The following is a 55000-nucleotide window of genomic DNA, read 5'->3' on the forward strand; positions in this document are numbered from 1 at the left end:
ACCAGTCCATGCCTTCGATGGAGGTCACGGACAGCTGGCAGGTGTTGGTCAAGGTGCCCTGAATCGTCAGGTCCGCGGTGGTGTCGGCGGCGAACGCGGGCACTGCCAGCGAAGCCAGGGCGATGGGCAGAAGGGCGCGAAGGAAGGTCTTGCGTGTCATGGGTATCGTCTCCTTGAGAGGGATTGAGTGGGGATGAGTAGCCCCAGAAAGGGCCATCCCCTTACCGATACCTCGAATCTGAAAACGCGCAAGGGGGCCCATTGCTACCTAGCCGCCTTTGCCTCGTTAGTCTTCGGTGATAGAAGGACTTTTATCTGACGCGCCTCGCTCATCTAGGAATGCCCTCCACTCGTCGGTCTTGACGACTTTCGCTACCGCCTCTTTAGTAGCGGCTTCCCAGTCGACTCCAGACCCAATACGAAAGGGCCTCATAAAGGAGCGTATCCAAGAATGACCGGCTGAAAACTCCCCAGCCTTTTGTTGAACGTTGTGACAATTTTTCATGGCTTGTCGCCCCTTGATTAACCAGCGGACCGCGCCGGATACGGGTTCGGGTGGACTGCCCCCGAACTGGGCTGGGTAGATCTGGATGCGCACTAAAGTGGGCCAGGCGGGGCCCATTGAGCCAGCGGTCAGAGCCTGGCTCGTTTGCCACCGGCGGCTGACTGTTGCCATACCCGATCCAGCTCACGAGCCCGGTGCTGAGCCATTGCCTCCTGAATCATGCGCTGAAGGACGAACGCAAAAGCGTCGGTCACAAAAACGCCCACGCCGATCCCGCAATCATCCGGCAAGCTGGAAATCTGTTTTATCGATGGCTGGTGAATGACCTCGTCGAGCTCAGGGGGCAACGGGTCCACGAACGTGTCAATGAACGCCCTCACCTCGGTTTCGGCTGCTTTGCAAAGGTCGGCGTCAGTGAGCAGCGCCCGCAAGTCGGCAAGCGTGGGAAGCCACACCGTATTGAAGAGCGGGCCACCCACCGAGGGACTGACGAAATGGATGCCGTGAAGCACGGATGCCCTCTCACTCTTTCCGAGCTCTCCGTCTCCCCAATAACCGTTCATCGGAGGAGTCACGTCACCCATCATTAGCCAGTTCTGCGCGCCGCCCCTGCTCTTCTCGCCAGCACTTGAGCAGGTGTTTGTAACCGGGCTTGGCTTGGGGGACGTGGAAGGATCGTCCGTAAGTGTTGGCCTTCCCGCCGTTGTGGAGCTCGACGGCATGAACCGCGGTCCAAGTGGTCGCCCAGCCCAGGCTGTCGTCCTCTTCAAAGCTGACGGGCTCCAAGGAGACCGCTGCATAATTTTCAATCAAGCCGGGATTCAATCCCAACGCGATCATCTTGGTTTCGTTGGTTGTGACGGTTGCGCTCATGTGACACCTCTTGGCTTGGTCGGCGGCATTGCCTACCCCTTAATTCAAGGTAGATCGCCCTGGAAATTTGTCCACGGCCTTAGTGGACAAAATCTTGACTAAAAGCAAAAAATGCGGCGCTAAGGCCGCAGTTTTTCCTAACATCACTTATCGCGCCGAAGGCGTTGGTGCTTTCCATCCATGCGGATGCTTTTTCAGATGCCGGCGCGCAGCGGCCGCCGGCGGCTTCCGCCGCAGGTCTTTGCTTTAAAGGGGGTGGTCACACCCACCCTCGTGAAGCCATCGACACGTGCGAGGTGCCCGCGATCACAAGGTGATCCAGCACTCGAATGTCGAAAAGGGCAAGGGCCTGCTTGAGGCGGTCGGTGATGGCGCGGTCGGCAACGCTGGGCTCGGGGTTTCCGCTGGGGTGGTTGTGAAAGAAGATGACCGCGGCGGCGTTGTGGTCCAACGCCTTCTTGGCGACGATGCGTGGATGGACTTCGCACCCATCGATGGTGCCTTGAAAGAGGTGCTCGGTGGCAAGGATGCGGTGGCGGGCGTCCAGGAACACCGTGCCAAACACTTCGTGATCCAGGTGCGCGCAGCGGGCAGTGAGGTAGTTGCTGGCACTGGAGGGGTCGGTGATGGCCTCGTGGCGCTGCAGGCGACGCTCCAAGATGTGCGAGGCGGCCAAGAGGATGCCCTCATCGTCCATGGCCAGCTGGTATTGGGCCCGAATGTCGTTGGCTCGCTTCACTTGCTTTCTCCACCGGCGCGGGATTAGCGACGGGCGGGCGTGGTGTCTGCGGCGGAGGCGGTCAGTGGGAGCAGGCCGACAAGGGCCAGAGAAAGAACCAAGACGCGCATGAGGCCTCCTTTCATGAATGGGTTGCACTACCCATAACAAAAGGTTTGGTTTGCGCAACGGGATCTAGAAAAGAAAAAGGCGGCTTTCGCCGCCTTTCCCTTGGGCTTAGAAGCGCGCTCGCAAGCGAGGGGCTTCCTGGGTTTGGCTGTCCTGCCCGTGGGCCTTCATGGCCGCACCAACCTGGCGTTTGGCATCGGCCCCAAACCCGCCTTCCGGTGGCTTCCAAGCGTTGGCGGGCGGGAGCAGGCTGACCAGGAGCTTGGCCCTCTCTTGAGCCCGCAAGTCGTTGAAAAATGGCTTGCCGCTGTTGATCGGCGCTTCGCCCTTTTGGTTTTGGATGTGGGGATCTGCGCCCGCCTCAATCAGCGCACTCCAGACAGTGGCATCGCGGCCCGCATGAAGAGAGGTATTCCCGTTGTTGTCTTGGGCGTTCATATCCGCCCCTGCCTTGGCGAGCGCTTCAATCGTCTCTGGAAAAATCGCACGGTGGATCGGCGCCTGGCCGTCCATTCGCCGTGCAATGACGTCTGCGCCTGCACGGGTGAGCAAGGCCACCGCCTCGGGGTCCCTGGCTATATGCAGCGGTTGATTCCCCTGGTCATCGCTCGCCGCGGGATCAAGGCCTGCTTTCAGAAGTTCCTTAAGCGCGCCCGTGTTCGCCTCGAAGAGAGGGGTTCGCCCTCGGTTATCCCGGGCTAGGATGTCTGCCCCGGCCGCAATCAAGGCGCGGGCCTCCGTCTGCCCGGTTGCTCGGAAGAGAGGGGTTTGCCCTTCATTATTCCTCGCGCTGACATCCGCTCCCGCCTTCAGCAACGCTTTGAGACTGTCGTTGTGTGCGCCAAACAACGGGGTGTTCCCTTGGGTGTCGCGAGCGTTGATGTCAGCGCCAGCCTTCACGAGCTCCCTTAAAGCCCCTTCGCTCGCTCCGAAAAGGGGCGTTTTCCCTCGGTTATCGCGCGCATGAATGTCTGCCCCGGCCGCAATCAACGCCCTGGCATCCCCTTGCCCTCTCGCGTTAAAAAGCGGTGTTTCCCCTTGGTTATTCTGCGCATTGATGTCTGCCCCGGCCTTGATCAGTTCAATCACGGCTCCCTCGCTTGTCACAGAATGAAGCGGCGTATTTCCAAGGCCATCCCTCGCTTCGATGTCAGCCCCAGCATCCAACAGCCTCCGAACTTCGCGCGGGTGATGCGCATCATGAAGTGGCGTTTGATCCAGCCAATCTTCATCCCTTGCGTTCACATCAGCGGGGATTTTGGTAAGCCCGATTTGCTTCAGAAGAACGTCTTTGAGATTCGAAATGTTCAACCCACACCTCCACAATAGTATTTTGACCTCCCACCATTAGCAGAAAATCAGAACCTCGCAAGGGAATTAAATAGAAGAAGACGGCTCTTGCCGCCTTTCTTTTTCCATGTCAAAACCGTTGTCGGATTCGAGGCTTCTGGCTTCCCTTTCCTCACCCTGGGCTTTCATGGCCGCACCGACTTGACGTTTGGCGTCGGCCCCAAATCCGCCTTCCGGTGGCTTCCAAGCATTGGCAGCGGGAAGGAGCTCGTCAAAAAGCTTGGATCGGTTGTGGGCACGAATGACCTGATCGGATTGATCATTACCTGGCCGCCCCAGAAGATCCGTGGGCGTTGTTCCTTCTAAATCGGGATCCTGAGGCGTGCGTCCAGCCTTGAGCAGGTCACCGGCCCATTCTGCATCGCCGCATGCAACAGCGAAGTGGAGCGGATACTCGGTCGCGGCCGTCAGGAAGGCCTCGTAGTCTTGCCGCTGTCGATGCGGGCGTCCTCCTTCCACTCATCTTAATTTGTCTCGTCGTCCCAATGCTCGTCAAAAGCGGCCTGGCGGAGCTCGTCGGGTAATCCCCCCATTTTTAGCAGCGGCCAAAAGTAGAAATAGGGATGGTCTGATCAATTCACACTGAGTCGTGGGTTTTCAGCGCCGGAGTCATCCTGGGCCTTCAGACGCGGCGGACTGCCATGTTTTCCGCTCTCGAAGTGCCCTTGCGGGCACCTCAAGACGGAGTTACCCCTGTGCCGCCAACAGCTTCCGGCGCACCATCCACAGGTTGGACAGCGCGAACAGGGTGAGCACCTGTGCCGTGTTCTTGATCAAGCCGAGATAGCGCACCTTGGTGTAGCCGAACTGCCGCTTGATCACCCGGAACGGATGCTCGACCTTCGCGCGCAGACTAGCCTTGCAGCGCTCCCAGCGCTCAACCTGTTCGAGCTCACGCGCGTTGCCAATGGGGAATTCAACCGGAGGATTGAAGAACGGGCTTGAAGGCTTGAGGATGAGCTACCTGGACCCGCAAACCGTCACGAGACCCCGATGGACTACCCTGACCTTGCCCCCCTGGAGGAAATCTCCTGTCCGTTCGCCGTTCTTTCGAAGGGCCCAAAATTCATCGCCGCCTGGCTTGCCAAGCGCACTGAGGAGCGCTACCGGGAGTTCACCCGTGCCGCGCTTGAGGGTCAGGTGTTCCCCGAGAACGCGGAGGCCATGACCTCGGAAGATTTTCTGGCCATGCTGCGGGCATTGGAGATGGACATCGAGGCCGAGAAGGCCACCGTCTATGGCCGCCTTGCCTGTTCAATCGCTACCGGCAGAACCGCAGGCCATCTCAAGCGCCACTTCATTAAGGCGCTGAGCGACCTGTCGTTTGGCCAGGTCGATCTTCTGCGACGCGCTTTAATCACCGAGCGTCACCACGTGTTTCCTGGCACCGGCGGGGGTAACCTGGACCCAAAAGAATTCCTTGGACTGCAGTCGAAAAGCAGCATCAATCGCCAGACCTTTGAACGCTGGGGCCTGATCGAAGAGAAAGGACTGAGCCTCGCAGGCCGACGGTTCGTGGAGGCTTGTTTTACCAGCGATGAGTTGGCGCCCTCCTCAGTGGGCTTTCAGGAATGGGCCAAGGGTCGCATCCACATCGTTTGCAACGAGATGGGCGCGCCGAGCTGCCACAGCGTCCTGGTCCAACTGACCGAAGATGGGCACCGCCGGGCCATCCATGTCCACAACAGCGCAGCACTTCGGGGACGCTCCAACCGCCTGCTGACACCCGGCCCCGTCATGGTGGTCCTTCTCACCGATAAACCCCAGCGTCTCGCCGACGAATGGACCACGGTGGAAGACACCATCCGAGGAAGAGTCCTGGCCGTGGTGGCCACGACCGATCCGAATGCGCCGTTGCCCGTCGCCATGACGGGCTTGGAACGCATAGATGCGTCACCGGACCGTGCCGCAGAAGCCGTGACGGCGATACTGGAGCGCTTTGAAGCAAAAGGGTTACGGGGCACCTGAGACCGCGATGTTAAACCCGATTCGACCGGTCATTGGAAGTGGCCGCCAACTTTATGGCGGCCAACGAGCACTACTTACAGACCAAACGAGGCTTCACGGACAGCGACTTGCATGCCGGACAGAAGAGCCCCAAGTTGATCTTCCGCTGAAAGTGATGACTGCACTTCTCGCAAACAAAAAGGTAAGGCGCCCCTGGAACGAAGCCGGGCATCACTTTCCTTCCTTGCGCTTGAAAATGACCTTTCCGCCAGCCTCGTATTCCACATCGTAGCCTTTGTAGATTGCGAGGATCAAAGAGAGACCAAGGCTTGCGGCGGTGATGATGCCGATGATCTCGACTCCAGTGACTGTCGCGACCGCCCCCAGGCTGAGCGTGCTGAGCCCAGCCGTTACTGGAGCGAGCCCAACTGCAGCAACGATTGCTGCAACACCGACGGCACCAAGCTTGGCGAACTTGCGCGTCTTCTTCAGGTCGTCTGCCAACTTGCCCACAACCACAATCTGCTGCGCCTTTGCATTCTTGGCCGCTTCCAGCTCATCCCGCGTCCTTACTGTCACGCTTGCCATAACGCCCCCTGTTGTTAGCAATACCAGTGATGGATACCCTGGGCAGGATAGCCGAAGGGAACACCGTGTTCCTAGCAGCAATGATGGTGCCCAACTGTCTCTCCAGCTGAGACACGAACTCAACGCATCCGCTGCCACGGGTCGTCCTTGGGAGCCTCCACCGTAACCTCGGCAACGTCGTCTTCAGCGCGCCATGCCTTCCCTTCGAGCACCATGGTGGGACCCCTGGAACGTGCGATGGCGGCCTCTTTGGCGGTCGGCGGGTTCCATGACCGATGCTCCTCTAGGTAGCGCTCCGTGGACGGCCTCAACGGCAGGCCACCGCTCGGCAATGGCAACGTCCGATCATGGCGTTCGTCTTGCTGACGGGCATAGGCGACTTGCTCGGGCTCCCCAAGCGCCTCTCGGTGGGCATCCAGCAAGCGATCGACAGCGTCCACGTCCCCGCGGGCATGGAGCGATTCGGTGTAAAGCGCTTGAAGCAACGGGTCACGCTCTTCGTGAATCTCTTCGCCTGTGTCTTCGCCTTGGAACAGCCCATCGTGGCGTGGGCGGGCGTCGACGGGGTCTGGGCGCAACCGACCGTGACTCGTTCTCATGCCCGCCTCCGCGCCAGCCCGCTGCCGTGAAGCAGCCCGCATGCGATCGAATAAACGACAAGAGCCAGCGTGGATGACAGGTATAGGTTGGAAGGATCCAACCAGACTTGGCTCACCACGTGCTGTAGCTGGTAAGCCAGCAGTGCCAAGCACGCGTAGAACACGGCCAAATGCCACATCAACGCAACCACGGATGGGGCGTCCTCTTGGCCGGCTTGGAACGCCTCCCAGCCCCTGCGTGCGCTGCGGGCTTTGGACGCGCACAGCCACGCGATTCCGAAGGTGATCGCAAACATGGCGAGCTCAAACAGCACGACCACCAGAATAACGGTCATGGGATCCTCTTCTGGGTTGGGAGCAGGCCATGGGCCTGCAGGTAAGCGTGGACTGCCTGTCGGGTCACGCCCAGGCGCTTGGCAATTGCAGGGCCGTTGTTCCCCTGCTCCAGGAGGCGCACCACCAGAGCGTGTTGGTCAGCCAGTGGGCGCCGGGGCTTTTGACGCAACCCCAGGTGGGCCAGATCGGCGCTCACCACGGGCGATGGAACGCCCAGGGCTTGGGCGATGGCGGCGCGGCCGTGTCCCTCTCGGACCATCCGGGCGACTTCGGAGCGGCGGTGGGCAACGGATGGCCGCTTCATGAGCTCAACCAGAAGCCCGCAAGCCGTGCCTTCGCAATACACGCCTCCACCAACGTGTTCGCTTTTGTGCATCCTTACGGCCCCACGCGCACGCGAGCGCTGTTATTGTCCGACCGGGCATTGATGCCAATGGCACAAGGGCTTCCGCACGAATAATCGCCAATGCGCACCGGCGAAGCATCAAGCGGCACCACCCGGGTCTTCTTACCCTTCCCCACCAAGAAGACCCGATCACCTTCGCGCACATCCACATCGGCGTCTTGGACCACCGCGAGGACGCGCTGGCGGCGATCGGACAGATCGCGCACGTAGATCTCCACTGCGGTGCGGCCGCTGAGGCCCTTTTGAACCGCGGTTCCGGCAACCGCACCGATGACGCCACCGGCCACCCGGGCTGCATTGCGGTAGTCCCGGCTCTTGACCTGGTTCGCAGCCCCATAACCAACGGCCGCCCCGATGGCAGAACCAGCGTTGAGCCGCTGGTCGGACTTCAGTTGGACCGTGCGGACCATCAGGACTTCGCCCAAACGGGCGTCTTGGACGGACAGGGCTTCGGACGAACCGTAACGGCGAGCGGAGGTGGAATCGGCAGCAAAGGCGGCCGGAGCAGACAACGCCAGCGCAAGGGCCAGAACAATGGTTTTCAAGGCGCACCTCCATTTCATGAGTAGGTTCCCCTATTCATAGATCGATTCTGGAAATGCGCAAGGGGTCGCTCTTGTTCGTGAGCGTCGCCCATTGAAAACTGGCTTGATCTTCAACTCTTTTCGCCGGCAGTAGTCGCAGAGCCCTTGCCTGCTCACCCCAAGGTGCCTTGCAATCTTGCCAAGTGAATGCCCTTCATCGATCAAGCCTTGCAAGCGCTCCGGGCCGCAGATGCTGGGCAAGAGCCCACGCAGGTTCTCTGGGATGGGACGAGAAGGCCCCGGACGCACCCAGCCCAACTTCTTTGCCGCATAAATCAGCCGTCCCGACGTCACTCCAAGAATGCATGCCATTTCCTTCATGCTTTTTCCCTGCGCAATCCATACCTCGAATTCCGCCAAACTGATTTCGACCGCCCCCCTGAAGTTTTTCTTTAACGATCCGGTCGCTTTTTTGTCGGACTCGATCGAGTCACGACTGACATCAAACGTTTCTGCTATCGCACGCGCACTGAGCCCTTGAGCCACCAAGGATGGAACGATCGCCCTTCTGTGGGCCAACTCATCCGCCGATGAGCGATAACGGACTTTCAGCCCGACCGCTCTGCGCCCCTTTCTCGGAAATCCCGTTGCCCGAAGGTCAACGTGAATGGTCATCACCGACCTATTAAAGAACGTCGCTATTTCCCGAGCTGATCTGCCTTCTTCGGCCATCCGAACGACTTCGTTTCTCCTCTGCTGGATGTTCATTCAACCTCCTTTCGTATGCGATACCACCCACTGATAAAGGAGAATCGCAATCGCGCAAGGGGCATCAGGACACCATCACGTGATTCCGTCGCCTGGTCTTCTCACGTGCTTTCGTGCGGGCCTTTGTGCCGTTAGGTTTTTCAAGCTCCTGCTGGTTGGCCGCCACCGGCTGCCGCTGCTGCTCAACCTTCTGGAGCGGCTCGCGAACCAACTCGGGCACCTTCAGGAATTCCACCACCCGCTCGGCCGCCGCCGCGGCTCGGAAGAGCTCTCGGGGATCGTCCCGGAGGATTTGGATCCACGACTTCACGTAAGCCGCGTGTTGGGTGGGATCGTGGCCAATGCCTAGGCGTTCGCCCATCAGCATGCTGGAGATCTCGGCGACAAGTTCTTCCTTGGCGTAGTCGATGCTCCCAAAAGCCCCCTTCTGATCGCGGTTGAGGCGGGTGGGAAAGCCGGTCCAGTGGCCCAGTTCGTGCAACGCGGTGGCGTAGTAGCCGCTGGCCGAGTGGAAGGTGTTGCGCTGGGGCAAGTGGATGCTGTCGGTCATCGGACGGTAGAACGCTTGGTTGCCCCCGTCGTGGTGGATCTCGGCTCCGCTGTCCTTGAGCACCGCTTCGCAGGCCTGGTGGATGTCGGGCTCTGGGCGCAGGGGTGGCAGGACCAGTGCCGGCAACCCATCGATCTGCATCGCGTTGAACACCCGGGGGAAGAAGACCTTGGAGCGGGCCTTGGCGATGAGCTCGGGGTCCCCGCTCTTCTTGGCCTCTTCGACCGGCGACCAGTCCCAATACTCGATCACGCTGGCTTTCTCGCCTTTGCGAACCTGCGCGCCCACGGCCGCGGCTTGCTTGTAAGTCATCCACCGGTTGTCCTGGGTGTCCCAGGCGCTCTGTAGGGCCCACAGGTGGAGCAGGTTTCCGCCCCGGTAGCTCTTGCCCGTCGTGGGGTTCATGGGCAACCCGAGGTCCACGCGGGCGTCCCAGGGCTTGAGGAAGGGGCCGGTGCCCTCCTCCATCTGGCGGATCAAGCGCTCGACGACGTCGCGGGAGTGGCGCTGAAGGAAGCTTTCGTTAGGGGTAGCATCGGACACGGACAGGCTCTCCTGGAAGGCAAGGAAAGGCGCCTGTCGGCAACGCCAAGTGGGTTAGGCTGGAAACTTCAATCCTGAATGGTGACGGCGCGCCCCTGCTCCAGCAGGCTCTCCAGCAACGCCAAGACCCGGTCGATGGTCAAACCGGTGCCGGGGTCCCCGTCGCCCTCCTGGAGCTGCACGCGGAGGCCCTCGGGGATTCGGTGCACGGTGAAACGGGGGGAGGCCGCCAAGGCGTCTTGGCGGTCCATGCTGTCGTCTACGAAGGCATCTGAAGGAGTCATGGTTTCAGCATGCGACAGGATGGGGATTTGGCAAGCCCCCGCCCCGGCTGCACCTGCTAACAGGGGGCATCTAGGTCTGGATGAGAGATAGGGCCAACGCTTCCTCCCGCCGTTGACGGCATTCAGTCCCCGCCTCTCTGCAAGCCAGTGAGCCGCAAAACGATTGCTGTGGAACTGGCTCACACAGGCGTTTCCAAATCTGCCATGTCCCGCAGCGGCTTGATGCCAGCAATCCGAATCTCGGCCACACGTGGCTTCTTGCCCCCATGGGAGATTTGGTAGATACCGGCCTCGGGGAACTTCTCGCGAACGCGCTTCCAGAAGTCCTCCGCGTTGACCGGCTTCTTGCCCAGTTCTTCCAACACGTATTGGCGGTAGTCGGCGTAAATGGCCGTCTTGTCGGTGCAAACACCGCTGTCGTAGGAAGCGTCTCGGTCGGCCATGTAGGCCATGGTCGTGTCCGATTCCATTCGGTTCTGCTCGGCCAGCGCCAGCACGGCGTCGGGCAGCTTTTCGGAAAACCCGCCACGCTCCATGAGGCGCAGCGCTCCTTCCAGCACCCAGTCCAGCACCTGGGCCATTTCCTCCTCGCTTTCGGTGATCTGAAGGTAGAAGTCAGGCTCACGCTTCTTTCCATTTCCACCGTTCGCTCCCTCATGGGTCTTCTCACCCATCCGAACATTGAAGGGGATGGCCAGGACCTTTCGCCAGAACCCGTGCTCATGCCCGGAAACCGTGAACCAGGAGTTGACGCTGGCGAACAGGGTGCCGATTGGGAGCGTGGTGTATGCGTCCTTACGCTTGGCCTCGACTTGGATCGGGTCACGGGAAATGAGCGCTTTCAGGACTTCCTGGATGGATGCGGCAAGAACCTTTGGCGTCTCCGTGACAATGTAGGCGCTCTTGCCCACCAGTGGGGCCATGGCGAAGGTTCCGTCCAGCTTCTCCAGACGCAGCGACACGTTGCGGGGGTGAAGGGCGCGCAGGATGTGGAGGAACGTGGATTTGCCATTGCTACCCGACCCGACCAGGAAGAAGGCCTTCTCAAAGCAGATCGACATCAACGAGCTGGCCACCGCCTCCTGAAGGAGTGCACGCACCTCCAGGTCGGGCTGAAAGAGATCCAGGTATTGACCGAACTTCGAGTTGGGATCCAGCGGCTTGGGAGTGTAGTAGCCATCGCCATCAACCTGATCCATCCGCAGCGTGGCAGGGACCTGGTAAGTGATTCCATGCTCCTTGGTGGCCGCGAGGACCCGAATGCGCGTCCTAGACGGCGTCTCGTCGTTTTGAAACAGGAGTGCTTGGCGCGGGCCCAAACTCTGTCCATAGGTCGCAGAGAAAACGTCCTGATCAACGACCTGCTCTCCAACCACCGCTGCGCGAGCACAACGCGGTTCGTCAGGCTTGACGATCTCCAGGTAGCCGCCCTTGAGGGGAACGATGGCCCTGCGATCAGACTTTTTGGGCAACCAGCATTTCCGATCCCCCATCAACTCAAGCACCGCCGTGTTCATGCAACTGGTTGCATGACCTGCGTTCGCCTTGTCCTTGCGCTCCAATCGCAGCCAGGAAAGCGCCTTGGCCGCCATATCCTTCTCCGAGCAACGGTCCCAGTAGCCTTGCTCTGGAAGCCAACGGAAGAAGCTGCAGTCGTCGTCGCCATCCGGCAACTTGCCTCCGATCGCATACTCCTTCGTCGCTTTCAAGTAGTCGGCAAAGTCGGCCTCGAATGCTTGATCGCTCAAGGTTGCCTTGGGCGCTGGTGCTCCAAAAGCTGCCTTGGGGGCTGCATTCCCGCGGAAGGAAAGGACGTTGCTGGGGCGCCCGTTGACACCCGAGGGTGGTGTTGTATCGTTCATGTGTGTGTTGTCCATTTTCGAACCCCGGTTGGCGCCGGGGTTTTTTTGTTGATTACGCGGCCTGCTGGACGCGACTCATCCATTCCACCAGCGCTTGACGCATGGCTTCCGATGAAGTCTTGCCCTGGGCATCAGCCGCCGCTTGAAGCCGCCGCTTGAACGCTCGACTCACCCGCGCCTTCAGCATTTCGTCTCGCGGTTGCGTCGCCTTCTTCGATGTGGGGGAGTTCGTCATTTTTCGTTTCCTGGGTGATGTGGTCCCGTTGTGGCCACAACCCCATCCAAACAGAGCTCACGAACTTGTCCAGATCGACTTCTTGACTAAAACCAATATCTGTCGCCTCAACAGCATTTTTTGCATAAACGAGACGCAATTCACGCTTTTCAGCCAAGGTGTAACAGGTGCTTGTTACACCCCTTGTTACGGCTGAAACCCTGACCAGACAAGGGTTGTCACGGGTGTAACAGGTGTAACAAGTAGATCCATTGATTTTAAAAAAGTGATTGGCCTTGACGCCTAAATCTCTGATGCAGCTGCAAGTAATACCTACCCACCCGTTACACCCGTTACACGCGCCTTCGCCTCTGCAAAGCCATTGAATCCATTGGACAAACTGCCGTAACAAGCACTTGTGACGGGTGTAACGGGTGCTTGTTACGTCTCCGAGAAGATCACTCTTCGCCATCGGCGTCACTCGCGGATGACAAAGAAATTGCCGCACACCCGCACGCAGCTGCCGGTCGCTTCGCGCCGGCTTCTAAAATCTAAAAGCCCGTTTGGAAGTGAATAACTCCGCCTTCGGCGCGATAGCGACAGGCCCGGGTGGGCACCACCGGCGTTAACCGTCACTGGCACCCGGCAAGGGTTGAGCCCTGGGCGAACCGGACGGCAGCTTTGACTGGGACACTGCCCCTATCCGCAACCATTTGCTTGCTACAAATCGTCCCGCACGAGTTCGAACGGGCAATCCTCGCGACACTCCGACGCAAACACCGGCACCAACAGGTGACGCTGAGCGATGATGTCTTTGCATTCCACGTGAACGGCTCCGATGGGGCGCTCCCAGACCAACTGATTGATCAACAGCTGGAGAGCGGTCATTGCAGCGCAGAGCGGATCCCTGTCGTTGGCCGACACCATCAGGTCAATCAACGCGTCCGGATCGTTGGATTGGCTCCAAAGAAGGGCGTGGACACGGGCCAGAAGCAGCGTTCCAGCACCGCAGGTGAAATCGTTGATCAGCGGTTCCTGACACGCATCGCTCAAACCCCTGGGAAGAAACCTCATCGCGCCCTGAGCAAGGGCCCACGGGGTGAAATCCTGGCAATCCCTTTTCTTCTGACCCGATCCCGCCAGCTCGTTGAACACCCACCCCAGGATGCACTCAAACGGCTCAGCGCTTTCGATGGCGGCGATGTAGGCGTCGGCCACCTCTGCCCCCCAATCCCCGTCTTCAAGATCCACGTCGCTGAGCAGGCCCACGTCCATCCAAGGCAACACCGATACCCCCACCCCGTTTTTGCGCTTTTCCAGCTGCTTGTGAACGGCCGCCCTAAGACCGTATGCCACGAATTTGGACATGCGTTCGCGAGGCGAGAGGGCAGGAATGCAGTTGACGGCCTTCACCAGCCGTTTGTAAGCCTGCGCCTTCTTTTGAAGTTCCCGTTCCTCCCATGCCTTCGCAACATTGATTGCGCCATCGCACCCCTCAACCCTGCCTTCCATATCGCTCATCCACTGAAGGATATGGAGGGCTGCTTTGGTCTGGTTACTCATCGTTCGCACTCCCCAGGTTCGCAGTGACCACCTGCGCCACCCGCTGGAGGGCAAAGAACTTCCCGCGCAGCACACCGCTTGCCTGCGCTTGCTGAAGGTGACCGGCTGCGCGCTTGCCGTAACCCACCACCAACGATCCCGACGGCGCTGCCGTGCCGATGGTTCCGTCGGGACGCACAAACTTCAGCCGCCCGCGGGTAAACAGGATCGCCGTCACGTTGGGGTGGGAAAGCACGCAGTTGTGCATCCACCCCGTTTCCATGCTGACCGGCACCAGGGCGATACCGCCGCCGGGGTGGTTGGCCAGCTTGCTCAGCCACTTCTCCATCCCCTTGCCGTAGGGCGGGTTCATCCACACGAACGCTTGCGGGGGCCACGGCGTGAGCAGGCCGTCCTGGCTCGGCGGGATCATTCGGCGGGCCGTGGGTGCCGGCAGCCGCGAAGGGTCTTCGGGCGTGCAAGGATCGAGGTCAAAGCCGCGCCTTCCTCCCAGCGCCTTGACGATGGCAGGCGGGGTATACCAATCCACGCTCGTGTGGGCCTTGTCGCTTGCTTTGTAGCAAACGGAGCTGAGCCGGGTGGGTTTAGCCGCTGCGAGGCGGTTGGCAGTCTTGAACGGCACAACATTGGTTTTGGGTTGCATGAGAGATCTCCAGGCAAAGCTCCGCCAACACGGCTGCGTTGCCGCGTTGAAGGAATGGGTTTTGGGAGTTGGGCTTGAACCAGCCCGAGAGGCGCTGCTGGCGGCGGGTTACCACCAAGAGTTGTAGAACACGTCCCAACCGTCGTTGATCAATGCGCGGGCCTGCGCAATGAAGTCCAGATCTTCTTCAGCTTGATCGGGATCCAATTCATCGAAGAAAAAGCCCACCGTGTGGGGCAGCCGCTCATCGAGGACAGCCTGCTCCAATGCGTCGAGGTCTGCCGCTCCGAGAAACACGCGAACCATGTTGAACTCAAACGGGTTAGAGCACCCCGTCCGTGCACTGTGCAGCCCGAACATCCAGCCGTGGAGGTTGGGATGGCATCGCCACTGAAAGAACACCTGTCCCTCGCACGACGTCTCCTCCTTGCGGATCTTCCCCCCATACATATCAAGGCCCATCTTTTTGCTCCATCGCTCCGACCACCGGGACGTTGGAGTAATCATCCAAATTCAGCGCCACCCAAAATACGGACATTGGAGGCTTCCAATCCGATTCAGGCACTGCTTAGACGCGCTTTCTCTTGAGTGCTAGCGTGTGTTGGGCGGTTTGGTTCAAACGCTCGTCGAGCGCTTGTTCGATCACCCTAGCTCGCGAGGCGTCGAGCTGCTGAGCAAGGTCCCGCAGGCGGCTGGCCTGGGCTTGGGCTGCGTTGTTGAATGCGTCCACCCACTGGCGCTTGACGTCAGGGTTCTGCCATGGCTGGGCGAATGCCTCGGTCAGTGTGCAGACCCGAATCCCAAGCCCGATCTGCGCGCCGAATGCTTGGAGCTGGCGAATTACCGCATCGGTGATCGGTTGGTCAGTCAGTGGCTCCAGGAAGAACTGCTTAGCCTTGGGCCCTTTGGCCACCAGAAACGGCAGTTCGGCAGTAAGGAGTGTATTGATCGTCACACCCCGTTCGCTCAACGGTTTCCAGAGGCCCTTCGCATTGAGTTCGGCAGCCCAGGCCATCAACAGGGTGAGGGTGGTCGAGCGCTTGCGCGCCCCCTTCACCATGAACAACGTCCCCGACGGGGCGTGCTCCTTCAAGAGGTGGTGCAGTTGAGCCGTGCTGATTGCCAACACCCCAGCGGCCTCATTGAAGCTCAGCTCCACGTCCACCGTGGGGCGCAACTTCGCTAGGCGCAGATGGTCTGCAACCTTCTTCTCCATCTGGCCCACGGTTTCGGAGCCAGAGAGTTTGCCGAGAAAGCGGTCGATGGCTCGTCGGTAGGCATCGGCGGCAGTGAGGGCCATTAGTTCGGCTCGCTCCCCTTACGGCCGACCTTTGAAGAGCGCGCGGCAGCATTGCTGCTGCGCCGCCCGACCTTGCGCGCCGGCAGGGTGCGCAGCGCCTCCAGGTCGATTCCGTAATCTAGGACACCCAAAGCTGGCGTTCCTCCGGCACCGTTGAGCTTCTCACTCACCGTAAAGGGCCTGCTGTAAGTCGCGTGGTGTTCGTCGTCCAATTCGTGGCCGACGATTTGGGCTCGCATCTCAGAGGCCACACCGCTGCCCTGCATCTCCTGAATCACGGTCTTTCGGAGACTATGGAAACCACGCTTCGCTTTCGGCCACCCACCACTGTGCTTTTGGAGGTAGTAGCTGAACGCCTTCGATATCCAGTTCCCCGCACCATTCTTCGCCTTACTGTCAGCCTGCGGAAACAATCGCCAGTCCCCGCTCTCCCTTCGTTCGGCGACGTAGTCCAAGAAACCGAGCTTGATCAGGTCGGGATGCAACGGGACGACCCGATTGGAAACATCGGTCTTCAACCGCTGATCCTCCCCCTCATCGGTAAACCGTATGCACGGGATCCCCTCCTCCTCCTTGACGTCGAGGGTGAACAGCTGCCCCACCTCACCCGCCCGGGCTCCCGTATACAGGCCCAACAAAGCCGCCCAGCGCGCTCCCGTTGAAAGCTGCTTGAAGCTATCGGGCGCGAAGAGTTGATGAACCTGATCCAAGGTAAAGGCCTGGAAGCCAAACTTCCTGCGCTTGCGCTTCTCCGCCATCGAAACGCTGACGTGACCTGCGGCGACATTGTCTCCCTTGAGCACATAGCCTGAAGCCATTGCCCAAGTGAAGAATCCTCTCTTTCCTGCGAGGTAGCTCTGGCGATTGTTGAGTGTAGAACGCGTTAACCCGCGCTTGGCCAAATGGTCGTAGAAGCGGGCCATCTCAGGCCGCGTGATGGTATGCAGCTCGCGCTCGGCGCCCAAGAACTCGATCAGCTCTGTCACGGGAAGCAGTTTGATGCCGACCGTTTTGACCTCGATGTCCTCGGCGGCGACTTTGTCCTGCCAGATTCGCTTCGCATCGATGAGGCTGATCGTCTCAGCTGGCAGGGGCTGCGCCGCCGCTGATTCCAACGGGTTTGGCCCAGCCGCCGCCGGAACTGCACCCGCATCACGGAAGTGGAACTTGCCGATTTCTTCCAACGCCTCCATTGCTCGAGCATGGTCGGCCGCATCCGTGGTCCGAAGACGGAAGCCCGGCAAGTCAATTTCATAACGCCTGGAGCCGTTCTCCGCGACGCTGCGGAGAACATCCTCAACCGTGAGTCCCTTCTTGGTCATGCACCCATCCCTGATGGCATCGAATGCTTGAGCATAACGCTGCGCGATGGCCAAGGCAGCCACTCTTGCGCTATACAGGTGGATGCCCAAGGGATGCTTGACGAAAGGTTTGCCGACGATGCCGCGCATGTCCGTCGGAACGCGCATGCGAAACTGGTAACGACCAGTGGAAGAGCGAGTGAGATAGCTTGGTAACCGCATCGGAGTTGTGCCCCGATTTGTGCCCCAAGCCGCCCTTCAAGTCCCTAAAAAATGTCGTTTACAAACAAACACTTACTAAGGATTGGCGGAGAGAGTGGGATTCGAACCCACGGAAGGTTTAACCCTTCGCCGGTTTTCAAGACCGGTGCCTTAAACCGCTCGGCCATCTCTCCAATCGGGTCCCGGTCGCCCGGGCAGCGGCGTATTCTCGCACGTGAAGAGCATTTGCCCAAGACCACCCTTGCCCCCGCCCTTCGCATCCGGCACGGTGGGGTCTTCACTGCAATCGGAGCCCCCATGGCCCATCTCGATCTGGCCAACCTGCGCACCACCCTGCTGGACGACACCCAGCTGGCCGCAGTGGCCCTGCACCGCACTTTCGCCGGGCACCTGCCGGTCAGCAGTGGGCATCTGGTGGTCTGCGATCCGCTGGTCCAGGCCGAGGCGCCCGCGCTGGCCGACTACACCGCCCCGCTGGGCCGGCATCCGGTCGAGATCATCGTGCACAGCGGCCGCCCGGCGCTGGCCGTGGTCTGGTTCAAGCCCCGCGAAGCCCTCACTGCGTCTGCCCTGCACTGGCAGATGGCACGCTGGACCACGCAGGACCTCACTGGACTGGATGAGGACAGCTTCATTGGCTATCCGGTCGACGCCGGCATCGGCTGCTTCATGGATACCAACACTCAGCAGGCACTGCTGGCCCTGATCGAACAGACCGATGGCGACGAAGACAGCGAATGGTCGGATGCGCTGATCGACCATGACGGCCTGGATGAAGGCGCCGAGTACCGCCCCTGGGGCGAGGACTCTCCACACGGCCTGGTCGTATTCACCAGCGGCTGGGGCGACGGCGTCTATCCGAGCTACTGGGCGCTGGATACCTCCGGCATTCCGGTCGCCCTGGTCACCGACTTCCTGTGCATCCAGGGCGGTGACGGGCGCGACGAGCGCGAGATCGCCGACCAGGCCTATCGCGACAGTCTTCCACCCGAAGAAGCTGAAGCGCTGGCACGGCTGGTTGCCGCCGTGGACCGCGACGACCCGGATGCGCTGCGAGAGCTGTTGAAGGATGCGCCACAACGCGCCAACCAGATCGAACCCGGTTGCGGCGGCACCGCCCTGTTCGAGGCGATCCGCCTGGACCGTCCACAGGCACTGCGGGTGCTGCTGCAGGGTGGCGCGTTGCCGGCAATGCCGGAGCGCCTGCACATGAGCAAGGTGACCAGCTACATGGACTACGCCCGCTTCCTGAAGAAGCCACGCAGCGCGGAACTGATGGCGGTGCTGGAAGCGCCAGTCATTGCCGAGCCCAGGCCAGCCGCACCGCCGCGGCGCAGCTTCTGGGACCGGCTGTTCGGCCGGAACTGACCTGGGCCGGAAAGCAGCAACGCCGGGCATGGCCCGGCGCTACCGTTTCACAGATCGGCGGTGCAGTTGCGGCCAGGTGCCTCAGCCCGCATCCACTGCCAACGCGCCCAGCGCACTGGCCTTGATCCGCTCCTTGGCCTTTTCACAGGCGCCACCGCAATCCAGGCGCGAGGCCTCCAGCTGCGGCGGCAAGTGCTCGGCCAGGAAGTCGATGAACACGCGCACCGCCGGCAGCAGGCCGCGGCGCGAGGCGAACACGGCGTGACACACGCCCTGCGGCAGCGACCAGTCCGGCAGCACCACTTCCAGCTCGCCGTTGCGCACGGCATCGGCGCACACGGTTTCCGGCAGCATGGTGATGCCGAAGCCGTCCTTCACCATGCTCTGCAGCAGCGGGAAGTCGAAGCCGGCCACGCGCGGCTGCAGGTCGACCCGGCGCACTTCGCCTTCCGGGCCATGCAGCTCCCAGCGCTGGCGTGCTTCGTCTTCGCTGATGCTTAGGGTGACGTGCTGGGTCAGCTCTTCAGGATCCTTCGGCCGGCCGGCGCGATCCAGGTACTTCGGGCTGGCCACCAGCAGTTCCTGCACCTGTCCGAAGCTGCGCATCACCAGGCTGCCATCGTCGTCCAGGCGCGAGCGCACGCGCAGGGCCACGTCGTAGCCTTCATTGATGATGTCCACGCGGCGGTTGCTGATGTTCAGCTGCAGCCGCACCTTCGGATACTGCTCGAGGAACTTGGGCAGCAGCTTGGGCAGCTGCATCTGCGCCAGCGACACCGGCACGCTGGCGCGCACCACGCCGCGCGGTTCCGCGCTGAGGCGGTCCACCACTTCGCGTGCGGCCTGTGCCTCGGCCAGCATCGTCTGCGCGTGGCGGTGCACGCTGGTGCCGACATCGGTGACGGCGAAACGACGCGTGGAGCGCTGCAGCAGGCGAACGCCCAGATCGGTTTCCAGCTGGCTGATGCGGCGGCTCAGGCGCGACTTGGGGATACCCAGTGCGCGCTCGGCGGCGGCGAATCCGCCATGGTCGACCACCATCGCGAAGTAGTACAGATCATTCAGGTCATGCATGCCCGAGTTCCATATCTAGAACAATACGTGGCATTCAACCACCTTTATCCCGCCTTTGCAACAACCTATCGTTCTCTCCGTCGGCGGCAAGTCCGCCACCTCTCCCGAACATAGGTACTGCCATGAAGCTTCTGCACATCGACGCCAGCGTGCTTGGCGACAACTCCGTCTCCCGCCACCTGACCGCCGCCGTGGTGGCCCAGTTCACTCAGCAGATCGACGGCCTGCAGGTTGATTATCGCGATCTTGACGCCAATCCGGTACCGCATCTGCGCAGCGGATCGCTTGCCAAAACCGACGCTGCCGAAGCCGCCGATGCTGAACAGGTACTCGAGCAGTTCCTGGCGGCCGACATCGTGGTGATCGGCGCGCCGATGTACAACTTCAGCATTCCGTCCACCCTGAAGGCCTGGATCGACCGCGTGGCCGTGGCCGGGCGCACCTTCAAGTACACCGAGAACGGCCCGGTCGGCCTGGCCGGTGGCAAGCGGGTGATCATCGCCAGCAGCCGTGGCGGCATCTACACCGATTCGCCCGCGGACTTCCAGGAGCCGTTCCTGCGCCAGACGTTTGCCTTCTGGGGCATCAACGATGTCGAGTTCGTACGCGCCGAAGGCATCGCCTACTCGCCGCAGCACCGCGAAGACGCCATTGCCGGCGCACTGGCTGCGCTGCCGTCGCACGAAGCGGCCGAGGCCGCCGCGGCGTAATGCGTTCCAGCGTTCGGCGCCACTCTCTCCTCGTCTGGGCGCTGAACGCGGGCCGGGATCCCCTCCCCCATCCCGGCCCCCCCTGGCGGCCCCGCTTTGCGGGGCCGTTTTTTTGTGGCGTATGGACTGAGCGCTATGTCATCCACGCGTGGCGTGGCTCTACCGCGCGTGCGCGTGGATACGCTGCCATGCGCGACGCTCACCAGAACGTTAGGCTGGGGCGATGAATTACATCGTGACCACTGCACACCGCAGCGAATTTCCGCACCCGATCACCCTGCGCCGTGGCCAGGCGCTGGTGGTGGGCGAACGTTATGAAGGGCCTGAAGGCTGGGAAGACTGGTTCCTGTGCGAGGCAGAGGGCCAGCAGCCGGGATTCGTGCCCGCGCCGGTGATCGGCCGCGACGCGCAGGGTGGCGCATTTGCCACGGAAGACTACTGTGCGCGCGAACTGGATGTGGATCCCGGGCAGCTGCTGCGTGGCGAGCGCACGCTCAATGGCTGGGCGTGGTGCGTGCCGGAGACGGGCGAACCGGGCTGGGTGCCGTTGGAGAAGGTGCGGGTTGTGGAGTGATCACGGTGGCTCATCCACGCATGGCGTGGATGTAGCCCGCATTGTAGATCCACGCCATGCGTGGATACGGTGCCATGCAAGCATGGCACCCACCAGAGCCGCAGCAGTGCCATGCAAGCATGGCACCCACCAGAGCCGCAGCAGTGCCATGCAAGCATGGCACCCACCAGATCCAGAGCAGTGCCATGCAAGCATGGCACCCACCAGAGCCAGAGCAAGTGCCATGCAAGCATGGCACCCACCCCACCCCATCAGGCTATCAGCCGATGGTTTCCAGGCCACCCATGTACGGGCGCAGGGCCTCCGGCACGGTGATGCTGCCGTCGGCGTTCTGGTAGTTCTCCATCACCGCGATCATCGCGCGGCCCACCGCCACGCCCGAACCGTTCAGGGTATGCGCCAGTTCCGGCTTGCCGGTGGCCGGGTTGCGCCAGCGGGCCTGCATGCGGCGGGCCTGGAAGTCACCACAGTTCGAGCACGAGGAGATCTCGCGGTAGGTCTCCTGCGACGGCAGCCAGACTTCCAGGTCGTAGGTCTTCACCGCCGAGAAGCCCATGTCGCCGGTGCACAGCAGCACCTTGCGGTACGGCAGGCCCAGCTTTTCCAGCACCACTTCGGCGCAACGGGTCATGCGCTGGTGTTCGGCGTCGCTGTCTTCCGGGCGGCTGATCGAGACCAGCTCGACCTTCTCGAACTGGTGCTGGCGGATCATGCCGCGCACGTCGCGGCCACCGCTGCCGGCCTCGGCACGGAAGCACATCGAGTGGGCGGTCATGCGCAGCGGCAGGCGCTCGGCATCGACGATCTCATCGCGCACGATGTTGGTCAGCGGTACTTCCGAGGTCGGGATCAGGTAGCGCGTGGAATCGCCCACGGCGGTCTTGAACAGGTCGTCCTCGAACTTCGGCAGCTGGCTGGTGCCGCGCAGCGAATCGGCGTTGACCAGCAGCGGCACGTTGGTTTCCTCGTAGCCGTGCTCACCGGTGTGCAGGTCGACCATGAACTGGGCCAGCGCACGGTGCAGGCGCGCGATCGGGCCACGCAGCACAGTGAAGCGCGAGCCGGACAGCTTGGCGGCGGTCTCGCCGTCCAGCCAGCCATTGCGGGCGCCCAGCTCGACGTGATCGAGCACCTTGAAATCGAACTGGCGCGGGGTGCCCCAGCGCGCCTGCTCGACATTGTCGTTCTCGTCGGCACCGGCCGGCACGTCATCGGCCGGCAGGTTCGGAATGCCCATCGAAATGGCATCGATCTTCTCGCGCAGCTCGTCCAACGCCACTTCCGAAGCCTTCAGCTCGTCGGCGAAGGCGGCGACCTCGGCCATGATGGCCGAGACGTCCTCGCCCTTCGCCTTGGCCTGGCCGATGGCCTTGGAACGGCTGTTGCGCAGGCTCTGCAGCTCCTGGGTCCGCACCTGGATGCGCTTGCGATCAGCCTCCAGGGACTCCAGGGCAGACACGTCGAGCTCGAAGCCGCGGCTGGTGCGCAGGCGTTCGGCGAGGTCGGCGGGCTGGTGGCGGAGCAGGGCTGGATCAAGCATGGCAGGTGTCGTGGTGGGTATCAGGGATGGGATTATCGCTTGTTATACGGATTTCTGCCGCCCGGTTCATTCCCGGCGTGGCAGAATCGGGCTATTCCGTACTGGTCCGGTCCATGTCTGCACCCCGCTCGTCGTCCGCCAAGTCGTTCACTGTGCATATCCCGCGCAACGCCCTGAAGATCGCCGGCATCGCCTTCGGCGTGGGCGTGCTGCTGTTCGTGCTGGTCTGGCTGACCGGCCGTGACAAGGAGTTCTTCCGCGCCGACCCGGCCGCACAGACCCCGCAGGAAACCGCCCAGGTCGAGCCCCTGCCGGAACCCTTGGCCGCTGCGGCCGGTTCCAGCGACATGCCTGACGCCAAGCCGGCACCGGTGGAGGAAGAAGCGCCGAAGCTGGTCGAAACCGCTCCGCCGCCACCCGCCCCGATCGCCGAGCCGGCCCCGGCCGCCCCGGGCGCTGCGCCGGCTGCGACCAGCAACAGCCAGCCGATGCCGATTGCCGGCCAGTCGCCGCCGCCGTCGTACCCCGCCGCCGCCCTGCGCGCCGGGGAAACCGGCACCGTGGTGGTACGCGTGGACGTGGACGCCACCGGCTATCCCAACAACGCCACGGTGATCCAGCGCAGTGGTTCACGCGACCTCGACCGTGCCGCCACCGACGCGGTGCGCCGCTGGCGTTTCACCCCGGCACAGAGCAATGGCCAGGCCGTGCCCGGCAGCATTGAAGTACCGTTCGACTTCAAGACGCAGTAACTGAACGCTTCCCGGCAGGCAAACTGAACCCTGCCGGTGGCGTTGACGCAGCGCTGACACTTCCCGTCCATGGCTCGGGCAACACTTCCCACGTCGTCAGTTGACGGAAGGAGTTTGCGATGACTGCCACCACCCACGAAGACCTTCATTCGCCGCAGCTGCAGCAGGATTCGAGCGTGCAGCACAAGCCCACGTCGCCCTGGATGTGGATCGCGCTGATTGTGGCGATGTTTGCGGCCGCCCTGCTGTGGCTGCGCCATTCCAACCAGGAGGATGTGGCGCCGGCACCGGTCGGTGAGCGCATGTTGCCCGCCCCTGAGCAAGCTGCGGTGACTGATGCAGCAACACCTGCAACGCGCCAGGCTGCCCCTGCCCCCAGCCAGCACAAGGCCGCACCGGCGATACGTAATCGCGAAGCACGCCCGCTGGCCAGCAACCGCATGCCCACCTACCCCGCTGCCGCACTGCGCAGTGGCGTGCAGGGCAGCGTGATCGCCAGCCTGAATGTCGATACCCGTGGCAATGTCGCCAACGCTGCGATTGTTTCGCGCAGCGGCGAGCGCAGCCGCGACCTGGACCGTGCGGTGCTGAACACCGTGCAGAACTGGAAGTTCCAGCCTGCGGTGCATGACGGCCGCGCAGTAGCAAGCGTGGTGCGGGTCCCGGTGGATTTCCGTACCGAGCAGCGTTGATCGCGGACGAGGGGTTCGTGATGTTTCGACGGAGGCTTCGGCCTCCGTCTTTTTATGCGGAAAGGCGTGCCGACCAAGGTCGGCACCTACCGGGCGATATGAGCGTGCCGACCAAGGTCGGCACCTACCGGGTGAGGTGAGCGTGCCAACCAAGGTTGGCACCTACCGGGCGATATGAGCGTGCCGACCAAGGTCGGCACCTACCGGGTGATGTGAGCGAGCCGACCAAGGTCGGCACCTACCGGGTGATGTGAGCGTGCCAACCAAGGTTGGCACCTACCGGGTGATGTGAGCGTGCCAACCAAGGTTGGCACCTACCGGGTGATGTGAGCGTGCCAACCAAGGTTGGCACCCACCGGGTTACGTCATCTGCCGGGCGTGGCCGCTCAGGCCAGGTTGAACCCGGCGCTGCGCGCCAGGCCATCGAAGTCCGGGAAGGAGGTGGCGACGTTGGCGATATCGTTGATGCGCACTTCGCCGTCACTGATCTGGCCGGCGATGGCGAAGGCCATGGCGATGCGATGGTCGCCGTGGCTTTCGATGGTGCCACTGCCCAGGCGCACACCGCCGTGCAGGGTGGCGCCGTCTTCGGTTTCATCCACCTGCATGCCCAGCGCGCGCAGGCCGGTGGCCATCGCAGCAAGGCGGTCGGACTCCTTCACCCGCAGCTCGGCCGCACCGCTCACCACGGTCTGGCCTTCGGCGGCCGCAGCGGCCACGAACAGCGCCGGGAACTCGTCGATCATGTCCGGCACCAGTGCTTCCGGAATGCGTGCGCCCTTCAACTGAGCGTAGCGCACAACCAGATCCGCCACCGGCTCACCGCCCTGCTCGGCCGGATTTTCTTCGGTGATGTCCGCCCCCATCAGGCGCAGCGCGTGCAGCAGGCCGGTGCGGCGCGGGTTCAGGCCAACCTGCTTCAGGCGCAGCTCGGAGCCGGGAATGATACTGGCCGCAACCAGATAGAACGCGGCCGAAGAGAAGTCCGCCGGCACCACGATGTCAGTCGCGCGCAGGCGCTGGCCACCACGCAGGCGTGCCTTGCCGGGCGAGAATTCGATGTCCACGCCGAACGCGGACAGCATGCGCTCGGTGTAGTCGCGGGTCGGGTGCGGTTCGGTCACCTGGGTTTCGCCCTGCGCGTACAGGCCGGCCAGCAGCACCGCCGACTTGATCTGCGCGCTGGCCACCGGCGAGGCGAAGTCGATGCCGTGCAGCGTTTGGCCGCCATGCACGTGCAACGGCGGCGTGCCATCGCTTTCAGTGTCGATCTTCGCGCCCATCTGCGACAGCGGGCCGGTCACGCGGCGCATCGGGCGGCCGGACAGCGACTCATCGCCGATCAGCGTGCAGTCGAACGCCTGGCCCGCCAGCAGGCCGGCCAGCAGGCGCATGCCGGTACCGGCGTTGCCGCAGTCCAGCGGCGCATCCGGCGCCTTCAGGCCGTCGATGCCGACGCCGTGCACGATGCGCTGCGACGGGCTGGGGGTTTCGATGCGCACGCCCAGCTGGCCGAAGATGCGCGCAGTGGCGCGGGTGTCCTCGCCTTCCAGGAAACCTTCGATATGCGAGGTGCCATCGGCCAGCGCGGCGAACATCACCGAGCGGTGCGAGACCGACTTGTCGCCGGGAATGGTCAGGCTGCCCTGCAGCGGCTGGCCCTTGCGGGCGATCCAGTGTTGCGCGTTGCTCATCGTTCGATCATTCCGTAAACGCCGGCAGCGCCGGCGATGCATCAGGGAGCGGCGGCCGTGGCCGCCGCGGCAGCACTCAGGGAACGGCCACCGGATAGGAGCCCAGCACCTTGATCTGCGCCGAGTGCGCTTCCAGTTCGGCCAGCGCGGCCTGCATCGGCGCATCGTCGATGTGGCCGGCCAGGTCGATGAAGAAGCCGTATTCCCACTTGCCGTGGTGCGACGGCCGCGACTCGATGCGGTTCATGCTGATGCCGTGGCGGGCGAACGGGCTGAGCACGTCGAACAGCGCACCAGGCTTGTCGTGGATGAACACCAGCACCGAGGTGCGGTCGTGGCCGGAGGTCGGGAAGATGTTGCGGCCCACCACCAGGAAGCGGGTGGTGTTGTCGGCGTCGTTCTGGATCGGCTTGGTGACCACCTTCTTCAGGCCGTAAACATGGCCGGCACTCTCGCCACCGATGGCCGCTGCGTCGTCGGCGTTGCGCGCACGGCGCGCACCTTCGGCATTGCTCGAGACCGGAATCTTCTCGGCCTTGGGCAGGTTGGCGCGCAGCCACGCCGAGGTCTGCATGAACGACTGCGGATGCGCGTAGATGCGCTCGATGTCCTCGATGCGGCCGCTGCGCGACATCAGGTACTGCTGCACGCGCAGTTCCACCTCGCCACAGATCTTCAGGTTGGAGGTCAAGAACATGTCCAGGGTGATCTGGATGGTGCCCTGCCCCGAATTTTCCACCGGCACCACGCCGAAATCGGCGTTGCCCGCTTCCACTTCCTGGAACACTTCTTCGATGCTGGCCATCGGCAGGCCCAGCGCCGAGCGGCCGAAGTGCTTGAGCACGGCCTGCTGGCTGAAGGTGCCTTCCGGGCCGAGGTAGCCGATCTTCAGCGGCTCCTGCTGGGCCAGGCAGGCCGACATGATCTCGCGATAGACATGCACCAGCAGCTCATCACTGAGCGGGCCTTCGTTGCGGTCCACCACCATGCGCAGCACCTGCGCTTCGCGCTCAGGGCGGTAGTAGTCGACGGCGGCGGCGAGCTTGCCCTTGGCCTTGCCGACCTGGTGGGCGAAGCGGGCGCGCTCGGCGATCAGGCTCTGGATGTCGCGGTCGATCTGGTCGATCTTCGAGCGCACATCGGCCAGCGCCAGCGGCGCCAGGGTGGGTGCCGGGTTCGACGCGGCCTTGGCCTTGCCCTTCGCCTTGGTGGGCGCGCTGTCCTTGGCCGGTTCAGCCTTCTTCGGCGCCTTCTTGCTGGATTTGCTGCTTGCCATCGGAGTTCCTTGTTGCGGGGCACGCACCCGACGGTGCGCGCCGTTCATTGCTCAACCGTGACGCTGCTGGAAATCGGCCATGAAGGCGACCAGCGCCTCGGCCCCGGCCAGCGGCATGGCGTTGTACAGCGAGGCGCGGATGCCCCCGACCACCTTGTGCCCCTTCAGCGCCAGCAGGCCGGCGGCCCTGGCTTCGGCGACGAAACGCGCATCAAGCTCGGCATTGGGCAGGAAGAACGGGATGTTCATCCGCGAGCGTGCCGGGTGTGCGACCTCGTTGCGGTAGAAGCCCCCGGAACCATCGATGGCGCCGTATACCAACGCGGCCTTGGCGGCATTGCGCTTGGCGAACTCGGCCACGCCGCCCTCGGCCAGCATCCACTTGAACACCAGGCCGGCCAGATACCAGTTCCAGGTGGGCGGCGTGTTGAGCATCGAGTCGCGAGCGACGTGCGAGCGGTAATCGAAGATGTCCGCCCGCGGCTGGCCGCTGCGCTCCAGCAGATCGCGGCGGATGATCATCACCGCGATGCCGACCGGACCGAGGTTCTTCTGAGCGCCGGCGTAGATCACGCCATAGCGGCGCACATCCAGCGGTTCGCTGGCGATGGACGAACTGAAGTCGGCGATCAGCGGGACGTTTCCGGTATCGGGTACATCACGGAACTCGACACCGTGGATGGTCTCGTTGGCGGTGAGGTGCACGTAGGCGGCGTCGGGCGACAGCTGCCAGTCGGCGCGCGGCGGCAGCGTGCGGTAACCATCGGCCTCGCTGCTGGCGGCGATGTTGACATCAACGTAGACACCGGCCTGCTTGACCGCCGTCTTGCCCCAGTGACCACTGACCACGTAATCGGCACGCTGGCCGGGGGTGGCGAAGTTGAGCGGGATCAGCGCCTGCTGGGTGGTGGCACCACCGGACAGGAACAGCACCGCATAGTCTTCGGGGATATCGAGCAGTCGACGCAGGTCGGCCTCGGCCTCGGCGGCCACGGACATGAACTCCGCACCGCGATGGCTCATTTCCACGATCGAGGCACCGGTACCGTGCCAGTCCAGCATTTCCGCCTGCGCCTGGCGCAGGACCGATTCCGGCAAGGTCGCAGGGCCGGCACTGAAGTTGAACGCGCGCGTCATGTCACACCTGTGGGGCAAGACCCCTAGTATGCCGCAGTGCACCAGCCTTGCGGCCTTGTGGCGCAAGGGAAATTTGGTTTCATTGGAATCCATTGGCCGCCAGCAAGGCGCCGGTAGTCGCCAACCTTGGTCGGCGTACGCCGTCAGGCGTCATGCCCACCGAAGGAGCGTGCCGACCAAGGTCGGCACCTACCAGAGCGGATCCAGCGGACTCAGGCCAGGAGCAATGCCCCGGTAGTCGCCGACCTTGGTCGGCGTACGCCGTCAGGCGTCATCCCCGCCGAAGGAGCGTGCCGACCAAGGTCGGCACCTACCAGAGCGGATCCAGCGGACTCAGGCCAGGAGCAATGCCCCGGTAGTCGCCGACCTTGGTCGGCGTACGCCGTCAGGCGTCATCCCCGCCGAAGGAGCGTGCCGACCAAGGTCGGCACCTACCAGAGCGGATACGGCCGGTTCAGATCAGCGCGCGCCGAACCAGAGAAGCAGGCTGAGCAGTGCGGCCAGCAGCAGCGCACTCACCAGCAGCCACGGCCAGCGCCGGACCTTGCGCGGCGCGGCCGGCAGCACCGGCGCCTTCTCGGCGTCCTGGCTGGACTCGTCTTCATCCGGCAGCGGGCGCCGGCGCGGGTCATGCGGCACTTCCAGCACGAACCGGTGCTGGCCATCGAACACCACCTGGTCGCCTGCCTGCAGCCAGCAGTGGCGCACGGCCACGCCATTGACCCGTGTGCCATCGGCACTGCCCAGGTCACGCAACAGCACGCGCTCGCCATGCACTTCCACGCGGGCGTGCTGTTCGGCGAAGGCCGGCTCATTGATCTCGATGTCAGCGTCGCCACCGCGGCCGATCAGGCGGGACCGCGACAGCGTGAAGCTGCGGCCATGGTGCAGGCCACCGACACCGCGCAGCAGGCGCTGCTGCTCATTGGTGCCGTCACCGCTGTTCGGTGCGGGGGCCTGCAGCAGGCTCTCCACCTCGCCCTGCAGGACCATTTCCACGCCGTCCACATACACCGCATCGCCCGCACGCAGCAGCGCCATGCGCCGCACCGGGCGACCGTTCACATGAATGCCGCGGATACCGTTGCCGACCTGCAGCCAGAGGCCGCGATCATCCACGCAGAACTGTGCCAGCAGCAGGGCTCCGTGGCCGGCGTCGCCGAGCCTCACACTGCCATTGGCCTGGCGCACGATGCGTTGCACCCCGGGCCGCAGCGGCTGGTCGGGCTGTTGTTGTTGGCTGAAGTGAACAAGCAGGTTCTGCACGCGGCGCAGCCTAGCAGGTTGGTCGCCAACGAAGAAGAACCCACGATGAGTGCTTGGCGCGAAGGCCCTCGATGCGCACAATGCTCGCCCTCATTGATCATCCCCGCTTTGCGCCAGGAGCCTGCATGTCCACCATCGATGTCCGCCACGCCCACGCCCTGCCCGATGCACAGGCGCGCGCCGCGATCGAACAGGTCGCCGCCAAGCTGTCCGAGCGCTTCGGCCTGAAGTCGTCCTGGACTGCCGACGTACTGAATTTCTCCGGCAGTGGCGTGGACGGCGCGATCGAACTGCAGCCGGGCGCCGTGCGCGTCACGGCCAAGCTGGGCTTCCTGCTGTCGGCGATGAAGGGCATGGTCGAAGGCGAGATCCAGCGCGTGCTGAAGGAAAAGCTGGGCTGAACCCCGGCGGCGGCCATCACGGCCGTGCAACGCCAGCGCGCGCTACTCTCGGGGCAGGCCCAACTCCCACGGGAAGTGCGATGAACCACTACGAGAACGACGACCGCCGCAACGACGACGCCTCTTTCGGTGACCAGGCCGAGCGCTTCTCGCGCAAGCTGAGTGACTCGGCGCAGCAGGTCTGGTTGGCCGGCCTGGGCGCCCTGGGCCGTGCACAGGCCGAAGGCAGCCGCTTCTTCGACGGCCTGGTGAAGGAAGGCGAAGCCTGGGAAGCCCGCCGCCGTGAACGCAACGGCGAACAGGGCCCGGGCTGGCGCGACAACGTTGAAACGTCGCTGGACGAGGCCCGCGAGAAGGCTTCCGGTACCTGGAACAAGGTCGAAAAGGCGTTCGACGACCAGGTGCAGGGCGTACTCAAGCGCCTGCACGTGCCCACCGCCGACGAGGTGACTGCGCTGGAGGCGCGCATCGACGCACTGCAGGCACGCCTGGCCAAGCTGGAGAATCGCGACGCCTCGGGCGCTGATGCACCTGCACCGGGCAGCCATCAGTCGCCAGGCAGCGTGCCCTGACCGACCATTGTTGCAATGCAATAAATTTTGATTGACAATCGCGAGCAACCCGCCAATCGCTTCGGCTGCCGTTTGTTCCCTCCCCTCACGGCTTCAGGATTGGCGGGTTTTTCGTGCCCGCCGTATACCGATCTGCGCGCGCCATCACGTTTCCTGTCAGGAACCTCCTGACCCAGCGATGCGGCACGACCTTTACACTGTCGTCCTCCGCATTCGCCCCTTCCGCGCACCTCCTGCATGCTCCCTTGGATCCTGGCCCTGCTGTCGGCCCTGCTTACCTGTTCCCTGGCCGTTGTCTATCTGTGGTGGATCAAGCGGCGGCAGAAGGAGATGCAACTCGGCCTGCAGGCCTTGGCTGGCATGCACTGGCGCGAATTCTCAGTGCTGGTCAAACGCATGCTGCGCGAACAGCGCGGCCTGCGTGAACTGAACGACCCGGCCGAGGAGTCCCGCGAGCCGAGCAGCGACTTCCTGCTCAGCGATGGTCCCAACCAGTGGCTGGTGTCCTGCAAGCACGGCCTGGCCTACCGCATCGGCACCGCCGCGGTGAACGAACTGGGCGCGGCCGCGCGCCTGGCCGGCGCCAAGGGCGGCGTGCTGCTGACCGAGGGCCGGATCGAACGCGACGGCCGCAGCGCCGCCGAGAAGCAGGCCGTCGAGGTGCTGGACGGCCCGCGCCTGTGGCCGTTGCTGCAGCCCTATCTGCCGGCAGAAATCGAAACCCGTGTGCGCGCCAGTGCCCGCCATGAAGCCCTGCGCCGCATTGCCATAGCCGCGCTCGCCGCGGTGACGCTGGGCCTGCTGGTGGGACTGAGCCTGCAAGGGCTGCATGTGCAGGACGCTCCGCCCGTTGCCGAGGAGACGGGCGCCCCCGCGCCGGTTGCGCCTGCGGTTGAAGCGGCGCCCGAACCGGCGCCGGCCCCCGCCACCACGCCGCCGGCCACGCTGCCTGCGCCGGCCACACCCTCAACCGATGCGCGCAGCAATCCCAACCCGGATGCCGCCACGCTGGAGCGCTTCCAGGCCGATCTGTCCCGTGCCTTGGCCGGCAAACCCGGCATCGCCAGCGGTGTCTGGCTGACCCGGCAGACGCTGGCGATCAACCGTACCGGCGAGCTGGACGCGGTGTGGCCGCAGGTCTGCGAGGAAGTGCTGCACTACCCCGCCCTGCGTAACGTGCGCATCCAGCTCAACGCCCGCCCTGGCGTGGATGAGCCCGTACGCTGGCGGCAGTGCGCTACGTATTGATTGGGGTGTCTGTAGATCCACGCCATGCGTGGATGCCTCTGTAGCGTCGAGCCACGCTCGACTCATCGCGCATCGCGCCAACAGCAGCCGAGATGGGCTCGGCTCTACATGGCGCCCGCTCAGCCCAATGCTGCGAGATGGGCGATGTAACTGGAGCGCGATTCACCTGCCGCTCTGGCCTGCGCATCCAGCCTCGCCAGGATCCGGCGTGGCAGGCTGATATTGACCCGCTCGATGGTGTCGTCCAGCAGGGCCGGATCAATGCAGATGTACGCAAGAATCCAACGGATGTCCTTGGATGCCTCGGCGGCGATTTTCTGTGGCGCGGAAGGTGTCGGAATCGAGCGCCCGTCATCCAGGGCCGCATCAATCCAGGAGAGCGCAGCCTCCTCGGCAGCGCTGAGCGCATCCTCAAGCGTGTCGGCCGCCGAGAAGCACCCCGGCAGATCCGGAACGACTACACCCCACGCGGTGCGCTCATCGCCTGCCTCGATCAAGACTGGATATCGCATGGGCCCTCCTACGTCAGTCCTGCGAGCTTCCGCAACGCCTGCACCAGCCCTTCCCCAGATCCTTCCTTGGGTGAGGCACGGTGATGATGTGGGGGTGCTGCGGGTGCACGAATACATGATGGGATCCGCGAATCCGGCGACAGGTCCAACCTGCCGCCTCCAGATCCCGGATGAGGTCCCTGCTCTTCATACGGGGACGATACACATCGTACACACGCCTCGACAGAGTTCAAGGCGACAGCGTGTCCCGAGCGGGGCCGACCCTACCTTGCGCCAGGCGCGAAGCGCGCCACCAGGTCCCAGGCATCGCCGAGGAACACCTGGCGCACACGGGTGATCGGCTGTTCGCCGCGCCAGGTCAGGCGCTCGATCACCAGACAAGCGGTGCCGGGCTTCACGTCCAGCAGCTTGGCCGTGGCGGTGTCCGCGCCCCAGGCGCTGATGCGGTGCTGGGCGCGGGTCCACGACACGTTCTGCAGCAGCCAGCTGCCCGGCGCGGTGGTACTGAAGTCGACCTCCAGCACCTCGGGCACGCCCACCGGGCTGATCAGGCGGTGCTCCAGCGCCAGCGGGCGGCCGTCGGCCAGGTGCAGGCAGCGCATCGCCAGCAGCATTTCGCTGCCGGCCAGCTCGACTTCACCGGCATTGCCGGCATCTGCAAGGCGCAGGTCGCGCTGCAGCAGGCGATACGCGTACTGATGGCCACGCGAGCCCACTTCCATCGCGATATCGGGAATCTCCAGCGCCACCTGCTCCAGGTGCGGGGGCTGCCGCGCCACGAACGAACCAGCGCGGCGGCGGCGCTCGATCATGCCGCTCTCGGCCAGTGCGGTCAGCACCTTGTTCACGGTCATCCGCGAGCAGCCGTACTGCTCCATCAGCTCGTGTTCGTACGGAATACGGAAGCCCGGCGCCCACTCTCCGCTGAGGATGCGGCTTTCCAGATCGCTGCGGATACGCTGGTTGAGCGTGGCGGACTTGCTGGCCTTCACGTGATGGGGTCTCGGTGGCGGGATGCGATCAGCCCAGCACGCCGCGCAGGGCGGCAGCGAAGGCGCTGGTGATCGCCTCGCGCTGCAGGTGGCGGCCGTCGGCCACGCACTGGCGGCCATGGCGCCAGACCGATCGCAGCGCGCCATTACGTGCGGCGAACACCCAGCTGTCAAGCCATGCGTCATCCTGCCGCGCCTGTAGCGCGGGGTGTGCGGCATCCAGCTCGACCAGATCGGCACTGGCGCCAACCTGCAGCCCGGCGGCCACGCCCATCGCCTGTGCACCGCCGTGCAGCGCACCCTCGAACAGGAAGCGGCCGGTGCTGCGGGTGGCATCCGGGGCCAGCACATTGCGCCCGCGCAGGGTCAGGCGCTGACCGTACTCGAGCAGGCGCAGTTCTTCGGCCGCGTCGATCAGCACATTGGAATCGGAGCCGACACCGAAGCGCCCACCCTCGCGCGCGAACGCCTGCATCGGGAACAGGCCGTCGCCAAGGTTGGCTTCGGTGATCGGGCACAGGCCGGCCACCGCCTGGCTGGCCACGATGGCGGCGCGCTCATCGTCGGTGATGTGGGTGGCGTGCACCAGGCACCAGCGCGCATCCACCGGCGCATGGTCGTACAGCCACTGCACCGGACGCTGGCCGCTCCAGGCCAGGCAGGCCTCCACTTCGCGCACCTGTTCGGCGATGTGGATGTGCACCGGGCCGTCGGTCAGCGGCAGCAACGCACTCAATTCCTCGCCGGTGACTGCACGCAGGCTGTGCGGCGCGATGCCGAGCACCGCATCCGGCAGCGCGGCCAGTGCCGGCTTGGCGGCGTCCAGCAGCTGCGCGAAACCGTCCACATCGTGGATCAGGCGACGCTGCGCCGGATTCGGCGGCGCCCCGCCGAAATCGGCATGTGCATAGAACACCGGCAGCAGGGTCAGGCCGATACCGGTCTGGTCGGCGGCGGCAGCAATCCGTGCACTCATCTCGGCGCGGTTGGCATAGGCGCGACCCTCGGCGTCGTGGTGCAGGTAATGGAATTCGCCGACGCGGGTGAAGCCGCTTTCCAGCATTTCCATGTAGGCCTGGGCGGCGATGGCCTGCACTGCGTCCGGGCGCAGATGGGCCAGAAAACGGTACATCAGCTCACGCCAGCTCCAGAAGCTGTCACCGTCGCCGCCGCCGATCTCGGTCAGCCCCGCCATGCCGCGCTGGAAGGCGTGGCTGTGGAGGTTGGGCAGGCCCGGCACCAGGATGCCGACGCAGGTGTCGCCGTGCTGGGCACCCTGCCCCATGTGGATCGCCGTGATGCGGCCGTCCTGCACCTGCAGGCGGACATCGCGGGCCCAGCCATCGGCCAGCAGGGCGTGGGCGGCATGGAAACAGTGTGGGGAACGCGAATCGGACATGGCTGGACAACCCGAAATGGACGCCTATATTGTATAGACATATAAGCACAGCCGCGTTGTGGATGCCATGCACGTCGATACCCTCTGGTCCAACGTCCACCTGATGACCCTCGATGGCGAGGGGCTGGGTGTCATCCGCGATGGCGTACTGGCCTGCGCTGGCGGCCGCATCGTCCATGTCGGCCCGGCCGGCAGCGATGCCCACCTGCAGCCGACCACCCGCATCGATGGCGAAGGCCGCTGGATCTCGCCCGGCCTGATCGACTGCCACACCCACCTGGTCTACGCCGGCAACCGCGCCAACGAGTTCGAGCAGCGCCTGCAGGGCGTCAGCTATGCCGACATCGCCCGTGCCGGCGGCGGCATCGTCTCCACCGTGCGCGCCACCCGCGCCGCCACACCGGAACAGCTGGCCAGCGAAAGCCGGCCGCGCCTGCTGGCAATGCGCGCCGATGGCGTAACCACCCTCGAGATCAAGTCCGGCTACGGCCTGACCCTGCCCGACGAACGCAAGCAGCTGCAGGTGGCGCGTGCGCTGGGCGAGGAATGCAGGGTCAACGTGGTGACCACCTTCCTCGGCGCACATGCGATTCCGCCAGGCCGCGAAGCACAGGAGTACACCGACGAGGTGTGCAACGTGATGATTCCGGCCATCGCCGCCGAAGGCTTGGCCGAAGCGGTGGATGTGTTCTGCGAGAACATCGCCTTCTCGCCGGCGCAGGCGCGGCAGGTCTTCGAAGCGGCGCGCGCCAACGGGCTGGCGGTGAAGATCCACGCCGAGCAGCTGAGCAACCAGCATGGCGCCGAACTGGCCGCCAGCTTCGGTGCACTCTCGGCCGACCATATCGAACACCTGGACGATGCCGGCATCGCCGCGATGGCCGCGGCGGGTACCGTGGCGGTGCTGCTGCCCGGCGCCTTCTATTTCACCCGCGATACCACCCTGCCACCGATCGCGGCGCTGCGTGCGGCCGGCGTGCCGTTGGCGCTGGCCACCGACAGCAACCCCGGGACCTCGCCACTGACCAGCCCGCTGCTGGCGATGAACATGGGCGCGACCCTGTTCCGCCTGACCGTGGACGAATGCATCGCCGGCTTCACCCGTGAAGCAGCGCGCGCTCTGGGCCATGGCGACCGCATCGGCCGCCTGGCCGTGGGCATGGACTGCGATCTGGCGATCTGGGACATCGACGCCCCCGCCGACCTGGTCTATCGCATTGGATTCAACCCGCTGCACGCGCGCGTGGTGCGCGGACAGCCCGACCTGCCTGCCTCCTGGAGCAACACATGAGCAACACCCTGGTTCTTCGCCCCGGCCATGTCACTCTCGCCCAGTGGCGGCAGGCCTATCACGGTGCGCCGCTTGCACTGGACCCGGCCGCGCTGCCGGTGGTGCGTGCCAGTGCCGCGACCGTGGCTGCCATCGTCGCCAAGGGCGCGCCGGTCTATGGCATCAACACCGGCTTCGGCAAGCTGGCCAGCGTGCGCATCGAGCGCGAGGACCTGGCTACCCTGCAGCGGAACATCGTGCTCTCGCATGCGGCCGGTGTGGGCGAGCCGATGCCGGCGAATGTGGTGCGCCTGATGATGGCGCTGAAGCTGGTCAGCCTGGCGCAGGGTGCTTCGGGCATCCGCGAGGAAACCCTGCTGCTGCTGGAAGCAATGCTGGTCAAGGGCGTGCTGCCGGTGGTGCCCGCACAGGGCTCGGTGGGTGCCTCGGGTGACCTGGCGCCGCTCTCGCACCTGGCCAGCGTGATGCTGGGCGTGGGTGAAGCCTTTATCGGTGACGAGCGCCTGCCGGCCGCCGATGCATTGGCACGTGCCGGCCTGCAGCCGATCGAGCTGGGCGCGAAGGAAGGCCTCGCGCTGCTCAACGGCACCCAGTTCTCCACCGCCTATGCGCTGGCCGGCCTGTTCGAGATCGAGACCGTGTTCCAGGCCGCGTTGATCACCGGCGCGCTGTCGGTGGAAGCGGCCAAGGGCTCGGATACCCCGTTTGACCCGCGCATCCATGCCATCCGCGGCCAGCGCGGGCAGATCGCCACGGCCGCCACCCTGCGCACGTTGATGCAGGGCTCGGACATCCGCGAATCGCATCGTGACAACGACGTGCGCGTGCAGGACCCGTACTGCCTGCGCTGCCAGCCGCAGGTGATGGGCGCAGCGCTGGACATCCTGCGCCAGGCCGCGACCACGCTGGAAATCGAAGCCAACGGCGTGTCCGACAATCCGCTGGTGTTCACCGATACCGGCGAGGCACTGTCAGGCGGCAACTTCCACGCCGAACCGGTGGCCTTCGCCGCCGACATGCTGGCGATGGCGGTGTGCGAGATCGGCTCGATCAGCGAGCGCCGCCTGGCGATGCTCGTTGACCCGGCGCTGTCCGGCCTGCCGGCGTTCCTGACCCCACGCCCGGGCCTGAATTCCGGCTTCATGATTCCGCAGGTGACCGCCGCGGCGCTGGTCTCGGAAAACAAGCAGCGCGCCTACCCGGCCAGTGTTGATTCGATTCCGACCTCGGCCAACCAGGAAGACCATGTGTCGATGGCCGCGCACGGTGCACGCCGCCTGATGCAGATGGCCGAGAACGCCGCCAACGTGATCGGCATCGAGCTGCTGGCCGCCGCGCAGGGCTGCGACTTCCACGCGCCGCTGCGCTCCAGTGCCGCGCTCGAATCCGTGCGCGCCACCCTGCGTGCGCAGGTGCCGACGCTGGAAGAAGACCGCTACTTCCACCCGGACATGGTGACCGCCACGAACCTGGTGCGCAGCGGCGCGCTGGCACAGGGCTTGGCGGAGCTGCTGCCGACCGTGGAACCGCAGGCATGAATACCCATCCCGAATGGCTGACGGTGCACGAGGGCGATGCCCCGCTGATCGTCAGCTTTCCGCATACCGGTAGCGAGCTGCCGCACGACCTGATCGGCGACTACCACTCGCCGTGGCTGGCCCGTCGCGACGCCGACTGGTGGGTGCACGAACTGTACGATTTCGTGCGCGGCATGGGCGCGACCACGGTGCGCTCGGCGATCTCGCGCTCGGTGATCGACCTCAACCGCGATCCCAGCGGCGTGTCGCTGTACCCGGGCCAGAACACCACCGGCCTGTGCCCGCTCACCACCTTCGACAACCAGCCGCTGTACCACGCCGGGCGCGAACCGGATGACGCGGAAATCGCCCGTCGCCGCGACACGTATTTCCTGCCCTACCACGATGCGCTGGCCGCACAGATCACGCGCCTGCGCGCGAAGTTCGGCACTGTGGTGGTGTATGACGCGCACTCGATCCGCTCGCATATCCCGCACCTGTTCGACGGTGAACTGCCGCAGTTCAATCTCGGTACCGCCGGTCCCTCCGGTGCTCCGGACACCTCCTGCGACAACGCGCTGAGCGATGTGGTGGAGAACCTGCTGAAGATCAGTGGCATGAGCCAGGTGCGCAACGGCCGCTTCAAGGGCGGCTGGATCACCCGCCACTACAGCAACGTCGCCGGCGGCGTGCACAGCCTGCAGATGGAACTTGCCTGCCGTGGCTACATGCACGAACCCCTGCCGGACCAGGTGGACGAGCACAGCTGGCCCACCCCGCTCGACCCCGACCACGCCGCACCGCTGCGCCACACCCTGGCGCAGGTGCTCAACGCCTGCCTTGAATTCGCAACGAACCGGAGCGCCGCATGACCCGCAACGACCCGTCCCGCACCATTGCCGCGCCGACCGGCACCACGCTGAACGCCAAGAGCTGGCTGACCGAAGCGCCGCTGCGCATGCTGATGAACAACCTGCACCCGGACGTGGCCGAGCGCCCGCAGGAACTGGTGGTGTACGGCGGCATCGGCCGCGCCGCGCGCGACTGGGAGAGCTTCGACGCCATTGTCGAAACCCTCAAGCGCCTGGACGACGACCAGACCCTGCTGGTGCAGTCGGGCAAGCCGGTGGGCGTGTTCCGCACCCACGCCGATGCGCCGCGCGTGCTGATCGCCAATTCCAACCTGGTGCCGCGCTGGGCCAACTGGGACCACTTCAACGAGCTGGATAAAAAGGGCCTGGCCATGTACGGCCAGATGACTGCCGGCAGCTGGATCTACATCGGCGCGCAAGGCATCGTGCAGGGCACCTACGAGACCTTCGTGGAGATGGGCCGCCAGCATTTCGGTGGCGACCTGACCGGCAAGTGGCTGTTCACCGGCGGCCTGGGCGGCATGGGTGGCGCGCAGCCGCTGGCTGCCGTAATGGCCGGCGCTTCCTGCCTGGCCGTCGAGTGCCGCAAGAGCAGCATCGACATGCGCCTGCGCACCGGCTACCTCGACACCTGGACCGACAACCTGGATGAAGCGCTGCGGCTGATCGACGAATCGTGCAAGGCCGGTACGCCCAAATCGGTGGGCCTGCTCGGCAACGTCGCCGACGTGCTGGCTGAACTGCTCAAGCGCGGCGTGAAGCCGGACCTGCTGACCGACCAGACCTCCGCGCACGACCCGGTGAACGGCTACCTGCCACAGGGCTGGACCGTCGAACAGTGGGATGAGAAGCGTGTGAGTGCACCGAAGGAAGTGGAGAAGGCCGCGCGCGCGTCGATGGCCAACCACATCCGCGCCATGCTCGGCTTCCACGCGCTGGGCGTGCCGACCGTGGACTACGGCAACAACCTGCGGCAGATGGCGCTGGAAGAAGGTGTGGCCAATGCCTTCGACTTCCCCGGTTTCGTGCCGGCCTACATCCGTCCGCTGTTCTGCCGCGGCATCGGCCCGTTCCGCTGGGCCGCATTGAGCGGCGACCCGGAAGACATCGCCAAGACCGACGCCAAGGTGAAGGAACTGATTCCGGACAACCCGCACCTGCACCGCTGGCTGGACATGGCTGCCGAGAAGATCAAGTTCCAGGGCCTGCCGGCGCGCATCTGCTGGGTCGGCCTGGGTGACCGTGATCGCCTCGGCCTGGCCTTCAATGAGATGGTCGCCAACGGCGAACTGAAGGCACCGGTGGTGATCGGCCGTGACCATCTGGACAGCGGCAGCGTGGCATCGCCGAACCGCGAAACCGAAGCGATGGCCGACGGTTCGGATGCGGTCTCCGACTGGCCGCTGCTGAACGCCCTGCTCAACACCGCCAGCGGCGCGACCTGGGTATCGCTGCACCACGGTGGCGGCGTCGGCATGGGCTTCTCGCAACACGCCGGCATGGTGATCGTCTGCGACGGCACCGAGGCCGCAGCCAAGCGGATTGGCCGCGTGCTGTGGAACGACCCAGCCACCGGCGTGATGCGCCATGCCGATGCGGGCTATGAGATCGCAATCGACTGCGCGAAGGAAAAGGGACTGGATCTGCCGGGCATCTTCGGCTGATCGCAGGGGTGCCGGCCAGCGGCCAGCACTACCGGAAACGTAGGGTAGTGCCGGCCGCTGGCCGGCTCTCCCTGATGCGGGAATCGGTGCCCTTGACCCGCTCTCCCGCCGTGACCAACATGCGCCATCACCGCTGACGGATCACCGCGATGTACCGCACCCTTGCTGCCGCATTGCTCTGTGCCCTGGCCATCGCCCTGCCCGCCTCGGCGCGTGACGTCCCTACCGGCCTCTCTTCCCGGCTCGACGCCCAACTGCAGAGCAACCGCGAGCGCTACGGCATCGCCGGCCAGGCGGTACTGGTCGCACACAATGGCCAAGTGCTCTACCAGGGCGCCAGCGGCGAACGCGATCCCGCTGCCCATGTGCCTGCCACTGTCGACACCATCTTCGCCGCGCAATCCATGGCCAAGCTGCTGACCAGCACACTGGTGATGCAGCTGATCGACCAGGGCAAGGTGGATCTGGACGCACCGGCCAGCCGTTATGTTCCGGACCTACCGACGGCATGGCAGGCGATTCACGTACGCGATTTCCTCAACCACAGCTCGGGTATCGGCGAGTATTACGACCGGGTGGACAACCGCTGGGTGAGCAAGGGCTACACCGGAGTGGCGCCGGACCTTGCAGCAGCGCTGAAGGTGGCCGGCGCGACACCGATGCAGTTTGTCACCGGCAGCCGCGTGCAGTACACCCAGGCCAACTACCTGGTGCTGACCGCCTTGCTGGAAGCGCATTACCGCAAGCCCTACCCGGCCATCGCGCGCGAACGCATCCTGCTGCCATTGAAGATGACCAGTACCTCGTGGGGCATCACCAGCGTGCCGGCGCAGCGCGCGGCGGTGCCGTACATCGGCAAAGACGGCGCATTGCAGCCGGCCAATGAAGACCCCTGGCCGAACTACGGTTGGGGACACGCCGACCTGCAGACCACCGTGGGCGACATGAACCGTTTCCTGCAGGCGCTGGCGACCGGCAAGCTGCTGCGCACGGCGACCCTGGAAAAACTCTGGCAGCCGCAGAAACTGGCCGGCGGTGGCAGCAATTTCTTCTCCACCGGTTGGGATACCACCCGCAGCGACGGCTACACCCAGGTCGGCCACGATGGTGGCACCCGCGTGCGTGCGCGGCTGGCCTACAAGGGCACGCTGGCCAGCGGTTACTGGGTGTTCGTGTACCTGACCAACGGCAGCGCACGCAATGTCTGGTCGAGCACGCTGGTGGAGAGCACGATGGCGGTGGCCGCACCCGAGGAGTTTCCGCATGCGGCGTTGTCCGAGCGACTGATCGCGTATGCGCTGGATGACAGCGCTGGCGCGGCCGAAGCTGTGCATCGCTGGCTGCGCGACAGCAACAAGGTTGCTGCCAGTGAACTGGAACGCGCGATCAATGCCGATGGTTACGCGATCCGCGAGAGCCTCGGGGCACGCAAGGCAGTAAAGGTATTTGCTCTCAACACCGAGCTGTATCCGGATTCGGCCAATGCGTGGGACAGCCTCGCGGAATGCCATGCGGCGCTGGGTGAGAAGGAAGCGGCCGATCGGCTGTATGCCAAGGCCAAGGCGCTGGCGAAGCCGGCTCTGTAGAGTCGAGCCGTGCTCGACTCCGGGACACAGAGGCAGTCGAGCAAGGCTCGACTCTACAGAAAGCGAAAGACAGTCGAGCAAGCTTGTATGTTCCTCCCGGCTCCTACGCGGTATGTAGGAGCCAGGGTGGAGGGACCGTCAAGCATGCATCTGCGGATACTAGCCGACAGACGAGTCGAGCGATCCCCATCCCGCACACGAACGTCGATAAAGGATCGTACGGCCCCCAAAGGGGATCGTCGATGTAGGCAAGCTAACGTCGGTGCGGTACCACCCCAGCCCCTTAAAGATAGCTGGGAGCCGTACAAATGTCTGATTCTCTCGATATTGGCGTGGACGTGGACTCCAAGGAGTTCGTACCGGCAGTGGCCGACCGCAAGGCCGGCGACAGGATCGCCAACACCCGGGCCGGCATAGCCCAGTGGCTCAACACCTTGCCCCAGCGATGCCGGATTGGCATGGAGGCGACGGGGCGGTACTACGAGTTGTTGGCTCGGATGGCTGGCCAGGCAGGCCACGTTGTCTATGTGATCAATCCACGTCTGATCAAGCACTACGGCCGGGCGACGGGCTCGCGTGGCAAGACGGACGCCATGGACGCCGAAGCGATCGCCCGGTACGTGAAGAAGGAGAACGATCGCCTGCGTGAATACGTACCGCGTACCGACGAGCAGCAGCAGATGCACGATTTGCTGCGCAAGCGGCAGACGCTGGTAAAGACACGCGCGCGCCTGGAGCAATCCTTCGGGGTAAGCAAAAGTGCCCCCGGGGAGCTGTCAGATCTGTTCTGCGCTCTGGCTGGGACGCTGTCCGAGCTGGAAAGCGAACTGCAGCGCTTGGGTCGCGATGGAGAGCATGGCACGCTCTACAAGCGCCTGTTGACCATCCCTGGTGTCGGCCCTGCCGTCGCCGCTCACCTGATCTACTACATGACGCGCTGGCCATTGGCCAACGCCAACGCGTGGATCGCCTGCACGGGCCTGGATCCCCGGCCCAACGAGTCTGGCGGCAGAACGGGACGGCGTCGGCTGTCCAAACAGGGCGCGCCAGTGCTGCGCCAGATGCTCTACATGGCCGCCATGGGGCTCAAGCGGTGTCGTCGGGGGCAACCGCTCTACGACGAGCTGTCAAAACGCGGTCACCCCAGCACCGCCGTCTTCAACATCCTGGCCAGAAAGCTGGCCAGGATCGCCTGGGGTGTCTTCAAAAGCGGCCGGGACTTCGATCCGGCCATGCTGAAGGTGGGTCAAGCCTGCTTCCAGCAGGCTTGACCACGAACATAGGATCTCGACTCTACAAGGAGCGCGGGCGGCCATACGCCGCCGATGGGTGACGTGACGTCGCCGACCTGTTAACTTGCGCGCCAATTTCTTGGTTTACAGCATTCCCGCATGTCGCTCTCGCCGTACCGCCCCACCCCGTCGCTGCTGTTCCTGGCCGTTTCCCTCTGCCTCTCCTCCACCGCCGCTGCGGCCCCGCAGGCCACCACGCTGGATGCGGTGCAGGTCACCGCCGCCGATGCCAGCGCCCAGGCGCGCGAGGCGCTGAAGCGCGTACCCGGCGCCAGCAACGTCATCGACGTGGCCAAGGCAGACAGCCGGCTGTCCAGCAGTGCCGATGTGCTGGCCTACCAACCGGGCATCAGCGCGCAGTCGCCGGGTAATGAGGGCACCAAGGTCTCGATCCGGGGCTCGGGCATCAACCGTGGCCCGGGCGCGCATGCCTCGGGTATTGCGGTGTCGATCGACGGCCTGCCACTGACCGGCCCGGGCGGCACGCCCTACGAGCTGCTGGAACCTCTGTGGCTGTCCCGCGTGGAAGTACTGCGCGGCGCCAACGGTTTCGAGCGTGGCGCGCTGGCGCTGGGCGGTGCCATCGACTACGTCAGCCGCAGCGGCCGTGATTCCGCGGGCGTGCAGCTGCACTACGAAGCCGGCAGTCGTGGCTACCAGAAGCGTGGGATCAGCTGGGGCGGCGTCAGTGGTGATGTCGACTACTTCCTGGCCTACACCGATACCGAATTCGACGGTTACCAGCGCCATGCGCGCGGCGATGGCAAGGGCGCGATGGCCAACATCGGCTGGCAGATCACCCCCGACCTGCAGACGCGCTTCTTCGTGCGCTACCGCGAGACCAATCACGAAACGCCCGGTCGCCTGACCCGCGACCAGATCCGCAACGATCCGCGTGCCGCGAATGCCGCCAACCTGGCCATCGATGCGCGCCGCCCGCAGCCGGGCAGCACCTGGCTGGGCAACGTCACCACGCTGCAGATCGATGAGGATTCCTCGCTGCAGGCCGGGCTGGTCTACCACACGTACCCGATGGACTTGAACGAGAGCCTGTACCGCCAGCAGTTGGACTACGCCAACCTCAACGCCACGCTGGACTACCGCCATCGCCACCGGCTGTTCGGCCTGGACAGCGAAACCACGGTCGGCCTTCGCGTCACCCACGATCTGGACGCCGATGTGCGCGAGTCGCTGCGCTTTGCCAGCAACGGCTATGCCGCCGGCACGCGCACACGTGACTTCCGCCACCACGGCACCGACAGCACCCTGCACGTCAGCAACACCCTCTCCTTCAATGACCGCCTGCGCATGCAGACCGGGCTGGCGCTGATCAACACCCGTCGCGATGTGCAGGTAACCTGGCCGAGCAGCGGCGGCCGCCTGCGCGACCACGACTGGGACTACGCGCCGCGACTGGGCTTCACCTGGCAGCACAGCACCCAGACCCAGTGGTTCGGCAACCTCAGCCGCTCGGTGGAAGCACCGCATCCGTGGTCGATGATCTGGGGCTCCAACCAGTACTTCGGGCCGGGCAATGGCCCGTCCACCGGACGCCAACGTGCGCCGGTGCCGATGCAGAACCAGACCGCCACCACGCTGGAACTGGGCGCGCGCGGTGACGCGGCGCTGGGTCGCTGGGAGCTGACCGGTTATTACGCACACGTGAACCACGAACTGCTGAGCGTCGAGCTGCAGCCGGTGCCGAACCTGTTCATCGCCGAGAACAACGCCAGCCCCACCGTACACCGCGGCATCGAAGCCGGATTGGACAGCACGCTGTGGCAGGCAGCGCCGGGCCGCCTGTCGCTGCGCCAGGCGTACACCTTCAGTGACTTCCGCTATCGCCACGATGCGCGTTTCGGCAGCAACCGCCTGCCCGGCCTGCCGCGTCACGCCTACCAGGCCGAGCTGCGCTTCGATCACGCGTCCGGCCTGTACGCTGCGCTGAATACCGAATACGCCTCGCGCATCGCCGTCGACTACGCCAACAGCTACTGGGCCGACAGCCATGTGATCTTCGGCAGCCGCATCGGCTACGACGCACCCGGCGGTCGCTGGCAGGCCTGGGCGGAGATGCGCAACATCGGCAACCGCCACTACGCCGCCACGGTCACGCCGGGCTACAACGATGCCGGCAAGGATATTGCCCGCTCGACGCCGGGCGAAGGCCGTGGCATCTACGCTGGTGTGCGTTTGCGCTTTGACTGATGACCGCAGGCGGCGCCGGGTGTGATCCAGCGCCGCCGTTTCAATGTCAGCTGATGCGCCACGCCGGCAGGCGCTCGCTGCGTTTCCAGATGGAAGGCGCGAAGCCGATCAGCACCATCGCCGCCAGCCACTTCGGTGAGGTAGTGAGCAGTGTCGAGGTGAGCGAGCCATCGACGGGGGCGGCCATTTCCTGCCACGGGTTGTAGCCCAGGTAGACGACGCTGCCAGCCCACCACAGCAACGCCACACCGACACCCACCAGCAACAGGGCCAGCGTGCGGCAGGTCCATCGTTGCGAGGTGGTGCCCCATTCGCGGGATACCGCCACCAGCAGGCCCACCACCAGCAGCGAAATCAGAGCCACCAGGCCGATATCGACCTTGGGCCCAATACGCTCATAAGTGCAGGCGCGGCATTGCGCCTCTTCCGCGGCAGTAACGGCTTCGGCGCCATCGGCCTGCCCGGCTGCAGGCTGTGCCAGTGCTGCAAACGGCAACAACACAGCCAGCAGCGTCACCATGATCCAACGAAACAACATCCTGTTCCTGCGTGCAGCGACATCCATGCGCTCTTCCTCGTCAGTGGTTGTACGTCCAGGGCCGCAGTACGCGGCCGTCCCATACGCCGCCCAGACCCCGTTCCGGGGGTTCGGCCATCCAGCGTCCTTGTTCCCGATGCAGTACGACAAGCTCCCGGTAGACGAAATCGTCGGAACACGAATCCCAGGCGACCGCGATCATAGCCCACTGCCCATCGACGCTGAAAACGGGCCGGGTCAGATAGACGACGTGGTCGTATGTCCGAGTCGGCCCATGCACCGTTGCCCCGCACCCCTGCTCCCGCAGCGCTCGAAGCCCCGCGCTGTCCATCCGCTGCACACCGGCCAATGCGGCCGCAGGCACTGGCGTGGAACGGCGATTGGCGGGAACCAGGTCCGCCTGCAGCTGCAACCGCAGCGCATGGATGTCCTGCGGCCACCAATCGTCCAGCGGCAGGACCAGATCGTCCACCTCCTGGCAGGTGGAGGCACTGCTGCCCGGCCAGCAATAGGGCAAGGTCTGCTCCATCACGTAGATGTCCTCCCCCACCGGGTCGGTCAACTGTGGCTGCTCCTGCGGGCGCCATCGATCGACGCGCGTGGACGGCGTCTGCGGTGCGGTGGGCACCTCGCTCAGCGGCGATGGCAGAACTGGTGTTGGCTGCGGCTCTGGCGGAGGTGGAGGGGAGAAAGGCGGCCTCTGCCGGATCGCCAGCGCCATCGCCTCCGCCTGCATCTGCGCCGTTCCCAGGTTGACCAATGGCGGACCGATCGCCTGCTGCCACCTCGGGCGCAGGCTGCAGACTCCGGCCATGAGAGCCAAAGCCGACAGCGCCGCCGCCAACGACGCAATGCGTCGCCAGACGATCCGTTGTTGGCAGTCACGGTCCGGCTTGAACGAGGTATCTGTCATCACGACTCCGGCAACGCGGGCCACAGGCCGTGGCCAAAGCTCATATAGCGGACAGGATCCACTCGAACACGCTCCCACCCGCCCTTGCTGCGGTGCAGAAGGTAGAGGGCGCGCATCGCCGTTCCTCCACTGCACAGATCCGAGGCAATCGATGCCATTGCCCAGTTCCCGTCCAGGCTGAACACAGGACGCTGCAGATAGACAACGCCCAGATCCGGATTGCCCCGGCCACCCGTGCATCCCTCGACGCCGCGTGCGCGCCGTTGCTGAAGCTCGTCCCACGTCATCCGTTGCGCTCGCACATGCGCAAGCACAAACGCGAGGTCGGGTACGCGTACAGCCCGGCGGTTCGCAACCTGCAGCATCGCCTCCAGATGCTGCTGAAGTTGAAAGGACGCCGCACTGTCATCATCGCGCCACTCGACGACGCTGTGACGAACCTGGCAGACCGGGACGGGGTCTCCTTCACCGCAGGAAGGCGCAGTCCATTCCATCACTGCAAATGGCATGTCGGCTTCCCAGCCGCGCGGCTCGAAGTGTGCTGGCGCGACATCTGCCAGTGGCACCTCCGCGGTCGCGAACGCACTGTTGCCAGTCAGCATCGGGGAGGAGACTGCCTTCATTGGAATCGATGGTACTGGCGGCTTTCCTGGCGGTGTCGGTCGCAGGTCGATGAGCTCTGCCATCACCTCGGCCTGCATCCGTGCCGTTCCCAGATTGATCGGAGGCGGGCTGACATCCTGCCGCCACTGCGGGCGCACGCTGGCCATCAGCGCTGCGCCAGCAGCCACGAACAAGACGACCGCTGTCGTCAGGATGCGCTTCCGTGCAATGCGCTGTCGCATGAAGCTCCTCGAAGAAATGAAGCAGGTTGGGATATCGGCCGGGAACGTGGCGCTACACTGCTTGAATGACCTGCAGCAGGTGGGTCGCTCCTGGAGCCAGCGCCTGCGCAAGCCAACCCAGCACAGCAAAGAACAGCAGCAGGCCGAGCAGCGGCCAGATCGTGTGCGTCACGCATACGCGCCACCATCCCTGCTCCCGCATGCCCTGCATGCGCCGGTACAGGCCTCCGGCAATGGCCGCGTCCACCAGCAGCTCAGCCATCAGCACTGGCGCCGACCACACAATCCACACGCTGGCCAGCAGAACGGTCGCCACCAGCGCGACGAGGCCGAGGATCGCGAGCAACGGCAGGCCTGCTTCGTCTTCGGCCAGGCCGGTCAACGGCAGCTCACCGGCATCGTCGCCGTTGACCCGCGCCGACTCATTCCACGAAGCTGACGCGCCGCCACCTCCAGAACGGCCACCGACGCCGCTCCACGGTGATTCCACGGCACTTCCACGAGGCGATGGGCTGCCACTGCCCACATCCGGCGACAGGCCATCCAGCACGTTGTCCCAGCGCCAGCGGATCCAGATCCACATCAGCAGCAGGAATACGCCATAGGCCAGCAGCACGGCCATCGGGTAGCGCAGCAGCATCGCGTCGATACCGGCCAGACGCAGCAGGTGCGAGGCGAGGAAACCGGCCGCACCGGTCAGGGCCACGATCAGCGCCATCTGCAGGCGCGGCCAGCCGAGCTGCTGCAGATGCTGCCGCGCGCGCACGACTTCACTGCCGCGATTAGCCGGCAGCTTCAATGGGCTGCGTGTAAAGAAACGGGTGCGTTTCATCGGCGCCGCTGGATGCCGCAGATCGTGCAGCGTGGAAGCTCGAAAACCTGATACTGCATGCGGACATCCTTGCCGGGCACGCGTAAGCGGTGGTGGGCGGATTCTACCGCGGGCAGGTCCGCTGTCCAGACGGCGGGCCTATGCCATCGATCCTCAGCTGCGGTCGATGATCCGCACGATGCGACCGTCCTCAAAAGCGAACTCGCTGCGTCCCTGCAGGGCCAGTTCCGTGCCCGCACTGGGACCATCGGGAATGTCCTGCGCGAACACGCCACGCCAGCCGATCCTGGCCAGCGCCATGCCATCCTCAAAGGTCAACTCGAGCAACCGCTGCTCGCGCTCGCGGAACAACGGCGCCGATTGCCGTGCCAGTTCGCCGAAGGCATCGATGCCTTCGGTGACCATCGTCAGCTGGCTGCCGCTGTGGTTCTCGAAACGCACGTTATGCGCCAGCACCGCCAGCATGGCGTCGATGTCGAAGCGGTTGTAGGCCTGCAGGTAGTGCTCGATCAGGTGGCGGCAGTGCGATTCGTCCATGGCGGCGTCCCGTCAGGGCCTGCGCCGAGTCTCCCGCGACCGTGCCGCCGGATCAAGGCCGCGCGGCGGCTTTCAACAACTGCGCGGCCACCTGGTCGAACGGGGCGATGTCCTGCAGTGCGCGGCTCATCGCCACCGCACCTTCCACGCTGGCAATCACCAGACTGGCCAGCCCACCCGCGGCGGCCGGATCGTGTCCGTCGGCGACGAACGCTGCGGCCAGATGGCCCTGCCAGCGCGCGAATACCTCTGCAGCTGCCGCGCGCGGCTGGCTCGGTACGGCCTCCACCGGCTCCTCCACCGCAGCGGCCAACACCGGGCAGCCGGCGCGGAAATCCGTGCGCAGCAGGCGCTCGCGCCACATCGTCAGGAACTGCTGCAGGCCCTGCACCGCCCCGCCCTTCAGCAGCTCCACCAACAACGCTTCGACCTTGTCGCCGGCCATATGGGTGGCACGCGCCAACAGCTCCTGCTTGCCGCCGGGAAAGTGGTGATAGGTGGAGCCCAGCGGTGCCTCGGCCAGCTTGGTGACCTCACGGATGCTGGTGGCATTGAGACCCACACGCGCCAGCATCTGTGCCGCAGCATCAATCACGCGTTGTGGCGCATCAGAGGGACGCGGGCTCACGGCAGGCTCCTTGCCAGGACAGTCGTCATAGATTAGCGTACCGGCGATTATATAACAGTCGTCATAACCATGAATCTCTGGTTCCGCCTGCTCCACCTGCTCCTGTGCAGCCTGTTCCGGCCCAAGCTGGATGCCCCGTTCGGGGTCTCGCGGCTGCAGTTCCGGGTACTGCCCAATGACCTGGACAGCAACCTGCACATGACCAACGGCCGCTACTGGAACATCTTCGACCTGGGCCGGCTGGACCTGATCCTGCGCATGGGCCTGGGCCGGGTGGCGCTGCGCGAGAAGTGGGCACCGATCGTCGGCGCCGGCACCATCCAGTTCCGCCGCGAGCTGAAGCCGTTCCAGCGCTTCACCCTGGAAACGCGGCTGGTCGGCTGGGTCGGCTCGCGCGGGATCATGGAACAACGCGTACTGATCGGGCCCGAGCAGAAGATCGCCACCCGTGCGCTGCTGGTCACCGGCATCTACGACCGCCGCGCGCGGCAGTTCCTGGGCATGCCGAAGATGATGGAAGCGATCGGCGTGGTCGCCCCGCCGTCGCCGCCGCTCAGTGCAGCCGCCGAGGCGCTGCTGGCTGCCGATGCCGCATTGAAGCAGGACGACGCCTGAGGCGCGTCAGCCCACCTTCGGCATGTTCTTGGTCACGCAATGGATGCCGCCACCGCCGCCGGCAATCGCGTCGATATCCACCTGCTCGATCACGCGGCCGGGATACATGTCTTCCAGTAGTTCGCGGCAGAATCCATCGGCTTCGTCGTCTCCGAACTGCGGCGCGACCACCGCGCCGTTGATCGGCAGGTAGTTGATGTAGCCCATCGCCAGATCGTCGTTGTCGCGCGTATGCACGTTGTCGCGTCCGTCCAGCGGCGGCGGCAGCGTATGCACCTGCAGGCGACGGCCATCGGCATCGGTGGCCCCGCGCAGGATCCGCAGATGCTCGCGGGTCAGGTCGTAATCGTAGGACTCCGGATCGTTGTCCAGATTGGCGATCACCACGCCCGGGCGTACGAAGCGCGCATAGAAGTCCACGTGCGCATCGGTGATGTCCTTGCCGGCGATGCCGGGCAGCCAGATCACCTTGCGCAGGCCCAGGTGATGCTTCAGCTCGGCCTCGATATCCGCGCGCGACCAGTCCGGATTGCGGTTGCGGTTGACCCAGCAGCTTTCGGTGAGGATGGCCGTGCCGTGGCCGTCGACTTCGATGCCACCGCCCTCGCCCACCAGATCGCTTTCCAGCAGCGTCGCACCGGTCACCTGCGCCAGCCACGGCGCCACCGCGCCATCGTTGCGCGCGCTCTGCTTGCCGCCCCAGCCATTGAAGTTGAAGTCGACCAGGCCCAGGCCGCCCTTGTCATTGGTGACGAAGCACCCACCATAGTCGCGCACCCAGATGTCATCCAGCGGCACCTCGAGGAACTCGATGTTGTCGCGGCCACAGCGATCCTGCGCCTGCTTCAACTGCGCCGGGCGGCACAGCACGCTGACCGGCTGGTGGCGCGCGATGGTACTGGCCAACCGCGCCACGGCGGTGTTCACCGCATCGGCTTGCGCGCCCCACACCCGCGGCTGCGCGGCGAAGGCAAGGAACACGCGTTCCTGTGGGCCGTGCTCGTCCGGCATGCGCCAAGTCCCCGCACCTGGCCCTGCTGCAGCCACGCGACCCGGCAGCCCGGCCAGGCCCAGAGCAGCCAGGCCGCCAAGACCGGCGGCGCCCGCCAGCTGGGTGAGGAAGTGACGACGGTTGCTCATGACAGGCTCCATGGCCGGTGTGGGATGGGCGCTATGCTGCGCTTGCCGACACATAAGAACAAACGATAGATTCAGCCATCAATTGAACAGTTTTACTTATCTGAAATGCTCAAGCACTGGCCAGCACTGAACGCGCTACGGGGTTTTGAGGCTGCGGCCCGGCTGGGCAGTTTCCACCGTGCGGCGGAGGAACTGCACCTGACCCAGTCGGCCATCAGCCAGCAGATCCGGGGTCTGGAAGCGTCGCTGCAGCAGCCGTTGTTCTTCCGGCAGGGCCGCAGCGTCACCCTCACCGATGCCGGCATCGACCTGCTGGAAACAACGCAGGCGCTGCTGCGGCAGCTGGCCAGCGGCATCCGCCGGCTCGATCAGTACCGCAAGCCCAATCAACTGATCGTCAACGCCAGCCCGGCCTTTGCTCGGCATTGGCTGGTGCCACGCCTGGCCAGCTTTCACCGGCTGCATCCCGACGCCGACCTATGGCTGCTGACCAGCGAGGAAGCGCCGGACATGACCACGCAGACGCTGGACGTAGCGGTACGTGATGACCTCGACTCACAGGCGCAGTGCCAGCATCGCGTGCTGCTGCAGGATCGTCTCTATCCAGCCTGCCATCCGGCCCTGCTCGCCACACCGGCGCACGAACGCCTCACCCTGCATGGCGAGCGCGAGATGGACTGGAGCCAATGGCAGGTACAGGGTGGCGCCGATGTCGGCCAGCGTCGCGAGGGAATGAATTTCTCCGAGCCCGGGCAGTTGATGGATGCAGCCTGCCAAGGGCTGGGCATCGCACTGGTCAGCGAACTGCTGAGCGCGCGTGCGTGCGAACAAGGCCTGCTGCAACCATTGGATGATGCACGCGTGCGCGGCCCCCGCTGGAGTTGGCTGGTACATGAGGAGAGTGCAACCGATCCGCTGGTGATCAGTTTCTGCGAGTGGTTGTTGGCAAGCCTGCCCTGCGGAGCTACTTCTGCTGCAGCGCGCGCTTGACCGCCGCCTCAGCCAGCGGCGCCATCACCGCATAGCCCTTCGCGGTGGGATGCACACCGTCGTCGGCCAGCTGCGGGTCCAGTCCGCCGATCGCATTGGCCATCGGCGTGTAGTAGTCCAGATAGACCAGCTGCTGTGCATCGGCATAGCGCTTCAATGCCGTGTTCAATGCACGCACCTTGGGCGCAGGTGCTGTGCCCGGCAGCCACGGGTAATCGCTGACCGGCAGCACTGATGCCAGCACTACGGCGATGCCATGTGCACGGGCAAGGTCCACCATCGCGTGCAGGTTGTCTTCGATCATCGCCTGCGTGGACGGGCCGGTGTTGCCTGCAATGTCGTTGGTGCCGGCCAGGATCACCACCACCTGTGGCTTCAGTGCCAGCACGTCCTGCGGGAAACGCACCAGCATCTGCGCCGTGGTCTGGCCGCTGATGCCGCGGTTGAGCCAGCCCTTGCCGGGGAAGAAACCGGCACTGCCTTCCCTGCCCCAGCCCTCGGTGATGGAGTCACCGAAGAACACCACGCGCGGCTGGCCGGGCACCGCATCAGGTAGGCGCGCATTGGCATCACGATAGCGTTGCAGCTCCGGCCAATCGGCCAGGCGCTGCTGCATGAAGCGCACTTCGTCGGGGCGTAGCTGATCGATGGGCGTCTGCAGCAGCGGGTTGACTGCGACGGCCTCAACGGCGCCCAGCGGAGAAGCCAACGCGAGGCCCAACGTCACGACAGTGGCAGTGGCAAGCTCAACAGGTCCACGCATGCGGGTACTCCTGAAATCATCTTCAGCAGTCTAACGCCCCACCCTGTGCTCAGCGTGCAGCCGTACGCGCCGCCACACCCGTGACTTTCGCCGGCATCCACATACCCGGCGTCCAGCCGCTGGCGGCCAGGATCGCCTTCGGGTTGTCCTGCTGGATCAGCGCACGCACCGCGTCACGCTTGTCCTTGGCCTGCAGGTAATAGGCCTTGGCGATGCGGTATCCCACCCAGTACCCCAGGTCGTAAGGTTCCTGCGAGCCTGGCTTGTAGTTGTACAGCCACGGCGACAGATCGGTGCTGTCCAGATCCAGCGCGAACGCGCTTTCGATATGCACTTCCCGACCACGGGTCCATGCCGCATGGCGCCCGTTGCCGACGTTGCCGGAAATCAGTTCGGCGATGAACTCAGCAATGCCCTCGCCCAACGAAACACGCAGCACCGTCGCATGCGGGTCGCCCGGCTCGAAGTCGGTCAGGCCGGTCTGCTGGATGTGCACGTACTCGTGCGCGATCACATGCACGAAGCGGTCCTGCACATTGGGATTCATGAAATCGGCTGCGCACAGCGCTTCCAGGCCGATGATCACGCCGCTTTTCGAGGTCAACCCTACCGGACGACCACGGCCGACGGCGATGGTCACCGGTGGAAACGCAGCCTGCGGATAGATGGCCTGCAGGTTGGAAAACACCTGCGTCAGACGTTGTTTCACCGCCGGCAGTTCGGCCAGGCAGCTTCGCCCCTGCACATACAGCTCCGGCTGGCTGGCGATGGACTCGGCAATGCGCTCGGGGGTGACCCGGCGTGCCTTGGCCAGCTCGGCCAGGCCCGCCGAACCCTCGGCCATGTAGCCACGCAACTGCGCAACGCTGGGTTTTCCACCTGCGTTGTCGTACAGCGCGTAGAAGCGGCTGACATCGTCAGTGACAATCTGCGGCCCGGCCGGTGCCGCCGCCGTGGGCATGCCAACCACCCCGGCACAGGCCAGGGCCAACAGGCCGCGCAGGATCATGGACATCGCTCCGTCCTTGGTGGAGTGCATGCGAAGCGCGCAATCTATCACTCCGGCCCGGCCGCCGCAGCAAGCAGATGCGGGCACCCCGGCGCTGTGCCAGACTCGCGTTGGCACCTGCCACGGAAGATAGAGCACCCCGCGATGATGATCGTTCCCGCCTACTGGGCCGAAGCCCGCCTGCAGGCCCGTTTCCGTGGCCGGCCGGTGGTGGTGCGCCGCTTCGGCTGGTCCGACGAAGGCCCTGCCGAGGCGCAGGTGCACGCCGACCGCCGCGCCAATGAAGCCCTCAATGCCATCCTCGCCGGACAGGTGCTGCCGCGTCGCGAAGTGCGCAGCAACTACGGCGTGGAAGGCGTGCCGATCCGCGAGCAGATCGTGCAGCGCGACGGCGACGTCGTCATAACCCGCAACAGCTATGGCGCACTGTGCCTCAACAGCCCGGACGTACTGTTCGCCGACATCGACCATGCGCAGCCGCCAGCCGGCTGCGTGATGCCGGCCATCGTTGCGGCGGTCGTGCTGCTTGCCGGCGCCGTCACCGGCACGCTGCTGTGGCATTGGCTGGTGGGACTGGTGCTGGGCGTGGCGGCGGTGGTTCTGGTCAATGCGGCATTGCTGATGCGCCGCAGGCAGCGGCTGGCCGCCGCCGGGGGCGCCGAGGGGTTGGCGCTGCGACGCGTGGAAGCCTTCAGCGAACAACACCCCCACTGGCATCTGCGCGCCTACCGGACGCCTGCGGGACTGCGCGTACTGGCGATGCATGCCACGTTCTCCCCGGAGGACGAGCAGCTGCAGGCATTCTTCAAGGCACTGGGCACCGATACCCTGTACGCGCGCATGTGCCGGCTGCAGCATTGCTTCCGTGCGCGACTGACACCGAAGCCGTGGCGCGTCGGCCTGAAGTACCGCATCCGCCCGCCAGTGGCCGCGTGGTCATCCGAACAGGCCAACAATCCGGATCGACTGGCCTGGATTGCCGAGTACGAAAAGAAGAGCGCCGGCTTCGCAGCCTGCGCTTATCTACGCAGTTTCGGCGATACCACCCGGGTGCATGCCAAGGCCGAGCACGTGCGCGACCTGCATGACGGGTTATCCCACGCGCAGGACCGCCTACCGCTGGCGTGAGGGCGGGTGCTCAGTCAGCGCTCTGCACGAACGGCTGCCCTGCCAGGGTAGTGCCCAGCCGCACCGCGATCTGTTGACCGTCCTTTTCGAAGGTCGTCGCACACTGCTTTCCGTCCTTCTGGCATCCGACTTCCGGAAAGCCCTCCAGCGACTCCGGCGCGCCCTGCGCAGGTTTCGCCTGCCAGCCTGCAGCATCCAGC

At 64.6% G+C, this 55000-nt stretch carries 60 protein-coding genes, 1 tRNA gene and 1 pseudogene (2 of these 62 cut by a window edge); 20 read left to right on the plus strand and 42 right to left on the minus strand.

The genetic code is table 11. The annotated features are described in order from the left end of the window. The 7 genes and pseudogenes from ACSYAO_RS13825 to ACSYAO_RS13855 form a co-directional block, all read right to left on the minus strand. A protein-coding gene (locus ACSYAO_RS13825; RefSeq protein ID WP_049460831.1) for a Csu type fimbrial protein crosses the window boundary here: on the minus strand, positions 1-160 show its beginning. 341 nt of this gene lie to the left of the window's left edge; the window shows 160 of its 501 coding nt (coding positions 1-160); the start codon lies at positions 158-160; its stop codon lies off the left edge, out of view. Positions 161-633: 473 nt separating this feature from the next. Next, the gene (locus ACSYAO_RS13830; RefSeq protein WP_149908584.1) at positions 634-1089 is read right to left on the minus strand and encodes a hypothetical protein; all 456 of its coding nucleotides are present in this window, start codon (positions 1087-1089) and stop codon (positions 634-636) included. Then, a complete protein-coding gene (locus ACSYAO_RS13835) occupies positions 1082-1378 on the minus strand; it encodes a hypothetical protein (protein WP_049460827.1) in 297 nt (98 codons plus the stop codon). Before ACSYAO_RS13835 ends, ACSYAO_RS13830 begins: the two co-directional genes overlap by 8 nt. Before the next feature lie 259 nt (positions 1379-1637). After that, the gene (locus ACSYAO_RS13840; RefSeq protein ID WP_006375809.1) at positions 1638-2117 is read right to left on the minus strand and encodes a JAB domain-containing protein; all 480 of its coding nucleotides are present in this window, start codon (positions 2115-2117) and stop codon (positions 1638-1640) included. A gap of 216 nt (positions 2118-2333) precedes the next feature. Further along, a complete protein-coding gene (locus tag ACSYAO_RS13845; RefSeq protein WP_075677511.1) occupies positions 2334-3536 on the minus strand; it encodes an ankyrin repeat domain-containing protein in 1203 nt (400 codons plus the stop codon). Between the two features lie 66 nt (positions 3537-3602). Beyond that, a complete protein-coding gene (locus tag ACSYAO_RS13850) occupies positions 3603-4034 on the minus strand; it encodes a hypothetical protein (RefSeq protein WP_125892011.1) in 432 nt (143 codons plus the stop codon). Positions 4035-4262: 228 nt separating this feature from the next. Continuing rightward, positions 4263-4484, minus strand: a pseudogene (locus ACSYAO_RS13855) (transposase); the annotation flags it as partial. Between the two features lie 84 nt (positions 4485-4568). Here ACSYAO_RS13855 and ACSYAO_RS13860 point away from each other — a divergent pair. After that, positions 4569-5543 (plus strand): hypothetical protein, encoded by a 975-nt coding sequence (locus tag ACSYAO_RS13860; RefSeq protein ID WP_149908585.1) that lies wholly within the window; start codon positions 4569-4571, stop codon positions 5541-5543. A gap of 210 nt (positions 5544-5753) precedes the next feature. Here the strand turns inward: ACSYAO_RS13860 and ACSYAO_RS13865 are convergent, their stop codons facing one another. Further along, the gene (locus ACSYAO_RS13865) at positions 5754-6110 is read right to left on the minus strand and encodes a hypothetical protein (RefSeq protein ID WP_006375896.1); all 357 of its coding nucleotides are present in this window, start codon (positions 6108-6110) and stop codon (positions 5754-5756) included. A 347-nt stretch (positions 6111-6457) separates the two neighbouring features. On the opposite strand from ACSYAO_RS13865, the gene ACSYAO_RS13870 reads away from it, so the two are divergent. Further along, positions 6458-6739, plus strand: coding sequence for a hypothetical protein (locus ACSYAO_RS13870; protein WP_046431413.1), 282 nt, complete (start codon positions 6458-6460; stop codon positions 6737-6739). Here the strand turns inward: ACSYAO_RS13870 and ACSYAO_RS13875 are convergent. The 14 genes from ACSYAO_RS13875 to ACSYAO_RS13940 form a co-directional block, all read right to left on the minus strand. Continuing rightward, positions 6706-7044, minus strand: coding sequence for a hypothetical protein (locus ACSYAO_RS13875; RefSeq protein WP_032971199.1), 339 nt, complete (start codon positions 7042-7044; stop codon positions 6706-6708). The two genes, ACSYAO_RS13870 and ACSYAO_RS13875, sit on opposite strands and share 34 nt — an antisense overlap. Before the next feature lie 379 nt (positions 7045-7423). Beyond that, positions 7424-7996 (minus strand): glycine zipper 2TM domain-containing protein, encoded by a 573-nt coding sequence (locus ACSYAO_RS13880; protein ID WP_049460817.1) that lies wholly within the window; start codon positions 7994-7996, stop codon positions 7424-7426. A gap of 30 nt (positions 7997-8026) precedes the next feature. After that, positions 8027-8743, minus strand: a complete 717-nt coding sequence (locus ACSYAO_RS13885; protein WP_149908588.1) for a hypothetical protein — start codon at positions 8741-8743, stop codon at positions 8027-8029. Between the two features lie 64 nt (positions 8744-8807). Then, positions 8808-9836: an ArdC family protein gene (locus ACSYAO_RS13890; protein ID WP_049460814.1), complete on the minus strand. Its 1029-nt coding sequence runs from the start codon at positions 9834-9836 to the stop codon at positions 8808-8810. 68 nt (positions 9837-9904) lie between these two features. Next, the gene (locus ACSYAO_RS13895; RefSeq protein WP_149908589.1) at positions 9905-10087 is read right to left on the minus strand and encodes a hypothetical protein; all 183 of its coding nucleotides are present in this window, start codon (positions 10085-10087) and stop codon (positions 9905-9907) included. A 212-nt stretch (positions 10088-10299) separates the two neighbouring features. After that, a complete protein-coding gene (locus ACSYAO_RS13900; RefSeq protein WP_149908590.1) occupies positions 10300-11982 on the minus strand; it encodes a DNA primase family protein in 1683 nt (560 codons plus the stop codon). Between the two features lie 52 nt (positions 11983-12034). Beyond that, complete coding sequence (locus tag ACSYAO_RS13905) at positions 12035-12169, minus strand: ribbon-helix-helix protein, CopG family (protein ID WP_223224649.1); 135 nt, start codon at positions 12167-12169, stop codon at positions 12035-12037. Continuing rightward, positions 12114-12374, minus strand: a complete 261-nt coding sequence (locus ACSYAO_RS13910; RefSeq protein WP_149908591.1) for a hypothetical protein — start codon at positions 12372-12374, stop codon at positions 12114-12116. Before ACSYAO_RS13910 ends, ACSYAO_RS13905 begins: the two co-directional genes overlap by 56 nt. A gap of 542 nt (positions 12375-12916) precedes the next feature. Continuing rightward, positions 12917-13759: a hypothetical protein gene (locus ACSYAO_RS13915; protein WP_049460809.1), complete on the minus strand. Its 843-nt coding sequence runs from the start codon at positions 13757-13759 to the stop codon at positions 12917-12919. Continuing rightward, a complete protein-coding gene (locus ACSYAO_RS13920) occupies positions 13752-14402 on the minus strand; it encodes a DNA N-6-adenine-methyltransferase (RefSeq protein WP_110712762.1) in 651 nt (216 codons plus the stop codon). The genes ACSYAO_RS13915 and ACSYAO_RS13920 overlap by 8 nt, the downstream gene beginning before the upstream one ends. A 108-nt stretch (positions 14403-14510) precedes the next feature. Further along, positions 14511-14864 carry a hypothetical protein gene (locus tag ACSYAO_RS13925; RefSeq protein ID WP_440565785.1) on the minus strand — a complete coding sequence of 118 codons (354 nt, stop codon included), beginning with the start codon at positions 14862-14864 and terminating at the stop codon, positions 14511-14513. Positions 14865-14970: 106 nt separating this feature from the next. Beyond that, on the minus strand, positions 14971-15702 hold the full coding sequence (locus ACSYAO_RS13930) for a hypothetical protein (RefSeq protein WP_049460804.1): 732 nt from the start codon (positions 15700-15702) through the stop codon (positions 14971-14973). Next, entirely contained in the window at positions 15702-17171 is a 1470-nt protein-coding gene (locus ACSYAO_RS13935) for a site-specific integrase (protein ID WP_065428842.1), read from the minus strand. Before ACSYAO_RS13935 ends, ACSYAO_RS13930 begins: the two co-directional genes overlap by 1 nt. A 137-nt stretch (positions 17172-17308) precedes the next feature. Next, positions 17309-17398 (minus strand) — tRNA-Ser (locus tag ACSYAO_RS13940). A gap of 124 nt (positions 17399-17522) precedes the next feature. On the opposite strand from ACSYAO_RS13940, the gene ACSYAO_RS13945 reads away from it, so the two are divergent. Then, positions 17523-18593 carry a DUF4241 domain-containing protein gene (locus tag ACSYAO_RS13945; RefSeq protein WP_149908593.1) on the plus strand — a complete coding sequence of 357 codons (1071 nt, stop codon included), beginning with the start codon at positions 17523-17525 and terminating at the stop codon, positions 18591-18593. Positions 18594-18674: 81 nt separating this feature from the next. On the opposite strand, the gene ACSYAO_RS13950 is transcribed toward ACSYAO_RS13945, so the two are convergent. Then, positions 18675-19667: a LysR family transcriptional regulator gene (locus ACSYAO_RS13950; protein ID WP_005410175.1), complete on the minus strand. Its 993-nt coding sequence runs from the start codon at positions 19665-19667 to the stop codon at positions 18675-18677. A gap of 122 nt (positions 19668-19789) precedes the next feature. On the opposite strand from ACSYAO_RS13950, the gene ACSYAO_RS13955 reads away from it, so the two are divergent. Further along, entirely contained in the window at positions 19790-20377 is a 588-nt protein-coding gene (locus tag ACSYAO_RS13955) for an FMN-dependent NADH-azoreductase (protein ID WP_149908594.1), read from the plus strand. A gap of 223 nt (positions 20378-20600) precedes the next feature. Further along, positions 20601-20951: a variant SH3 domain-containing protein gene (locus ACSYAO_RS13960; RefSeq protein ID WP_049460795.1), complete on the plus strand. Its 351-nt coding sequence runs from the start codon at positions 20601-20603 to the stop codon at positions 20949-20951. A gap of 259 nt (positions 20952-21210) precedes the next feature. Here the strand turns inward: ACSYAO_RS13960 and serS are convergent, their stop codons facing one another. Continuing rightward, positions 21211-22491, minus strand: coding sequence for a serine--tRNA ligase (gene serS / locus ACSYAO_RS13965; protein WP_032129791.1), 1281 nt, complete (start codon positions 22489-22491; stop codon positions 21211-21213). Between the two features lie 113 nt (positions 22492-22604). Between serS and ACSYAO_RS13970 the strand changes: the two genes are divergently transcribed. Together ACSYAO_RS13970 and ACSYAO_RS13975 are read left to right on the plus strand one after the other, a co-directional pair. After that, on the plus strand, positions 22605-23243 hold the full coding sequence (locus ACSYAO_RS13970) for an energy transducer TonB (protein WP_049399657.1): 639 nt from the start codon (positions 22605-22607) through the stop codon (positions 23241-23243). Positions 23244-23362: 119 nt separating this feature from the next. Beyond that, on the plus strand, positions 23363-23935 hold the full coding sequence (locus tag ACSYAO_RS13975; RefSeq protein ID WP_049462705.1) for an energy transducer TonB: 573 nt from the start codon (positions 23363-23365) through the stop codon (positions 23933-23935). Between the two features lie 386 nt (positions 23936-24321). On the opposite strand, the gene aroA is transcribed toward ACSYAO_RS13975, so the two are convergent. From aroA to ACSYAO_RS13995, 4 genes are all read right to left on the minus strand, one after another. After that, on the minus strand, positions 24322-25629 hold the full coding sequence (aroA, locus tag ACSYAO_RS13980; protein ID WP_049462575.1) for a 3-phosphoshikimate 1-carboxyvinyltransferase: 1308 nt from the start codon (positions 25627-25629) through the stop codon (positions 24322-24324). A gap of 76 nt (positions 25630-25705) precedes the next feature. Then, positions 25706-26905 carry a prephenate dehydratase gene (gene pheA / locus ACSYAO_RS13985; RefSeq protein ID WP_014037689.1) on the minus strand — a complete coding sequence of 400 codons (1200 nt, stop codon included), beginning with the start codon at positions 26903-26905 and terminating at the stop codon, positions 25706-25708. A gap of 51 nt (positions 26906-26956) precedes the next feature. Then, positions 26957-28042 (minus strand): 3-phosphoserine/phosphohydroxythreonine transaminase, encoded by a 1086-nt coding sequence (serC, locus tag ACSYAO_RS13990; protein WP_049462576.1) that lies wholly within the window; start codon positions 28040-28042, stop codon positions 26957-26959. A 459-nt stretch (positions 28043-28501) separates the two neighbouring features. Next, positions 28502-29308: an FHA domain-containing protein gene (locus tag ACSYAO_RS13995; protein WP_049463203.1), complete on the minus strand. Its 807-nt coding sequence runs from the start codon at positions 29306-29308 to the stop codon at positions 28502-28504. Positions 29309-29433: 125 nt separating this feature from the next. Between ACSYAO_RS13995 and ACSYAO_RS14000 the strand changes: the two genes are divergently transcribed. The 3 genes from ACSYAO_RS14000 to ACSYAO_RS14010 all read left to right on the plus strand — a co-directional run bounded on the left by ACSYAO_RS14000 (position 29434) and on the right by ACSYAO_RS14010 (position 31529). Then, positions 29434-29709: a polyhydroxyalkanoic acid system family protein gene (locus tag ACSYAO_RS14000; protein WP_005417302.1), complete on the plus strand. Its 276-nt coding sequence runs from the start codon at positions 29434-29436 to the stop codon at positions 29707-29709. Positions 29710-29789: 80 nt separating this feature from the next. Beyond that, positions 29790-30281, plus strand: coding sequence for a phasin family protein (locus ACSYAO_RS14005; protein WP_049399651.1), 492 nt, complete (start codon positions 29790-29792; stop codon positions 30279-30281). Positions 30282-30518: 237 nt separating this feature from the next. Beyond that, entirely contained in the window at positions 30519-31529 is a 1011-nt protein-coding gene (locus ACSYAO_RS14010) for a restriction endonuclease (protein WP_049463202.1), read from the plus strand. A 119-nt stretch (positions 31530-31648) separates the two neighbouring features. Here ACSYAO_RS14010 and ACSYAO_RS14015 read toward each other — a convergent pair whose 3' ends face one another. From ACSYAO_RS14015 to ACSYAO_RS14030, 4 genes are all read right to left on the minus strand, one after another. Beyond that, entirely contained in the window at positions 31649-32041 is a 393-nt protein-coding gene (locus tag ACSYAO_RS14015; protein ID WP_049463201.1) for a type II toxin-antitoxin system HicB family antitoxin, read from the minus strand. 13 nt (positions 32042-32054) lie between these two features. Next, entirely contained in the window at positions 32055-32231 is a 177-nt protein-coding gene (locus ACSYAO_RS14020; protein ID WP_223224646.1) for a type II toxin-antitoxin system HicA family toxin, read from the minus strand. 73 nt (positions 32232-32304) lie between these two features. Beyond that, the gene (hutC, locus tag ACSYAO_RS14025; RefSeq protein WP_049422110.1) at positions 32305-33033 is read right to left on the minus strand and encodes a histidine utilization repressor; all 729 of its coding nucleotides are present in this window, start codon (positions 33031-33033) and stop codon (positions 32305-32307) included. 28 nt (positions 33034-33061) lie between these two features. Further along, positions 33062-34432 carry a formimidoylglutamate deiminase gene (locus ACSYAO_RS14030; RefSeq protein ID WP_049463200.1) on the minus strand — a complete coding sequence of 457 codons (1371 nt, stop codon included), beginning with the start codon at positions 34430-34432 and terminating at the stop codon, positions 33062-33064. 67 nt (positions 34433-34499) lie between these two features. Between ACSYAO_RS14030 and hutI the strand changes: the two genes are divergently transcribed. The 7 genes from hutI to ACSYAO_RS14065 all read left to right on the plus strand — a co-directional run bounded on the left by hutI (position 34500) and on the right by ACSYAO_RS14065 (position 44862). Further along, on the plus strand, positions 34500-35723 hold the full coding sequence (hutI, locus tag ACSYAO_RS14035) for an imidazolonepropionase (protein ID WP_049463199.1): 1224 nt from the start codon (positions 34500-34502) through the stop codon (positions 35721-35723). After that, positions 35720-37261, plus strand: coding sequence for a histidine ammonia-lyase (hutH, locus tag ACSYAO_RS14040; RefSeq protein WP_149908595.1), 1542 nt, complete (start codon positions 35720-35722; stop codon positions 37259-37261). Before hutI ends, hutH begins: the two co-directional genes overlap by 4 nt. Next, on the plus strand, positions 37258-38112 hold the full coding sequence (gene hutG, locus ACSYAO_RS14045; protein ID WP_049463197.1) for an N-formylglutamate deformylase: 855 nt from the start codon (positions 37258-37260) through the stop codon (positions 38110-38112). The genes hutH and hutG overlap by 4 nt, the downstream gene beginning before the upstream one ends. Then, positions 38109-39776: a urocanate hydratase gene (gene hutU / locus ACSYAO_RS14050; RefSeq protein WP_049463196.1), complete on the plus strand. Its 1668-nt coding sequence runs from the start codon at positions 38109-38111 to the stop codon at positions 39774-39776. The genes hutG and hutU overlap by 4 nt, the downstream gene beginning before the upstream one ends. Positions 39777-39925: 149 nt before the next feature. Continuing rightward, positions 39926-41362, plus strand: coding sequence for a serine hydrolase domain-containing protein (locus tag ACSYAO_RS14055; protein WP_049463195.1), 1437 nt, complete (start codon positions 39926-39928; stop codon positions 41360-41362). A 332-nt stretch (positions 41363-41694) separates the two neighbouring features. Beyond that, a complete protein-coding gene (locus tag ACSYAO_RS14060; protein WP_440565794.1) occupies positions 41695-42633 on the plus strand; it encodes an IS110 family transposase in 939 nt (312 codons plus the stop codon). A 120-nt stretch (positions 42634-42753) separates the two neighbouring features. Next, the gene (locus ACSYAO_RS14065) at positions 42754-44862 is read left to right on the plus strand and encodes a TonB-dependent receptor family protein (RefSeq protein WP_049463194.1); all 2109 of its coding nucleotides are present in this window, start codon (positions 42754-42756) and stop codon (positions 44860-44862) included. Between the two features lie 46 nt (positions 44863-44908). Here the strand turns inward: ACSYAO_RS14065 and ACSYAO_RS14070 are convergent, their stop codons facing one another. The 6 genes from ACSYAO_RS14070 to ACSYAO_RS14095 form a co-directional block, all read right to left on the minus strand. Then, a complete protein-coding gene (locus ACSYAO_RS14070) occupies positions 44909-45427 on the minus strand; it encodes a hypothetical protein (RefSeq protein WP_049463193.1) in 519 nt (172 codons plus the stop codon). 13 nt (positions 45428-45440) lie between these two features. Next, positions 45441-46313, minus strand: a complete 873-nt coding sequence (locus ACSYAO_RS14075; protein ID WP_049463192.1) for a hypothetical protein — start codon at positions 46311-46313, stop codon at positions 45441-45443. Next, entirely contained in the window at positions 46313-47158 is an 846-nt protein-coding gene (locus ACSYAO_RS14080; RefSeq protein WP_049463191.1) for a hypothetical protein, read from the minus strand. The genes ACSYAO_RS14075 and ACSYAO_RS14080 overlap by 1 nt, the downstream gene beginning before the upstream one ends. Before the next feature lie 52 nt (positions 47159-47210). Further along, positions 47211-47990, minus strand: a complete 780-nt coding sequence (locus ACSYAO_RS14085) for a hypothetical protein (RefSeq protein WP_049463190.1) — start codon at positions 47988-47990, stop codon at positions 47211-47213. A gap of 153 nt (positions 47991-48143) precedes the next feature. Further along, a complete protein-coding gene (locus ACSYAO_RS14090) occupies positions 48144-48527 on the minus strand; it encodes a nuclear transport factor 2 family protein (RefSeq protein ID WP_049463189.1) in 384 nt (127 codons plus the stop codon). A gap of 52 nt (positions 48528-48579) precedes the next feature. After that, the gene (locus tag ACSYAO_RS14095) at positions 48580-49155 is read right to left on the minus strand and encodes a TetR/AcrR family transcriptional regulator (RefSeq protein WP_049463188.1); all 576 of its coding nucleotides are present in this window, start codon (positions 49153-49155) and stop codon (positions 48580-48582) included. Between the two features lie 69 nt (positions 49156-49224). Here ACSYAO_RS14095 and ACSYAO_RS14100 point away from each other — a divergent pair, with 69 nt between their 5' ends. After that, positions 49225-49770, plus strand: coding sequence for a thioesterase family protein (locus ACSYAO_RS14100; protein WP_049463187.1), 546 nt, complete (start codon positions 49225-49227; stop codon positions 49768-49770). A 6-nt stretch (positions 49771-49776) separates the two neighbouring features. Here the strand turns inward: ACSYAO_RS14100 and ACSYAO_RS14105 are convergent, their stop codons facing one another. Next, positions 49777-50910: an agmatine deiminase family protein gene (locus ACSYAO_RS14105; RefSeq protein ID WP_049463186.1), complete on the minus strand. Its 1134-nt coding sequence runs from the start codon at positions 50908-50910 to the stop codon at positions 49777-49779. Positions 50911-51015: 105 nt separating this feature from the next. Here ACSYAO_RS14105 and ACSYAO_RS14110 point away from each other — a divergent pair, with 105 nt between their 5' ends. Next, positions 51016-51900 carry a LysR family transcriptional regulator gene (locus ACSYAO_RS14110; protein WP_149909394.1) on the plus strand — a complete coding sequence of 295 codons (885 nt, stop codon included), beginning with the start codon at positions 51016-51018 and terminating at the stop codon, positions 51898-51900. On the opposite strand, the gene ACSYAO_RS14115 is transcribed toward ACSYAO_RS14110, so the two are convergent. Continuing rightward, positions 51875-52663 (minus strand): SGNH/GDSL hydrolase family protein, encoded by a 789-nt coding sequence (locus ACSYAO_RS14115; RefSeq protein WP_049463184.1) that lies wholly within the window; start codon positions 52661-52663, stop codon positions 51875-51877. The genes ACSYAO_RS14110 and ACSYAO_RS14115 overlap by 26 nt on opposite strands. Positions 52664-52712: 49 nt before the next feature. Beyond that, positions 52713-53678, minus strand: coding sequence for a DUF2268 domain-containing putative Zn-dependent protease (locus tag ACSYAO_RS14120; protein ID WP_049400167.1), 966 nt, complete (start codon positions 53676-53678; stop codon positions 52713-52715). A 138-nt stretch (positions 53679-53816) separates the two neighbouring features. Between ACSYAO_RS14120 and ACSYAO_RS14125 the strand changes: the two genes are divergently transcribed. Beyond that, complete coding sequence (locus ACSYAO_RS14125) at positions 53817-54800, plus strand: hypothetical protein (RefSeq protein ID WP_049463183.1); 984 nt, start codon at positions 53817-53819, stop codon at positions 54798-54800. A gap of 10 nt (positions 54801-54810) precedes the next feature. Here the strand turns inward: ACSYAO_RS14125 and ACSYAO_RS14130 are convergent, their stop codons facing one another. Further along, on the minus strand, positions 54811-55000 hold the 3' portion of the coding sequence (locus ACSYAO_RS14130) for a hypothetical protein (RefSeq protein WP_006376283.1). Its footprint extends 131 nt past the window's final position; the window shows 190 of its 321 coding nt (coding positions 132-321); its start codon lies beyond the right edge, outside the window — the gene reads right to left on this strand; the stop codon is at positions 54811-54813.

Source organism: Stenotrophomonas sp. STK16_22 (assembly GCF_051984505.1).
GTDB lineage: Bacteria > Pseudomonadota > Gammaproteobacteria > Xanthomonadales > Xanthomonadaceae > Stenotrophomonas > Stenotrophomonas maltophilia_A.

Coding starts and splice junctions, on each gene's coding strand:
- ACSYAO_RS13930 (WP_049460804.1), bottom strand. CDS start 15,702: ATGGCCCTCACTGCCGCCGATGCCTACCGACGAGCCATCGACCGCTTT.
- hutI (WP_049463199.1), top strand. CDS start 34,500: ATGCACGTCGATACCCTCTGGTCCAACGTCCACCTGATGACCCTCGAT.
- ACSYAO_RS13945 (WP_149908593.1), top strand. CDS start 17,523: ATGGCCCATCTCGATCTGGCCAACCTGCGCACCACCCTGCTGGACGAC.
- ACSYAO_RS14005 (WP_049399651.1), top strand. CDS start 29,790: ATGAACCACTACGAGAACGACGACCGCCGCAACGACGACGCCTCTTTC.
- ACSYAO_RS14100 (WP_049463187.1), top strand. CDS start 49,225: ATGAATCTCTGGTTCCGCCTGCTCCACCTGCTCCTGTGCAGCCTGTTC.
- ACSYAO_RS13960 (WP_049460795.1), top strand. CDS start 20,601: ATGAATTACATCGTGACCACTGCACACCGCAGCGAATTTCCGCACCCG.
- serC (WP_049462576.1), bottom strand. CDS start 28,042: ATGACGCGCGCGTTCAACTTCAGTGCCGGCCCTGCGACCTTGCCGGAA.
- ACSYAO_RS13925 (WP_440565785.1), bottom strand. CDS start 14,864: ATGGGCCTTGATATGTATGGGGGGAAGATCCGCAAGGAGGAGACGTCG.
- ACSYAO_RS13975 (WP_049462705.1), top strand. CDS start 23,363: ATGACTGCCACCACCCACGAAGACCTTCATTCGCCGCAGCTGCAGCAG.
- ACSYAO_RS13865 (WP_006375896.1), bottom strand. CDS start 6,110: ATGGCAAGCGTGACAGTAAGGACGCGGGATGAGCTGGAAGCGGCCAAG.
- ACSYAO_RS14015 (WP_049463201.1), bottom strand. CDS start 32,041: ATGCGATATCCAGTCTTGATCGAGGCAGGCGATGAGCGCACCGCGTGG.
- hutG (WP_049463197.1), top strand. CDS start 37,258: ATGAATACCCATCCCGAATGGCTGACGGTGCACGAGGGCGATGCCCCG.
- ACSYAO_RS14010 (WP_049463202.1), top strand. CDS start 30,519: ATGCTCCCTTGGATCCTGGCCCTGCTGTCGGCCCTGCTTACCTGTTCC.
- ACSYAO_RS13870 (WP_046431413.1), top strand. CDS start 6,458: ATGGCGTTCGTCTTGCTGACGGGCATAGGCGACTTGCTCGGGCTCCCC.
- ACSYAO_RS14000 (WP_005417302.1), top strand. CDS start 29,434: ATGTCCACCATCGATGTCCGCCACGCCCACGCCCTGCCCGATGCACAG.
- ACSYAO_RS14070 (WP_049463193.1), bottom strand. CDS start 45,427: ATGGATGTCGCTGCACGCAGGAACAGGATGTTGTTTCGTTGGATCATG.
- ACSYAO_RS13970 (WP_049399657.1), top strand. CDS start 22,605: ATGTCTGCACCCCGCTCGTCGTCCGCCAAGTCGTTCACTGTGCATATC.
- serS (WP_032129791.1), bottom strand. CDS start 22,491: ATGCTTGATCCAGCCCTGCTCCGCCACCAGCCCGCCGACCTCGCCGAA.
- ACSYAO_RS13885 (WP_149908588.1), bottom strand. CDS start 8,743: ATGAACATCCAGCAGAGGAGAAACGAAGTCGTTCGGATGGCCGAAGAA.
- ACSYAO_RS14080 (WP_049463191.1), bottom strand. CDS start 47,158: ATGCGACAGCGCATTGCACGGAAGCGCATCCTGACGACAGCGGTCGTC.
- ACSYAO_RS13920 (WP_110712762.1), bottom strand. CDS start 14,402: ATGCAACCCAAAACCAATGTTGTGCCGTTCAAGACTGCCAACCGCCTC.
- ACSYAO_RS13895 (WP_149908589.1), bottom strand. CDS start 10,087: ATGGACCGCCAAGACGCCTTGGCGGCCTCCCCCCGTTTCACCGTGCAC.
- ACSYAO_RS13915 (WP_049460809.1), bottom strand. CDS start 13,759: ATGAGTAACCAGACCAAAGCAGCCCTCCATATCCTTCAGTGGATGAGC.
- ACSYAO_RS13955 (WP_149908594.1), top strand. CDS start 19,790: ATGAAGCTTCTGCACATCGACGCCAGCGTGCTTGGCGACAACTCCGTC.
- ACSYAO_RS14110 (WP_149909394.1), top strand. CDS start 51,016: ATGCTCAAGCACTGGCCAGCACTGAACGCGCTACGGGGTTTTGAGGCT.
- ACSYAO_RS13935 (WP_065428842.1), bottom strand. CDS start 17,171: ATGCGCGTTCCGACGGACATGCGCGGCATCGTCGGCAAACCTTTCGTC.
- ACSYAO_RS14105 (WP_049463186.1), bottom strand. CDS start 50,910: ATGAGCAACCGTCGTCACTTCCTCACCCAGCTGGCGGGCGCCGCCGGT.
- ACSYAO_RS14125 (WP_049463183.1), top strand. CDS start 53,817: ATGATGATCGTTCCCGCCTACTGGGCCGAAGCCCGCCTGCAGGCCCGT.
- ACSYAO_RS14020 (WP_223224646.1), bottom strand. CDS start 32,231: ATGAAGAGCAGGGACCTCATCCGGGATCTGGAGGCGGCAGGTTGGACC.
- ACSYAO_RS14065 (WP_049463194.1), top strand. CDS start 42,754: ATGTCGCTCTCGCCGTACCGCCCCACCCCGTCGCTGCTGTTCCTGGCC.
- pheA (WP_014037689.1), bottom strand. CDS start 26,905: ATGGCAAGCAGCAAATCCAGCAAGAAGGCGCCGAAGAAGGCTGAACCG.
- ACSYAO_RS13830 (WP_149908584.1), bottom strand. CDS start 1,089: ATGGGTGACGTGACTCCTCCGATGAACGGTTATTGGGGAGACGGAGAG.
- hutH (WP_149908595.1), top strand. CDS start 35,720: ATGAGCAACACCCTGGTTCTTCGCCCCGGCCATGTCACTCTCGCCCAG.
- ACSYAO_RS14030 (WP_049463200.1), bottom strand. CDS start 34,432: ATGTCCGATTCGCGTTCCCCACACTGTTTCCATGCCGCCCACGCCCTG.
- ACSYAO_RS14120 (WP_049400167.1), bottom strand. CDS start 53,678: ATGTCCATGATCCTGCGCGGCCTGTTGGCCCTGGCCTGTGCCGGGGTG.
- ACSYAO_RS14115 (WP_049463184.1), bottom strand. CDS start 52,663: ATGCGTGGACCTGTTGAGCTTGCCACTGCCACTGTCGTGACGTTGGGC.
- ACSYAO_RS13860 (WP_149908585.1), top strand. CDS start 4,569: ATGGACTACCCTGACCTTGCCCCCCTGGAGGAAATCTCCTGTCCGTTC.
- ACSYAO_RS13905 (WP_223224649.1), bottom strand. CDS start 12,169: ATGCTGAAGGCGCGGGTGAGTCGAGCGTTCAAGCGGCGGCTTCAAGCG.
- hutU (WP_049463196.1), top strand. CDS start 38,109: ATGACCCGCAACGACCCGTCCCGCACCATTGCCGCGCCGACCGGCACC.
- ACSYAO_RS13875 (WP_032971199.1), bottom strand. CDS start 7,044: ATGACCGTTATTCTGGTGGTCGTGCTGTTTGAGCTCGCCATGTTTGCG.
- ACSYAO_RS13900 (WP_149908590.1), bottom strand. CDS start 11,982: ATGAACGATACAACACCACCCTCGGGTGTCAACGGGCGCCCCAGCAAC.
- aroA (WP_049462575.1), bottom strand. CDS start 25,629: ATGAGCAACGCGCAACACTGGATCGCCCGCAAGGGCCAGCCGCTGCAG.
- ACSYAO_RS14055 (WP_049463195.1), top strand. CDS start 39,926: ATGTACCGCACCCTTGCTGCCGCATTGCTCTGTGCCCTGGCCATCGCC.
- ACSYAO_RS13950 (WP_005410175.1), bottom strand. CDS start 19,667: ATGCATGACCTGAATGATCTGTACTACTTCGCGATGGTGGTCGACCAT.
- ACSYAO_RS14085 (WP_049463190.1), bottom strand. CDS start 47,990: ATGAAACGCACCCGTTTCTTTACACGCAGCCCATTGAAGCTGCCGGCT.
- ACSYAO_RS13835 (WP_049460827.1), bottom strand. CDS start 1,378: ATGAGCGCAACCGTCACAACCAACGAAACCAAGATGATCGCGTTGGGA.
- ACSYAO_RS14075 (WP_049463192.1), bottom strand. CDS start 46,313: ATGACAGATACCTCGTTCAAGCCGGACCGTGACTGCCAACAACGGATC.
- ACSYAO_RS14090 (WP_049463189.1), bottom strand. CDS start 48,527: ATGGACGAATCGCACTGCCGCCACCTGATCGAGCACTACCTGCAGGCC.